The 57,246-nt window shown below is 60.8% G+C and carries 55 protein-coding genes and 1 tRNA gene (1 of these 56 only partly in view); 38 read left to right on the top strand and 18 right to left on the bottom strand.

The genetic code is table 11. The annotated features are described in order from the left end of the window. Both HMPREF2129_RS06560 and HMPREF2129_RS06555 read left to right on the top strand, forming a co-directional pair. Window positions 1–59, top strand: the end of a protein-coding gene (locus tag HMPREF2129_RS06560; protein WP_034664487.1) for a hypothetical protein. 592 nt of this gene lie to the left of the window's left edge; only the last 59 of its 651 coding nucleotides appear in the window; its start codon lies beyond the left edge, outside the window; it ends in the stop codon at window positions 57–59. Continuing rightward, window positions 56–559 carry a roadblock/LC7 domain-containing protein gene (locus tag HMPREF2129_RS06555; protein WP_052092904.1) on the top strand — a complete coding sequence of 168 codons (504 nt, stop codon included), beginning with the start codon at window positions 56–58 and terminating at the stop codon, window positions 557–559. Before HMPREF2129_RS06560 ends, HMPREF2129_RS06555 begins: the two co-directional genes overlap by 4 nt. A gap of 47 nt (window positions 560–606) precedes the next feature. Here HMPREF2129_RS06555 and HMPREF2129_RS06550 read toward each other — a convergent pair whose 3' ends face one another. Next, on the bottom strand, window positions 607–1,905 hold the full coding sequence (locus HMPREF2129_RS06550) for a hypothetical protein (protein ID WP_034664485.1): 1,299 nt from the start codon (window positions 1,903–1,905) through the stop codon (window positions 607–609). Between the two features lie 183 nt (window positions 1,906–2,088). Between HMPREF2129_RS06550 and HMPREF2129_RS06545 the strand changes: the two genes are divergently transcribed. Both HMPREF2129_RS06545 and HMPREF2129_RS06540 read left to right on the top strand, forming a co-directional pair. After that, complete coding sequence (locus HMPREF2129_RS06545; protein WP_034664483.1) at window positions 2,089–2,820, top strand: biotin--[acetyl-CoA-carboxylase] ligase; 732 nt, start codon at window positions 2,089–2,091, stop codon at window positions 2,818–2,820. 10 nt (window positions 2,821–2,830) lie between these two features. Then, window positions 2,831–3,268 (top strand): YdbT family protein, encoded by a 438-nt coding sequence (locus tag HMPREF2129_RS06540; protein ID WP_034664481.1) that lies wholly within the window; start codon window positions 2,831–2,833, stop codon window positions 3,266–3,268. Window positions 3,269–3,279: 11 nt separating this feature from the next. On the opposite strand, the gene budA is transcribed toward HMPREF2129_RS06540, so the two are convergent. Then, window positions 3,280–4,005, bottom strand: coding sequence for an acetolactate decarboxylase (budA, locus tag HMPREF2129_RS06535; RefSeq protein ID WP_034664480.1), 726 nt, complete (start codon window positions 4,003–4,005; stop codon window positions 3,280–3,282). A 376-nt stretch (window positions 4,006–4,381) separates the two neighbouring features. On the opposite strand from budA, the gene HMPREF2129_RS06530 reads away from it, so the two are divergent. The 3 genes from HMPREF2129_RS06530 to HMPREF2129_RS06520 are packed head-to-tail and all read left to right on the top strand — an operon-like array spanning window position 4,382 to window position 6,600. Next, the gene (locus HMPREF2129_RS06530) at window positions 4,382–5,611 is read left to right on the top strand and encodes a 5-(carboxyamino)imidazole ribonucleotide synthase (protein WP_034664478.1); all 1,230 of its coding nucleotides are present in this window, start codon (window positions 4,382–4,384) and stop codon (window positions 5,609–5,611) included. A gap of 20 nt (window positions 5,612–5,631) precedes the next feature. Next, complete coding sequence (purE, locus tag HMPREF2129_RS06525; RefSeq protein WP_034664476.1) at window positions 5,632–6,132, top strand: 5-(carboxyamino)imidazole ribonucleotide mutase; 501 nt, start codon at window positions 5,632–5,634, stop codon at window positions 6,130–6,132. Beyond that, entirely contained in the window at window positions 6,133–6,600 is a 468-nt protein-coding gene (locus HMPREF2129_RS06520) for a YdcF family protein (RefSeq protein ID WP_034664474.1), read from the top strand. A gap of 19 nt (window positions 6,601–6,619) precedes the next feature. Here the strand turns inward: HMPREF2129_RS06520 and HMPREF2129_RS06515 are convergent, their stop codons facing one another. Together HMPREF2129_RS06515 and HMPREF2129_RS06510 are read right to left on the bottom strand one after the other, a co-directional pair. Further along, entirely contained in the window at window positions 6,620–7,297 is a 678-nt protein-coding gene (locus HMPREF2129_RS06515; protein WP_034664472.1) for a TIGR03089 family protein, read from the bottom strand. A gap of 19 nt (window positions 7,298–7,316) precedes the next feature. Then, entirely contained in the window at window positions 7,317–8,924 is a 1,608-nt protein-coding gene (locus tag HMPREF2129_RS06510; protein ID WP_034664470.1) for an LCP family protein, read from the bottom strand. A gap of 105 nt (window positions 8,925–9,029) precedes the next feature. Between HMPREF2129_RS06510 and HMPREF2129_RS06505 the strand changes: the two genes are divergently transcribed. The 3 genes from HMPREF2129_RS06505 (at window position 9,030) to HMPREF2129_RS06495 (ending at window position 11,701) form a co-directional block, all read left to right on the top strand. Next, window positions 9,030–9,932, top strand: coding sequence for a glycosyltransferase family 2 protein (locus tag HMPREF2129_RS06505; RefSeq protein WP_034664468.1), 903 nt, complete (start codon window positions 9,030–9,032; stop codon window positions 9,930–9,932). An 86-nt stretch (window positions 9,933–10,018) separates the two neighbouring features. Then, a complete protein-coding gene (manB, locus tag HMPREF2129_RS06500) occupies window positions 10,019–11,107 on the top strand; it encodes a mannose-1-phosphate guanylyltransferase (RefSeq protein ID WP_034664466.1) in 1,089 nt (362 codons plus the stop codon). A 294-nt stretch (window positions 11,108–11,401) separates the two neighbouring features. Continuing rightward, the gene (locus HMPREF2129_RS06495) at window positions 11,402–11,701 is read left to right on the top strand and encodes a WhiB family transcriptional regulator (protein ID WP_034664464.1); all 300 of its coding nucleotides are present in this window, start codon (window positions 11,402–11,404) and stop codon (window positions 11,699–11,701) included. Window positions 11,702–11,760: 59 nt separating this feature from the next. Here the strand turns inward: HMPREF2129_RS06495 and HMPREF2129_RS06490 are convergent, their stop codons facing one another. Further along, window positions 11,761–12,252 carry a metallopeptidase family protein gene (locus HMPREF2129_RS06490; protein ID WP_034664462.1) on the bottom strand — a complete coding sequence of 164 codons (492 nt, stop codon included), beginning with the start codon at window positions 12,250–12,252 and terminating at the stop codon, window positions 11,761–11,763. A 96-nt stretch (window positions 12,253–12,348) separates the two neighbouring features. Here HMPREF2129_RS06490 and HMPREF2129_RS06485 point away from each other — a divergent pair, with 96 nt between their 5' ends. Together HMPREF2129_RS06485 and HMPREF2129_RS06480 are read left to right on the top strand one after the other, a co-directional pair. After that, complete coding sequence (locus HMPREF2129_RS06485) at window positions 12,349–12,819, top strand: DUF3499 domain-containing protein (RefSeq protein ID WP_052092902.1); 471 nt, start codon at window positions 12,349–12,351, stop codon at window positions 12,817–12,819. A 66-nt stretch (window positions 12,820–12,885) separates the two neighbouring features. Beyond that, window positions 12,886–14,292: a phosphomannomutase/phosphoglucomutase gene (locus HMPREF2129_RS06480; protein WP_052092900.1), complete on the top strand. Its 1,407-nt coding sequence runs from the start codon at window positions 12,886–12,888 to the stop codon at window positions 14,290–14,292. On the opposite strand, the gene HMPREF2129_RS06475 is transcribed toward HMPREF2129_RS06480, so the two are convergent. Continuing rightward, a complete protein-coding gene (locus HMPREF2129_RS06475) occupies window positions 14,272–15,042 on the bottom strand; it encodes a hypothetical protein (RefSeq protein WP_034664460.1) in 771 nt (256 codons plus the stop codon). The two genes, HMPREF2129_RS06480 and HMPREF2129_RS06475, sit on opposite strands and share 21 nt — an antisense overlap. A gap of 180 nt (window positions 15,043–15,222) precedes the next feature. Here HMPREF2129_RS06475 and HMPREF2129_RS06470 point away from each other — a divergent pair, with 180 nt between their 5' ends. From HMPREF2129_RS06470 to secA, 9 genes are all read left to right on the top strand, one after another. Beyond that, on the top strand, window positions 15,223–15,573 hold the full coding sequence (locus tag HMPREF2129_RS06470) for a DUF4259 domain-containing protein (protein ID WP_034664458.1): 351 nt from the start codon (window positions 15,223–15,225) through the stop codon (window positions 15,571–15,573). A 70-nt stretch (window positions 15,574–15,643) separates the two neighbouring features. Then, a complete protein-coding gene (gene ahcY / locus HMPREF2129_RS06465; RefSeq protein ID WP_034664456.1) occupies window positions 15,644–17,092 on the top strand; it encodes an adenosylhomocysteinase in 1,449 nt (482 codons plus the stop codon). Between the two features lie 74 nt (window positions 17,093–17,166). Continuing rightward, window positions 17,167–17,793 carry a dTMP kinase gene (locus HMPREF2129_RS06460; RefSeq protein WP_034664454.1) on the top strand — a complete coding sequence of 209 codons (627 nt, stop codon included), beginning with the start codon at window positions 17,167–17,169 and terminating at the stop codon, window positions 17,791–17,793. A 45-nt stretch (window positions 17,794–17,838) separates the two neighbouring features. Further along, window positions 17,839–18,522: an MtrAB system response regulator MtrA gene (mtrA, locus tag HMPREF2129_RS06455; protein ID WP_034664452.1), complete on the top strand. Its 684-nt coding sequence runs from the start codon at window positions 17,839–17,841 to the stop codon at window positions 18,520–18,522. Window positions 18,523–18,525: 3 nt separating this feature from the next. After that, complete coding sequence (gene mtrB / locus HMPREF2129_RS06450) at window positions 18,526–20,142, top strand: MtrAB system histidine kinase MtrB (RefSeq protein ID WP_269544930.1); 1,617 nt, start codon at window positions 18,526–18,528, stop codon at window positions 20,140–20,142. Beyond that, window positions 20,143–21,933, top strand: coding sequence for an LpqB family beta-propeller domain-containing protein (locus HMPREF2129_RS06445; protein ID WP_052092896.1), 1,791 nt, complete (start codon window positions 20,143–20,145; stop codon window positions 21,931–21,933). 18 nt (window positions 21,934–21,951) lie between these two features. After that, the gene (locus HMPREF2129_RS06440) at window positions 21,952–22,578 is read left to right on the top strand and encodes a ComF family protein (protein WP_034664450.1); all 627 of its coding nucleotides are present in this window, start codon (window positions 21,952–21,954) and stop codon (window positions 22,576–22,578) included. 110 nt (window positions 22,579–22,688) lie between these two features. Further along, the gene (gene hpf, locus HMPREF2129_RS06435; RefSeq protein ID WP_052092893.1) at window positions 22,689–23,363 is read left to right on the top strand and encodes a ribosome hibernation-promoting factor, HPF/YfiA family; all 675 of its coding nucleotides are present in this window, start codon (window positions 22,689–22,691) and stop codon (window positions 23,361–23,363) included. A 198-nt stretch (window positions 23,364–23,561) separates the two neighbouring features. Continuing rightward, window positions 23,562–26,114 carry a preprotein translocase subunit SecA gene (gene secA, locus HMPREF2129_RS06430; protein WP_034664448.1) on the top strand — a complete coding sequence of 851 codons (2,553 nt, stop codon included), beginning with the start codon at window positions 23,562–23,564 and terminating at the stop codon, window positions 26,112–26,114. A 37-nt stretch (window positions 26,115–26,151) separates the two neighbouring features. Here secA and HMPREF2129_RS06425 read toward each other — a convergent pair whose 3' ends face one another. Beyond that, entirely contained in the window at window positions 26,152–26,586 is a 435-nt protein-coding gene (locus HMPREF2129_RS06425) for a hypothetical protein (RefSeq protein WP_034664446.1), read from the bottom strand. Between the two features lie 132 nt (window positions 26,587–26,718). On the opposite strand from HMPREF2129_RS06425, the gene HMPREF2129_RS06420 reads away from it, so the two are divergent. Next, window positions 26,719–27,129 (top strand): HAD family hydrolase, encoded by a 411-nt coding sequence (locus HMPREF2129_RS06420; RefSeq protein ID WP_034664503.1) that lies wholly within the window; start codon window positions 26,719–26,721, stop codon window positions 27,127–27,129. Further along, complete coding sequence (locus HMPREF2129_RS06415) at window positions 27,129–27,623, top strand: DUF6912 family protein (protein ID WP_034664444.1); 495 nt, start codon at window positions 27,129–27,131, stop codon at window positions 27,621–27,623. The genes HMPREF2129_RS06420 and HMPREF2129_RS06415 overlap by 1 nt, the downstream gene beginning before the upstream one ends. A gap of 243 nt (window positions 27,624–27,866) precedes the next feature. On the opposite strand, the gene rsgA is transcribed toward HMPREF2129_RS06415, so the two are convergent. Both rsgA and aroA read right to left on the bottom strand, forming a co-directional pair. Continuing rightward, window positions 27,867–28,937 (bottom strand): ribosome small subunit-dependent GTPase A, encoded by a 1,071-nt coding sequence (gene rsgA / locus HMPREF2129_RS06410; protein ID WP_034664442.1) that lies wholly within the window; start codon window positions 28,935–28,937, stop codon window positions 27,867–27,869. After that, entirely contained in the window at window positions 28,930–30,204 is a 1,275-nt protein-coding gene (gene aroA / locus HMPREF2129_RS06405; protein ID WP_232218114.1) for a 3-phosphoshikimate 1-carboxyvinyltransferase, read from the bottom strand. Before aroA ends, rsgA begins: the two co-directional genes overlap by 8 nt. Before the next feature lie 35 nt (window positions 30,205–30,239). On the opposite strand from aroA, the gene HMPREF2129_RS06400 reads away from it, so the two are divergent. Then, complete coding sequence (locus HMPREF2129_RS06400) at window positions 30,240–30,926, top strand: SOS response-associated peptidase (RefSeq protein WP_034664438.1); 687 nt, start codon at window positions 30,240–30,242, stop codon at window positions 30,924–30,926. Here HMPREF2129_RS06400 and ybaK read toward each other — a convergent pair. Next, window positions 30,872–31,342, bottom strand: coding sequence for a Cys-tRNA(Pro) deacylase (gene ybaK / locus HMPREF2129_RS06395; RefSeq protein ID WP_034664502.1), 471 nt, complete (start codon window positions 31,340–31,342; stop codon window positions 30,872–30,874). The genes HMPREF2129_RS06400 and ybaK overlap by 55 nt on opposite strands. Before the next feature lie 28 nt (window positions 31,343–31,370). On the opposite strand from ybaK, the gene HMPREF2129_RS06390 reads away from it, so the two are divergent. Further along, complete coding sequence (locus HMPREF2129_RS06390) at window positions 31,371–31,961, top strand: sigma-70 family RNA polymerase sigma factor (protein ID WP_034664436.1); 591 nt, start codon at window positions 31,371–31,373, stop codon at window positions 31,959–31,961. After that, on the top strand, window positions 31,961–32,209 hold the full coding sequence (locus HMPREF2129_RS06385) for a hypothetical protein (protein WP_034664435.1): 249 nt from the start codon (window positions 31,961–31,963) through the stop codon (window positions 32,207–32,209). Before HMPREF2129_RS06390 ends, HMPREF2129_RS06385 begins: the two co-directional genes overlap by 1 nt. A gap of 239 nt (window positions 32,210–32,448) precedes the next feature. On the opposite strand, the gene HMPREF2129_RS11345 is transcribed toward HMPREF2129_RS06385, so the two are convergent. Both HMPREF2129_RS11345 and HMPREF2129_RS06380 read right to left on the bottom strand, forming a co-directional pair. After that, on the bottom strand, window positions 32,449–32,523 hold the full coding sequence (locus HMPREF2129_RS11345; RefSeq protein ID WP_095066802.1) for a 50S ribosomal protein bL37: 75 nt from the start codon (window positions 32,521–32,523) through the stop codon (window positions 32,449–32,451). 129 nt (window positions 32,524–32,652) lie between these two features. Next, the gene (locus tag HMPREF2129_RS06380) at window positions 32,653–32,910 is read right to left on the bottom strand and encodes a WhiB family transcriptional regulator (protein WP_034664433.1); all 258 of its coding nucleotides are present in this window, start codon (window positions 32,908–32,910) and stop codon (window positions 32,653–32,655) included. 544 nt (window positions 32,911–33,454) lie between these two features. On the opposite strand from HMPREF2129_RS06380, the gene HMPREF2129_RS06375 reads away from it, so the two are divergent. Beyond that, window positions 33,455–33,946 (top strand): hypothetical protein, encoded by a 492-nt coding sequence (locus HMPREF2129_RS06375; protein WP_156959247.1) that lies wholly within the window; start codon window positions 33,455–33,457, stop codon window positions 33,944–33,946. Here the strand turns inward: HMPREF2129_RS06375 and HMPREF2129_RS06370 are convergent. Next, window positions 33,943–35,169: an Rv3212 family protein gene (locus HMPREF2129_RS06370; protein WP_034664431.1), complete on the bottom strand. Its 1,227-nt coding sequence runs from the start codon at window positions 35,167–35,169 to the stop codon at window positions 33,943–33,945. The two genes, HMPREF2129_RS06375 and HMPREF2129_RS06370, sit on opposite strands and share 4 nt — an antisense overlap. Next, window positions 35,166–36,470, bottom strand: a complete 1,305-nt coding sequence (locus tag HMPREF2129_RS06365; protein ID WP_034664500.1) for a DEAD/DEAH box helicase — start codon at window positions 36,468–36,470, stop codon at window positions 35,166–35,168. Before HMPREF2129_RS06365 ends, HMPREF2129_RS06370 begins: the two co-directional genes overlap by 4 nt. Before the next feature lie 80 nt (window positions 36,471–36,550). On the opposite strand from HMPREF2129_RS06365, the gene HMPREF2129_RS06360 reads away from it, so the two are divergent. Genes HMPREF2129_RS06360 through HMPREF2129_RS06330 form a run of 7 tightly spaced genes read left to right on the top strand, consistent with a single transcriptional unit; the run spans window position 36,551 to window position 48,263 of the window. Beyond that, the gene (locus tag HMPREF2129_RS06360; RefSeq protein ID WP_034664430.1) at window positions 36,551–36,775 is read left to right on the top strand and encodes a DUF3107 domain-containing protein; all 225 of its coding nucleotides are present in this window, start codon (window positions 36,551–36,553) and stop codon (window positions 36,773–36,775) included. A 21-nt stretch (window positions 36,776–36,796) separates the two neighbouring features. After that, on the top strand, window positions 36,797–37,723 hold the full coding sequence (locus HMPREF2129_RS06355) for a DUF3152 domain-containing protein (RefSeq protein ID WP_084576618.1): 927 nt from the start codon (window positions 36,797–36,799) through the stop codon (window positions 37,721–37,723). Window positions 37,724–37,740: 17 nt separating this feature from the next. Then, entirely contained in the window at window positions 37,741–38,478 is a 738-nt protein-coding gene (locus HMPREF2129_RS06350) for a hypothetical protein (protein ID WP_034664428.1), read from the top strand. A 3-nt stretch (window positions 38,479–38,481) separates the two neighbouring features. After that, entirely contained in the window at window positions 38,482–41,682 is a 3,201-nt protein-coding gene (locus tag HMPREF2129_RS06345) for an ATP-dependent DNA helicase (RefSeq protein ID WP_034664427.1), read from the top strand. 34 nt (window positions 41,683–41,716) lie between these two features. Beyond that, on the top strand, window positions 41,717–45,043 hold the full coding sequence (locus HMPREF2129_RS06340; RefSeq protein WP_034664498.1) for an ATP-dependent helicase: 3,327 nt from the start codon (window positions 41,717–41,719) through the stop codon (window positions 45,041–45,043). A gap of 53 nt (window positions 45,044–45,096) precedes the next feature. Beyond that, window positions 45,097–46,218 carry a potassium channel family protein gene (locus HMPREF2129_RS06335; RefSeq protein WP_034664425.1) on the top strand — a complete coding sequence of 374 codons (1,122 nt, stop codon included), beginning with the start codon at window positions 45,097–45,099 and terminating at the stop codon, window positions 46,216–46,218. Beyond that, window positions 46,218–48,263: an ATP-dependent DNA helicase UvrD2 gene (locus tag HMPREF2129_RS06330; protein WP_034664423.1), complete on the top strand. Its 2,046-nt coding sequence runs from the start codon at window positions 46,218–46,220 to the stop codon at window positions 48,261–48,263. Before HMPREF2129_RS06335 ends, HMPREF2129_RS06330 begins: the two co-directional genes overlap by 1 nt. Here the strand turns inward: HMPREF2129_RS06330 and HMPREF2129_RS10620 are convergent. Next, window positions 48,260–49,102 carry a hypothetical protein gene (locus HMPREF2129_RS10620; RefSeq protein WP_052092886.1) on the bottom strand — a complete coding sequence of 281 codons (843 nt, stop codon included), beginning with the start codon at window positions 49,100–49,102 and terminating at the stop codon, window positions 48,260–48,262. The genes HMPREF2129_RS06330 and HMPREF2129_RS10620 overlap by 4 nt on opposite strands. Window positions 49,103–49,177: 75 nt before the next feature. Here HMPREF2129_RS10620 and HMPREF2129_RS06320 point away from each other — a divergent pair, with 75 nt between their 5' ends. Continuing rightward, window positions 49,178–49,714, top strand: coding sequence for a M48 family metallopeptidase (locus HMPREF2129_RS06320; RefSeq protein ID WP_052092883.1), 537 nt, complete (start codon window positions 49,178–49,180; stop codon window positions 49,712–49,714). Here the strand turns inward: HMPREF2129_RS06320 and HMPREF2129_RS06315 are convergent. Beyond that, window positions 49,711–51,198 carry a zinc-dependent metalloprotease gene (locus tag HMPREF2129_RS06315; RefSeq protein WP_034664421.1) on the bottom strand — a complete coding sequence of 496 codons (1,488 nt, stop codon included), beginning with the start codon at window positions 51,196–51,198 and terminating at the stop codon, window positions 49,711–49,713. The two genes, HMPREF2129_RS06320 and HMPREF2129_RS06315, sit on opposite strands and share 4 nt — an antisense overlap. Before the next feature lie 246 nt (window positions 51,199–51,444). Here HMPREF2129_RS06315 and HMPREF2129_RS06310 point away from each other — a divergent pair, with 246 nt between their 5' ends. Further along, a complete protein-coding gene (locus tag HMPREF2129_RS06310; protein ID WP_034664495.1) occupies window positions 51,445–52,494 on the top strand; it encodes a YlbL family protein in 1,050 nt (349 codons plus the stop codon). Here HMPREF2129_RS06310 and HMPREF2129_RS11130 read toward each other — a convergent pair. Together HMPREF2129_RS11130 and HMPREF2129_RS06300 are read right to left on the bottom strand one after the other, a co-directional pair. Further along, a complete protein-coding gene (locus tag HMPREF2129_RS11130) occupies window positions 52,491–53,147 on the bottom strand; it encodes a hypothetical protein (protein WP_034664419.1) in 657 nt (218 codons plus the stop codon). The genes HMPREF2129_RS06310 and HMPREF2129_RS11130 overlap by 4 nt on opposite strands. Window positions 53,148–53,159: 12 nt before the next feature. Beyond that, window positions 53,160–53,651 (bottom strand): PPA1309 family protein, encoded by a 492-nt coding sequence (locus HMPREF2129_RS06300; protein ID WP_084576626.1) that lies wholly within the window; start codon window positions 53,649–53,651, stop codon window positions 53,160–53,162. Window positions 53,652–53,805: 154 nt separating this feature from the next. Here HMPREF2129_RS06300 and HMPREF2129_RS06295 point away from each other — a divergent pair, with 154 nt between their 5' ends. After that, entirely contained in the window at window positions 53,806–56,763 is a 2,958-nt protein-coding gene (locus tag HMPREF2129_RS06295) for a UPF0182 family protein (RefSeq protein WP_084576616.1), read from the top strand. 131 nt (window positions 56,764–56,894) lie between these two features. Then, window positions 56,895–56,968 (top strand) — tRNA-Met (locus HMPREF2129_RS06290). Window positions 56,969–57,246 lie beyond the last annotated feature (278 nt).

The raw sequence follows: 57,246 nt of genomic DNA, 5'->3' as shown, positions 1-57,246 counted from the left end.
TGTTTGACGTGGCGGACATCACTGAGGCTGCGCTGAAACGAGTGGAAGAATGTCAATGAGTTCACTGCAAGACTTTAACTTTAACCAGGATGACCCCGAGTGGAAGGTTGAAATCGGCCGCCACCGTCGGGTGCGTGGCCAAGATTTTGCCACCAACGACTTGGCGGCAGCGATCCTGCCGTCAATGGCACGGATGCGCCATAGCGTTCCAGGTTTGTACGCCATCGCGTTGGGCACCGGCGATGGCCTGCACGTGTGTTCACTTGGCCTGCCGGATTCTCTCGTGGCATCCGAAATTACTGCCTTGAGTGCATCCATGCTGGGTGTGTCGGAAGCGCAGGCAAACTTGCTCGAACCGGATATCGACGATTCTGCGCCACCTGCAATCGTGACCGTGGCCCGCCCAGACGATGAGTGCATGGCCCTTGTCAAAGTTGAACACAAGCCGGTGGGGCACTTGGTTATGACCCTGTTTGCCCGCGACACCCAGCTAGGCATGGTTGTATACCACGCCCGGAACTCCGCTATTCAAATGGCGGAGTGGCTCGCAGAAGTGTAGTTACGGCGGAGCCTTATCGGGGGTAAATCAACCATTTCGGTGGTGCCCTAGTGCCAATGTTTCTGGTGCTCAGCGTGGGTGGATAGGTATGCGCCGGGGGAGAAAATCTCGTCGTAGTAGTCGGTGTCCAGGTGCTGCGCTTGGAGGTAGTTCATGATCCAGACGGTGGGGATCGTGCCGGGGAATTTGCCAAACGTTTCCCAGATGTAGGTGGCCTGCAGCTTCATCAGATCGGTGAAGCGCTCATCGGGCTTAGCTGCTTGGGAGCGAATGGCACGGCTTTCTGTCCAGGGGCCGGGGGTGTCGGGGTGGAAGGGGCCACCGGGGCCGTACTTGCGCTCAAAGAAGGCATCCACGGCGTCGGCCATGGAGTCGTAGTACGGCGGGGCGTAGGTTTCAAAGATCCCCTTCTTGCCGGTGGCGTTGGGCAAGGACCAACGGTCGTCTTCTTGGATGTCAAAGCCAAGACCAGGGACGTCATCACGCCCAGAGCCCCCGAGGAACGTAAGGCGGTCGATACCGTCGAAGCTCCACCCGCCCAGGCCGAGCGCGCCAAGAACAAGGTGACCCAGCAGGGTGGAGGACATCAGTTCTGCGGTGGCCTCAGTTTGCGAGTACTGCTCGAGGAAAGACAGCGGCAGCGGTTCGTTGACGCGTGCGATGTCGCTGAACTCTTTGATGCCGGGGATCTCGCGGCCATTGATGTCGTCGTAGATCACGTACCTGTTGCGGGTGAAGAAGGCCAGGTTAGCCAAGGTGTGCTGTGCAAGGTCGGAGACCGGTGCGATGAGGAGGGAACCGGGGTAGTTGGCAATCCACGTGTTGTGGCCTTCAAGGTAGGGCTCTTCGCGGGGGATCCACAGGCGATCGTCGCTAAGCTTGCGCACTTTGCGCAGCACCGAATTGAGGCGAGCCTCCGTGAATCCTTCGTTCTCGTTGAAAGGAACTTCTGGTGCGGCATCGCGCGTGGATAGGGCGTAAGTGCCGGAATCATCGGTGAAGAAGAAGTCCGCAATGTGGAAGCCAGCCGCAGACGGGAAGGTGCGGCCAGAGGCACTGCCGGAGTAATCAGGCAGCTTCGGTGCATAGCCGGGGTGATGCGTGATGCTGTGATGCCAGCCTGTCACGCCGGCGACGGTGGCTAGGACGATCGCGCGTTCCAGATCGCTCAACGGCTGGGTGTCATGCTTGCTCTTGTACGCCAGCGGGCCGGCTGGCACGTGGCCACCAAGAGGGAAACGGCGTGAGCGGCGCCCGTTGATCGCATCCAGGAGTGGGAACTGGGCTAAGCGGTCAAGATTTTCACGGTCTTTATCAGTAAGTGTGAGCAGTGGTAGATCAGTCATAGAAGTAGACCCTTCTGTCTAGCTGAGTTTGAATGTGTGAAATGTAGGCTATGTGTACTGCTGATTTATTGGCCATAATTAGATTCACAATGGTCTGCAAGGATAGACAGATCGGTTTATTTTAAGCTTGTGGTCAAATATAAAACAACAGTCCGTAGCGGGGCTGCGTCTACGCTAAGGCGCATGACTGTTCAGGATGTGGCGCGGATTCAGGCGGCAGTTGCGGAGTACTGGTCGGAGGTCCGACACGTGGAAGTATCAGAGTCGACCAATACCGAGCTGTTAGCTACGGGCGCGCCAGGGGTGGTGCTCATCGCGGACCAGCAAACGAGCGGTAAGGGCCGGCTCGGTCGCGTGTGGGAGGCCCCAGCGGGGGCGAACTTACTCATGAGCGTGGCCATCGATCTGCCACACACGGATGACCTCGGCCTGGTCTCCCTCGCCGCGGGCCTGGCAGTCGTGGACGTCGTGCCCGCAGCGCGTCTGAAATGGCCGAATGATGTGCTGCTGAACGCCAAGAAATTTGTGGGCATCCTGGGGGAGATCGATATGCGCGACGGTGCCCCCATGTTGGTCGTCGGACTCGGCGTCAACATCGAATGGCAAGAAGATTGCTTGCCCACGGACTGGTCCACCTCCCTCAACATCCAAGGCATCCAGATCGATTGGGACGAATTCACCATCGACCTGCTCCGTGCGTTGGGCAAACGGCTCACGCAGTGGCGCGACCAAGACACAATGCTTATCGACGATTACCGCGCCGTCTCCGCCACCATCGGCCAGCGTGTCCGCCTGGATACACACACTGGAAGCGTTGTGGGGGTCGTGGATGATGTGGATGAACACGGTGAAGTCGTGGTCGACGGAACGAGTTACTCGACCGGCGACGTGACTCATTTGCGCCCCACCGATTAACCTGTGGGCTGTGACAAAGATCAGACTCGGTAGGGGAGAAGTCGTGTTAGCGGACATGGTGCCGCCAGTGCGCACTTTGATGTTGCCGTTTTTAGAGCTGATCATCATAACCGCACTGTCCTGGATGCTCATCGGGTGGATGGACGTCAACCGCATCGGCGCGGACGAACGCAACTTCTATGTGTTCGTCTGGGGAGCCCTGGTGGCGTGGCGATTTCTGCTCCCGGTAATTCGTCTGCGCAAGCGGCGCTTTCTGGTGACCAATAAGCGCGTCGTAGTGATAAACAACCGGTCAGTCGATTCGATCCCGCTCGTGCAAATCCGCGATGCTCGGCGACACCGTGGCGGAATGAATATCGGGGTGTTCGGCTACACCCAGCCGGTGTATTTCCCGAACGTGGGCCGTGCCAAGCGAGTGGAAGAGCTTATACGCCGCCAACTCCCCTAATTGAGCAGGATTCAGCCCTTCACTTCTGTCGTGTGAATCTGCTCATCAATGTCATCGGGGGAAAGGTTGCCCGCCGCGAAGTCGGCGGTGAGTGGAAGGTGTAGTTCCATGTCGGTGCCGGGGCAGAGCTCAATTACGGCATCATCCACGGTGTAATCAAGTACGTGTCCGCCCGACGTGCGCTCCTCATTGATGAAGTGGACGTGGCAGCCAGGCACACCGATGCCTTTCGCGTACTTCGGTGTGCGGAACCCGCCGATAATGCCGCGCGCATTGTCAAAGGTGATCTCCTGGTCATCGCCTACCGCATCGCGCATGGGTGGGTATGGCTTAGACTGCTTCGTCACCGTGCGCGTAACCACGTTGGAAAACGTCCCACGGATTCGCACCGCGTGGAAGTAGTTGCCCGAAGGCTCCACCCCATCAATGAAGGCCGAGAGCTCCTTGCGCTTCATGCCATGAGGAGCATTAACGACGATCTTCGGTACAAAATTCGTCACCTGCGCAAACGGACTTCTTTGGTCCAAGTCTGCGATAGTTGCAGAGCCATCACTCCGGAGTTGATAGCACGTGCCGTCGAGGACGATCATCTCTCCGTCGAGTCCGTCAAAAGTACCCAGGCCGAAATTGCCTTTAGACAGAATCTCGCCGATGGTCATCTCCCCGTCATAAATCCCATCGAGCAGCGCTGACATGAGTGAGTTTTGGAAAATTGTGTGGCGGCCCAAAGAAGTCATGACCCCGATGGTAGCGCGGACCCCACGAAGAGACCCCAGACTGACTCAGCCTCGCCAGCTCCTTGCAAAACATTCCTGTAAAACATCCCTGCACCACATTCCTGCAACACATGTAGCTCCAGACGATGCGGACACCGCTGTCCAACTCCCGCACCTCGCTCACGATAAGCTGCGTCGAAAAGCACTAAATATGCGGACACACTGTGCGTCCGCATTCTGTCCCTCCAAACCTCCTGTTCTCCGAGCCTAAACGACAACGACCGGACATATTTGTCCGCATGCTCTGGCGCGATATGCCCCAGGAAAAAGGCACGCTTGGATCATTTGGTGACGTCGTCCGGCAGTGCAATGGCATTGCTCAGTAGAGTGGGCACTCGTGAGCAATGCGAATTCGAATCCGAAGTCAGATGCCACCCGCGATCCGCAGGGCATGCCTGTTCTTGCCGTGATTGGCGATGGCCAACTTGCGCGCATGATGCACACCGAGGCTATCGAGCTAGGACTCGCACCCCGCGTGCTGGCTGGTGCGCCGGACTCGTCTGCTGCTCAGGTCTTCGGCGATGTAGAAATCGGCGACTACAAAAACCTCGATGACGTTAAGCACGTGTGCGCCGGCGCTGCTGCCGCAACCTTCGACCACGAGCACGTACCCAATGAGTTCCTGGACCAGCTCATTGCTGAGGGCGTGAGCGTGCAGCCGCAGCCGCAAGCCTTGATTTTCGCGCAGGATAAATTGGAGCAGCGTCGCAAGATGAAAGAGATCGGCGCCCCGGTGCCGGAGTTTGCTCCGATCGAAAGCGCTGATGAAGCTGCTAAGTTCTTTGCCTCGGTGGATGGCGCAATGTGCCTGAAGGCAACCCGCGGTGGCTATGACGGCCACGGCGTGTGGTTCCCCAAGACAGAACAGGACGCGCGCACCCTGGTCAGTGATCTGCTGGACAAGGACACACCGCTCTACGCCGAGCGGAAGATCAACTTCGACCGTGAACTCTCGGCCATGGTTGCGCGCACGCCTTCCGGTGAGATCAAGGCGTGGCCAGTTGTGGAATCACGTCAACGCGATGGCATTTGCGTTGAAGCGATCGCCCCAGCCCCGAATATGACACCCCAGCAGGCTGCGTACTGCCAGGAACTGGCCACCAAGATTGCCTCCGAGCTGGACGTCACTGGTGTGCTTGCCGTGGAGCTCTTCGCACACACGGATTCTTCTGGTGAACCGACTGTCACGGTGAATGAGCTGGCCATGCGCCCACATAACACCGGCCACTGGACGCAGGACGGATGTTTGACCAGCCAGTTCGAGCAGCATTTGCGGGCTGTTTTGGATTGGCCGTTGGGCTCGGTGGACACCACAGCTGCCTACACCGTCATGGTGAACACCCTGGGTGCGGCTGAGGAGCCAGCGCAGCCGATGGAAGATCGCGTGATGGAGGTCATGCGTCTGTTCCCGGATGCGAAGGTTCACCTCTACGGCAAGGGGTATCGCCCAGGCCGGAAGATGGGCCACGTCAACGTTGCTGGTGCTGATTTGGATACAGTGCTTTCGCGTGCGAAGGCGGCGGCAGGCATCATTGTGAACGGTACTGCAAACAGCATTGGGAACTAAGGAAGCTCGAGAGGATAGTTATGCAACCGCAGGTGGGAATCATCATGGGGTCGGATTCGGACTGGGACACTGTCGCCCCGGCGGCGGAAGTTCTCGCCGAGTTTGGCATCCGCTTCGAGGTGGGGGTTGTGTCCGCGCACCGCACACCGGAGAAAATGTTGGCGTACGCGAAAAGTGCGCATGAGCGTGGTCTTGGGGTGATCATCGCGTGTGCTGGCGGTGCTGCGCACTTGCCGGGCATGGTCGCTGCGGCGACGCCTCTGCCGGTGATTGGCATTCCGCGTGCGCTGGCTGATCTGGATGGTCTGGATTCGTTGCTGTCCATCGTGCAGATGCCGGGTGGTGTCCCGGTGGCCACGGTGTCTATCGGTGGTGCGAAAAATGCAGGTTTGCTCGCGGCGCGAATCCTAGGCACGACTGATGCACAGATGCGTCAGAAGATGGTGGATTACCAGTCGAATATGGCTGCTGAGGTGGAGCGCAAGGATGAAGCTCTGCGGAAGCGTTTGCTTGGTGAGTAAGTGCCACACCCTCTGGTGATTTTGGGTGCGCGGGTGAAGGACGGGGAGCCGTCGTTAATGCTTGAGGCGCGCCTGCAAGCGGGCCTTGATCTGTACCGGGCTACGCGGCCACGCACTGTTGTGGTGACGGGCAAGGGGGAGTCCGCGGTGATGGCGCGGTGGCTCGTGGAGCGGGGTGTGGACTCGGCGGACATTATTGAGGAGCCGTGGGCAACATCCACGAATGAGAACTTGGAGCGTTCCCGCGCGCTGTTGCCGGAAGCAGAAAAGCTGACGGTTGTGACCAATGGCTTTCATGTGGGACGCACGCGGATTTGGGCCTTGCACCTGGGTATTCCTGTTGAGGTGGTGGCGGCGCCGACCCCGCGGGAATCACGGGTGAAGAACTACTCGCGTGAAGTGATTGCTGTGCCGCATTCGGCGGCGCGGGTGGCGTGGCGGCGGTTGCTGCACTGGTTAGACCGGTAGCAGAGTTCGCGCCGATGGTTTAGGCCAGTTGGCGGGTGACTTTCTCGGTCTCTGCGATGTGGGCGAGGCGTTCGGCAGATGCCATGCCGGTGACCACGACGACGGAGCCGTCGGCGGCAAGTGGGGCGAGAATGCGTCGGTCAAATTCCTCGCTGTCGCGCCAGCCTGGGATGAGAAAGCGCTCAGGGGTATCGGCGATCTCTGGGTTGCGCCACTGTGCAAGGTCGGGGGTGTCGCCGTAGTACTGGTCGCCGTAGAAGCGCACTGTGGGACCGAAATCAACGGTGCCAAAAGGCAGCTGGCCGCCGGATTCAACGACGCCGCGGCCGAAGGGGTCATCAGACACTACGGCGACATCAGTAACACCCGCATCGACCCAGAGCTCTGCGCGTGAGGTGGTGGTGAACACCAGGCGGGGCTCCGAGGTGGGCGTGATGTTCTGTGCTGTGTCTACGGTGGCGTTCAGTCCGGCGGTGGTAATTCCGATGGGGAGGACGGCTGCCTGCCAGGAGACGGGCAGGTCGAGGAGGATGGTGTGGGGGTTATCGAATTCGTCGATAAGCATGTTGGCAATCTTGTTGGCCCAGTTATCTAACGTGACTGCGGAAAACTCCATGCGCGTGCCTGCTGTTTCGTCGTAGACGGTGAGGCGTGGGGCGGCGGGGTCGGTTGCCAGGAGGGGGGTGAGCATGCTCATGCGCCCCCATAGTAGGGCTTTAGTTCACGCAGCGCGGGCCCGAGCCACCTGCATTGAACCCGGGGGCGACCTCAGCCTCACCGAAATCCTCACCTGGTGTGCCCACGGTGTTGGACTGCGACGACGAGGGTTGCGGTAGGTCAGCCGCATCGGCGGACGGGCCGGCGTAGTCATCAGCGGTGACCACGATGAGGGAGGCGCTGTCCAGGCTTTCATTCACGGTGATGGGCAGGCCACCGAGCATGCGCGCCAGCTCAATCGCTGCTGGATCGCTCGCGCTGGCGGCTACAACCTGGGATTGGAAGTACACCCCTGGCATCGCGTTGGTCACGTTATCCACCGTGATGCCATGTTCCCGCACGTATGCGCCGACTCCGGCAGCCAGGCCTGTTGTGCCACCTGCATTGAGCACGTCAACCGTCGTGCCGGCCAACGCAGCGGGAGCCTGGATTGGTTTTGTGTCCTCAGCCTTTTCAGGTTTCTTGGAATCGTCGGAGGAGTTGTTGTCCTGGCCTTGCTCGCGCGAGAGGGTTTCCATGTAGGCGTGAACCTGGTTGACGTCGACGGTGACGATGGACTCGCCGTAATCACCCACGCCGTCGATGGAGGTCACCGGAATGGTTTGGAAGGTCACGTTACCGGCGGCCAGATCGGACATTTGGGTGGCCATGGACATGATGTCCCAGCCCTTATCCACGGTCACGGAACGTTCCACCGCGGTGGACAATTCACGCAGCTTGTTCGGGTTAGACAGGGTGCCGGCAGAGATGATCTCATTCACCAGCGACGCCATGAAGACTTGCTGGCGGACGATGCGGTCCAAGTCGCCGCGGGGTAGGTCATGGCGCTGACGCACGAAAGCCAACGCCTGCGCACCGTCCAGGGTGGAACGGCCAGCGGGGAAGTTCGCGCCGGACAGTGGCTCGTTCACGGCCTCGTTCAGGCAGACTTCTACACCACCAACAGCATCTGTCAGTAGGACGAAGCCGAGCAGGCCGACCTCGGCGTAGTGGTCCACTTCCACTCCCGTGAGGTCGGCCACGGCGTTGATCAGACCTTGTTGGCCTGCCTGTGCGACCTTCTCTTCGAGTTCGCGGCCCTCCAGACCCTCGTTGAGCAGCTGCTCACGCTTCTGCAGGGCGTGTTCCCCGTACACACCGTTGATCTTGGTATTTCCAAAGGTGTCGTCATGTACGTAGGTGTCGCGGGGGATGGAGACGGCGGTGGCGCGCGAGCCGTCATTAGGAACGCGCACCATGATGATCGTGTCGGTGTTTAACTCACCATCGGCTTCACCCGCGTTGAGGCGTGCGAGTTCTGCCTGGCTCAGCGGGTTGCCTTGGGCATCCGTGCGGGAATCTGAGCCGACAAGCAAAATGTCTACGGCGCCATCGGAGCCCTTGAAATCATTCTTGTTTCCGTCTTTACCACCGAGTTCCAGATCCGCGCCGGCAAGGTTGGAGCCCAAGGATCCCACCGAGTAGTAGCCCATGCCCGTGACCGCGAGGATGAGTACGGCGACTGCAGCCAGCGCGCTCTTGAGAAGCGGGTGGCCGACCTGAGACAAGTCTTTCACGCGCGACGGCGCAGGTTGAATGTCGCGCACAGGCCTGTACTTATCGCTCACAGAACGCCGCCCTCAATGTCGTGGTGCTGGTGGGTTGAAATCAGGTTAGGAGTATACGGCAATCACAGCCCATTTCCGTGTTGCAATGCTCTACACTTCCGCACTGTGAATACTCCGAGTGGGACGAAGCCTCCAGCACCGTTGGCTGTAGTCACGGTGACATACAACCCGGGCCGGCACCTGCCGGCGCTCGCGAAATCCTTGGGTGCGGCAACGCAGGGCCTCACCGTGCTTGTGTGCGCGGACAATGGTTCGACCGACGGCGTGGCCCAACAGTTGGCACAGCAACAGGAAAACGTGACTTACCTGCCTACCGGCGGCAACATCGGCTACGGTCCGGCGATCAACGCGGCTGCACGGGCCCTGGCGCAGCAGCGCGCCACAGGTGAGATCAACACCGACTACTTCCTTGTAGTCAACCCGGATGTGGAGTTCACACCCGGGTCCATCGACCGGCTCATCGAATGTGCAAAGACCAACCCACGCGCCGGGGCAGTGGGGCCACGCATCGAGGAGGCTGACGGTTCCGCGTACCCTTCCGCCCGCGAAGTGCCCACGTTGCTCACTGGAATAGGCCACGCCGTGCTCTATCCGTTCTGGCCGGGCAACCCGTTCTCCAAGGCGTATAAGGCGGGGGAGGACCTCAGTAGACGCAGACAAGCAGGTTGGCTCTCTGGCTCCTGCTTGCTGGTGCGCTGGGATGCTTTTGATGCGATCGGTGGCTTCGACGAGCGCTACTTCATGTACTTCGAAGATATTGACTTCGGTGATCGGCTGACGCGCGCCGGGTGGCAGAACATTTTCACCCCGGAAGCCATCATTGCGCATGACCAGGGGCATTCAGCCAAGAAGTACTCCGCTGTCACTGTGCCTGCGCACCACGATTCCGCCTATCGCTTCCAGGCGGATCGGCTCCCATACTGGTGGCAAGCTCCTGTCCGTGCTGCGCTGTGGGCGGGGTTGAAGGGCCGCGCGTTGTTGATGCGTCTGCTTGGACGTAGTGAATGACACGGCCCTGTCAATATCCGGATTGCGTGCGCGGCAGGCTAAATTTATCTGAGAAACCATAAACTTTTTTAAGGAGACCCTGCCAAATGGCATACAGCATTGATCCGTCGCAGGTGGACGCCGTTGTTCTGGTGGGTGGCCAGGGTACTCGGCTGCGCCCACTGACGGTGAACACACCAAAGCCGATGCTGCCTACGGCGGGCTACCCGTTTCTGGCGCACTTGCTGGCCCGCATCAAGGCGGCAGGGATCCAGCACGTAGTCATGGGCACCTCGTACAAAGCAGAGGTGTTTGAGGAGTACTTCGGTGACGGCTCCGAGTTCGGGCTGGAAATCGATTATGTCGTTGAGGAAGAAGCGCTGGGCACCGGCGGCGGGATCCGCAATGTGGAGCCTTTCTTGCGCCATGAAACGGCCATGATTTTCAACGGCGATGTGCTTTCCGGCGCGGATCTGAATGCTGTGCTGGCAACGCATGCTGAGCACGAGGCTGATGTCACCCTCCATTTGGTGCGCGTGCCAGACCCGAGCCAGTTCGGTTCCGTGCCCACGGATGCTCAAGGGCGCGTGCAGGCCTTCCTGGAGAAGACAGAGGCGCCGCCGACGGATCAGATCAACGCCGGCTGCTATGTCTTCCAGCGTGATGTTATCCGCCAGATCCCGGCTGGCCGCGTGGTTTCTGTTGAGCGTGAGACGTTCCCCGGCCTGCTCAAGTCCGGCGCGCGCGTGTGGGGGCACGTGGATATGTCTTATTGGCGTGACATGGGGCGCCCGAGTGATTTCGTGCAAGGCTCCTCGGACCTCGTCCGTGGCATCGCGCCCTCGCCGTTGCTGGAAGGTCGCGCGGGAGAAGCGCTTGTCGACGATTCCGCCGGCATTGCTAGTGGTGCCATCCTTGTTGGCGGAACCTCTATTGGTCGGGGGACCACGATCGGTGCGGGCTGCCGTTTGGATGACTGTGTGATCTTCGATGGCGTCACGGTGGAGCCGGGTGCGGTGATCCGGGATTCCATCATCGCCGCGGGGGCCACGATTGGTGCGAATGCCCGTATCCAAGACTGCGTTATCGGTGACGGCGTGAGCATCGGTGCGCGATGTGAACTGCAGGGGGGCATGCGTATTTGGCCGGGTGTGAGCATTCCTGATCTGGGGGTGCGTTTCTCCCCGGATGCCTAGGAATACGCCGCGGACCAGCGGATTAGTTGCCTTAACTTTGGGTACCTACTACATGTAGTACCCCCGGCTGTTACCCCCGCGCGGAAATGGCTGTGACTGGTGTGACTTATGTGACGCCTCACAAGGGGGTCAGTCAAAATTACCGTGGAAAACACTTCATTTTGCAACATCTGTGTTGACGCTATTTAGGGCCACGGGTTCTAATAACAAAGGTGTAACAAACCGAACCACGGTTACCGTCAGTGCCATCAGGGCGCGGAGGGCAAGGAAATACCGACATAGAAAGGGGATGGCGTGGAAGATATGGCTGACAACGCCATTCTCCGCGGCGCAGCCGCGGGCGGAATGACCCTCGACGAACTCTTTGGCACCGTCGAGCAGGAGTGGCAGGATCAAGCGCTATGCGCGCAGACAGACCCGGAGGCCTTCTTCCCTGAGAAGGGGGGCTCCACCCGCGAAGCGAAGCGCATCTGCCAGGCATGCGCTGTCCGCGATGAGTGCCTCGAGTATGCACTCGAGCACGACGAGCGTTTTGGAATTTGGGGCGGTCTCTCCGACCGCGAGCGCCGTCGTCTGCGTCGCCAGATTGGCTAGAACTTGCACTCATTGGACCCGGCCATGGCCGGGTTTTTCTTTTTCGTGACCGAGGCGACTTACCAGTGAAAATTCGGGTCAATATCCTGCGGGTCCACATTTAGGTAGTGAGCTACGAGCGCGGTGAGGATGATGGTGAGGAGCTCATGGCGCTCAACTGTGGTGTTGGTGCGTTGCTCCACTGGCATGCGGAAGATGACAATGCGGGCGCGCGTGGGGCGGCCCGCCCGGTCAACACCTGCTTGGAGCACGCGACCTAATGGCACCGGGCCATCGGCGAAGACTTCCTCGGGCAGGACCGTCATATCGGCGCGCAAACGCATGCGCGGAATGGTGTCCACCGCTAAGTCAACGCCGGCAAGCTGGTCATAATAGGCGTTTTGTAGTGGCGCGTAGGCTTCCAGCACCGCTTGGTCGAAGGTCATGGAGCGGGTGCGGTAACGTGGCACAGCTACCGGCAGAAGCGGGCCCCGTGTGCCACGGCCGTGGCGGTCACCTCGCGGTGGCAGGTGCATTGGTCCGCTGCCAGGGGAGGGGGCTGGGTTGGTCATATTGCTTAATTTAGGCCCGCCGCTGTAGGGGCGGGACCATGGCGCGCCGCGTGGCGAGGGGGGAAATTTGGTGGGGCAGGCCTACACTGGTGGACCGTGAGTACCTTCCGTCGTTGTTGCCGTCCGGGATGTGGCCGCCCAGCTACCGCCACGCTTGTTTATGCGTACTCAGATAAAACCGCGATTATTGGCCCCCTTGCCCCAACCACAGACCCGCACGCGTGGGATCTGTGTAACCGCCACTCAGATCACATCACTGCTCCGGTGGGGTGGGAGATGGTGCGTATTGACACGATTGAGCTTTCTGACGATGAGGAGCTGACCGCTCTTGCCGAGGCCGTGCGTGAGGCAGGACGTGTGACCACGGGTTTGGTGGACACCACCCAGGACCCTATTGAGTTTGATGCGAACCAGGATGTCACCAACCCACAGACTTCCAATCATCCCGTCTATCGCACGAAGCGGGTGGGGCAGCATCTGGCAGAGCACAAGGCAGCACGCCGTGCGCACTTGAGTATCGTGCCGGACCCGGAGAAGCAGCAGGTAGATCACTCGCGAGAGGACTGATTCGGCGGCTGTTTTTCAGCGGTGCCTGTGTTGGTTGGCTAGGGTGATCGTCTAGGATCGGTGGGCATGAATCAGCCAAACCAGAATCCTTCACCCCGCACTCGTGACCGCGCTGTTGTGGAGTCGGCGGTGAAAGCCTATGACGTCCGCGGCATCGTGGAGCCACACCCGAATGCGGTGTTGGATGAGGCCTTTGTGTTCGATGCCGGTGCCGCCTTTGCCTCCATTCTGCGCGAAGAAGGGGAGACCACTGTCGCCGTCGGCTATGACATGCGTCCGTCTTCTCCGGCCCTGTCCGCAGCTTTTGGTCAGGGTGTGATGAGCCAGGGCCTCAAGGTGTTGGACTTGGGGTTGACCTCCACGGATGAGCTCTACTTCGCCGCTGGCACGATCGGCTGTGCGGGAGCGATGTTCACCGCCTCCCACAACCCGGCGCAGTACAACGGCATCAAACTTTGCCGCGCGGGCGCCACGCCGGTCTCGCAAGATTCAGGTCTCGCTGAAATCACGCAGATGCTTATCCGCGGCGTGCCTACTTATACCGGCCCCCACGGCCACACCGAGAAGCGCGACGTGTTGGCGGACTACGCCACCTTCCTGCGCAAGCTGGTGCCCGTGAACACAGACCGAAGCCTCGTCATCGCTGTGGACGCTGCCAACGGCATGGCCGGCCACACCGTGCCAGCCGTGTTGGATGACATGGACGTGCGCCCGCTCTACTTCGAATTGGATGGCACCTTCCCCAACCACGAAGCCAATCCGCTGGACCCGAAGAATTTGGTGGACCTGCAGGAGTTTGTGGTCAAGCAAAAGGCTGATATTGGCCTGGCTTTTGATGGGGACGCGGACCGCTGCTTCGTCGTCGATGAGAAGGGCGACCCGGTGTCCCCGTCGGCGATTACCGCGTTGGTGGCGGAGCGCACCCTGGAGCAGGCACCGGGCGCCACGATCATTTACAACGCGATCACCTCTCGAGCTGTGCCGGAGCTCGTGGAAGCCAAAGGTGGTGTGCCGGTACGCACCCGCGTGGGCCACTCCTACATCAAGGCACAGATGGCGGATAAGGGCGCCTTGTTCGGTGGTGAGCACTCCGCTCACTACTACTTCGCCGAATTCTTCAATGCGGACTCTGGCATGGTCGCCGCACTTCACGTCCTGGCTGCACTCGCGGAACAGGACAAGCCACTGAGCGAGCTCATGGCCCAGTACAACCGCTACGCAGCCTCCGGTGAGATCAACTCTGAAGTCGCTGACCAGCAGGCTGCGATGGAGGCGGTGGTGGAGGCCTTCGCTGACCGTACGGAGGACGTGGACCGCCTTGATGGTGTCACCGTTTCGCTGACCAACACCAAGACCTGGTTCAACGTGCGCGCGTCTAATACTGAACCGTTGCTGCGCCTCAACGTGGAAGCGGAGACCCCAGAAGAGGTTGACGCGATTGTGAGCGAAGTCCTAGGAATTATCCGGGGTTAAACTCGGTGCCTCCGCCTCCCGGGTGGAGGCGGAGAAAGGATCCTCCGGGCGCGCCTTCGGGTCCGATACGGGGGCATCTTCTGCCTCCCCCGTATTGGGGGTGTGGTGCGCAGTGGTGGTTCCCGTGTTCTGGCCCTCACCCGACTGGTTTTCCGTCGGGGTCGTGGGTTTGTCGGTAGTGCTGGTGCCCGGAGTCGGTGTGCCATCTGCCGGGATATCCCCAGCAGTAGGGGGCGTAGTGTCTGGCACCGGCTCAGACGGGGCGCTCTCCACAACCGACGGGGTGGGTTTATGTGTAGGTTTATGTGTTGCCCGCGCTGATGGGGAATCGTTCCGCTCGCTGTAGCTCGGGCGCGGACGGGCCTTCGGTGTGGCGTTTCGCGGGCGGTACAAATCCTGCGCCTGTTCGCGCGTTGCCTGGCCAGCGGTGCCATCAAGCTTGGCGTTGTGCGGGGCAAGCGGATCACGCGTGGAACCTGAATCCCACTTCGGCGACGCAGCCCGGGTGGTGGAGCCTTTACGGCGGCTACTCGTGTGCTGCTCGGTGCGCGGCGTTGTCTTCTCCGTCTGCGCCGTGCGATGTTCATTCGTCGCGTCTGCAGCAGTAATGGGGTGGCCGGCATAGTCCGATTTATCGGAGGCCAAACTCACGCCCGTATCCGGCAGCTTCCATACAACCAGGCCGAGTACCACCGCCAAGCCCAAACCAAGGGCCATAAAAGCGGCGAATCTGCGACCGGTCAGTTCCATGCCGGGGGTCTCCTCATCTGCTTAGAAAATGGCTGCCCGTAACAACTTGATAACAAGTTACCAAGGCAATGAGCGATTGCGCCACCCCTGAAGGGAAAAGAGGGGTGGGAGGGGAGACGTCGAGAAGTAAAAAAGCTCATTTTGTGGACAGAATGCGCATGACGCACTAAGAAATGAGACATGAGCACCTGGGACACTTATATCTTCAGCGAAGATGCCAACGTCGACTTCCTTGATGAGCTCGCTGGGCTGGAACCCGACGAGACCGCGGAAGCGGTGCGCGACGCGTGCCTGCTGGCAGTTGATGCCGCCGCCTCCGAAGACGAGATCCTCAACGGTCAGGCCGCCGCCACCATCGCGGCGATCTGGGCGGGCGCACCCTTTTCCGCCGGCGAGATCGCAAGCTCTTACAGCTTCCTACGCGGCACATCCGTCGAGCTGGATGAGAAGCTTATCAGCGCTGCGGTGAGCATCCTCGAATCCATCGATGCGGAGCAGGATGTAGACCAGTTCCTCGAGGCACTGTCCTAGAACAACCAGCGGGCACGTATCCTCGTGGGGTAGCAAACCCCCAATGAGGCCCAATGAGGAGAGTGCCCATATGACCCAGCTTCGCCCTGACGACTTCAAAGTCGCTGATCTGAGCCTGTACGAGTCTGGCCGCAAGCAGATCGAGCTGGCCGAACATGAGATGCCCGGGCTGATGCAGCTGCGCCGCGAATACGCTGAAGAACAGCCACTGGCTGGCGCACGCATTGCCGGTGCCATTCACATGACTACGCAGACTGCTGTGCTCATTGAAACGCTGACAGCCCTGGGTGCGGAGGTCCGCTGGGCGTCCTGCAACATCTTCTCCACCGAAGACCCAGCTGCCGCTGCCATTGTGGTGGGCAAGAACGGCACCCCGGAGAACCCCCAGGGCGTTCCCGTTTTCGCGTGGAAAGGTGAGACCCTCGACGAGTACTGGTGGTGCATGAACCAGATCTTCAGCTGGGGCGAGGGCGTGCTGCCGAACATGATTCTTGATGATGGCGGCGATGCCACCATGGCCGTAATCAAGGGCGCCGAATTTGAAAACGCCGGCGCTGTGCCGAGCAATGATGACACGGATTCAGATGAACAGGTGGCGTTCTACAACATGCTGCGCGAAACCCTGGCTGCTGAACCCCAAAAGTGGTCTTTGACCGCTGAAGCAGTCAAAGGTGTGACGGAGGAAACCACCACTGGTGTCCACCGCCTCTACCATTTTGCCAACGAGGGCACTCTGCCATTCCCGGCGATGAACGTCAACGACGCGGTGACCAAGTCCAAGTTTGATAACCGCTACGGCACCCGCCACTCCGTCCTCGACGGTCTCAACCGTGGCACTGACATGCTCATCGGAGGTAAGAAGGCCCTCGTCTGTGGCTACGGCGACGTGGGTAAGGGTGTGGCTGAAGCACTAGACGGCCAGGGAGCCATCGTGTCTGTCACCGAGGTTGATCCGATCAATGCGCTTCAGGCACTCATGGATGGTTTCAAAGTGGTTACTGTCGACGACGCGATTGCGGATGCGGACATTGTCATCACCGCCACCGGCAACCTGGGCGTGATCACCTTTGACGACATGCTCAGGATGAAGGACCACGCTGTGCTGGGCAACATCGGCCACTTTGACAACGAGATTGACATGGCCTCCCTCCTGCACCGCGAGGACGTCACTCGGGATAACATCAAGCCACAGGTTGACCTGTTCACGCTGCCGAGTGGCAACTCCATCATCGTGCTCTCCGAAGGCCGTCTGCTCAACCTGGGCAACGCCACCGGCCACCCATCCTTTGTCATGTCCAACTCCTTTGCGGACCAGACCATCGCGCAGATCGAACTGTTCGCCAACGGCGACAAGTACGACAATCAGGTGTACCGTCTGCCCAAGATCCTCGACGAGAAGGTCGCGCGCATCCACGTGGAAGCCCTCGGTGGCAGCCTCACCGAACTGTCCAAGGAACAGGCAGAATACATCGGCGTCGACGTTGCCGGACCGTACAAGCCGGAACATTACCGCTACTAGGGAGCTGTCTTTTGACAACTCACTAATAGATCGCCTGCTAGGTCAACCGACAGCTCACTAGGAAGGGGAACCAATTGATAGTGGCACTCGAAGGCATCGACGGTGCCGGCAAGAACACGCTGGTCCAAGCACTCATCCGTGAGATTGCGCAGGTGGACGGCATTAACAGCGTGGCCACCATGTCCTTCCCGCGATATCGCGAATCCATCCATGCGCAGATTGCCGCAGAAGCTCTCCACGGCAAGATGGGTGACCTAGTGGACTCCGCCCACGGCATGGCTGTGATGTTCGCGTTAGACCGCGCCGGGGCGGGGGAGGAGCTGAGGCAGTGGGCCGCGTCGTCAAGCGATGTGCTTCTGCTTGACCGTTATGTGGCCTCGAACGCGGCGTACACATCTGCGCGCACGAGCAACGTGGCGGACCGAGCGTGGGTGGCGGACCTGGAATTTGAAAAGTTGGGTTTGCCACGGCCAGGCCTGCAGGTTCTCCTGGACACGGCGCCCGAGACCGCGCGCGAGCGTGCCGCGAAACGCGAAAGCCTTGACGCCTCCCGTACCCGGGATGCATATGAGCGTGACACCACCCTCCAGGACGCAACTTTTGCAGCGTATGTGGACCTGGCGGACACGGGCTGGGAGGGGCGGTGGATTCGTGCAAGCGAAACAACGCCTATCATTCAAACTGTCAAGGAACTGCGATAACGCATTATCCCCAGCCCCCACGGTTCACTGTTGTAAGGAGCGAAGGTGACGCCCAAGATTCTTGTGGTCGATGACGACCCCGCTATTTCTGAGATGCTGACCATTGTGCTGGAAGCCGAAGGGTTCGAAGCAGTCCCCGTGTTAGATGGACTGAAGGCAGTACCGGAATTCCGCAGCCAGAACCCAGACCTCGTCCTGCTGGACCTCATGCTGCCCGGTATGAGCGGCGTGGACATTTGCAAGGAAATCCGCAAAGAATCCAATGTGCCGATTGTCATGCTCACCGCTAAGACGGACACCGTTGATGTGGTGCTGGGCTTGGAATCCGGGGCGGACGATTACATCACCAAACCTTTTAAACCACGCGAACTCATCGCCCGTATTCGTGCCCGCCTGCGCCATTCCGCGGACGAGCCGAGCGAGATCCTGGAGATCGGTGACCTGAGCATTGATGTGCCCCAGCACATTGTCACCCGCGGCTCTGAGGAGATTAGCCTCACGCCGCTCGAGTTTGACCTGCTGGTGGAACTTGCCCGCAAACCGCACCAAGTGCACACACGCGAGGAGCTGCTTGAGTCTGTCTGGGGCTACCGCAATGCCTCGGACACGCGTTTGGTGAACGTGCACGTGCAGCGCCTGCGGTCCAAGATTGAGCGTGATCCGGAGAACCCCGAGATCGTTCTCACGGTCCGTGGTGTGGGATACAAAACTGGTCGCGCGGGGGTGTAAATCCTGGCTAACTTTCTCAGCACAACGCGGGAGAGGTTCGCCCATAGTTGGCGGACCTCTCTCCAAGTGCGCTTCGTGGCCACGGTGCTCTTGGTTTCCGCGGTTGTGATGGGTGTGCTTGGTCTCGCGCTGGCATCGGTGGTGACGCAGCGTCTGGTGGACTTGAAGATCTCCAACGCGGAGACGGACATCATCCGCGTGCGCGCGCAAGTGGAAGAGCAGCTGAGTAATTCCACCACCACAACCTCCATCCAAGGACGTCTCAACACAGCGCGCGCGGCCCTGGCGCAGCGCTCTCAGCAGGACAAAGCAGCAACAGGCTCGTATGAAATCGTGCTGTTGGCCCCCACTGGGGCAGGCACGGTGACCTCCCCGGAGAATTTTGCCATCCCGGACCGCCTGGTGGACTTCGTTTCCCAAGATCAAGTGGCCTATCAGTTCTGGCCAACACAGCATGAGGGGCGGGCATACAATGCCCTGATCATTGGCACGCCCACCAATTCTGACATCCCGGAACTGCAGTTGTACCTGGTTATGGACATGGAGCCGGAGCGCCAAACCTTGGCCCTTATGCGTGGTTTGCTTACCTCCGCTGGTGTGGTGGTTGTTGTGCTACTGGTGGGCATCGCCTGGATCTCCTCACAGCAGCTGGTCGCGCCGGTGCGGTCAGCTTCCCGTATCGCGGAGCGCCTTGCCGCAGGTCACTTGCGCGAGCGCATGGCGGTGGTAGGCGAGGATGAGATGGCCCGCCTAGCCTTGTCCTTCAATGACATGGCGGACAAACTCTCCAGCCAAATTAATCAGTTGGAGGAATACGGTGACCTGCAGCGGCAGTTCACTTCCGATGTCTCCCATGAGCTGCGCACCCCGCTAACCACTGTGCGCATGGCCGCCGACATGATCGCCGACGATGAGGACAGTCTGGAGCCCCACACTCGTCGCGCCTCCCAGTTGATGATCCGCGAGTTGGATCGCTTCGAATCCCTGCTTACGGATCTGCTGGAAATTTCACGTCATGATGCAGGCGTGGCTGAGCTGTCCTTGATCAGCATGGATGCGCGGGGGCCCATTGAGTCTGCGTGGGCACAAACCAGCCACCTTGCGGAGGAACTCGATGTAGCCGTGGAATTTGATATGCCGGACCATCCGGTGCCCATGGTGGGAGACCCACGCCGCATTGAGCGCATTGTGCGCAACCTCCTGGCCAATGCCATCGATCACTCCGAAGGTAACCCCGTCACCCTTGCCTTGGTGGAAGGGGAGGACGCCGTGGCTATCACCGTCACCGATCGTGGTGTGGGCCTGAAACCGGGCCAAGAAGAGCTGGTGTTCAACCGTTTCTGGCGGGCGGATTCCTCACGCAAGCGCCACTCTGGTGGCACCGGTTTGGGCCTAGCAATCTCACGCGAAGACGCCCAACTGCACCGCGGAATCTTGGATGCCACCGGAACCCCAGGTGTCGGCTCCCAGTTCCGCCTCATCCTGCCGCGCGACCCTGAGGTCGGCTTCAACCACGAGCCCGTGGCGCTGCAAATTCAAGAGCCAGACGTACAGCCGAAGATGAATTCAGAGCCCAAGACCACGCCGGATGCACAGTCAGAGCAGAAGGGGAAGGCATAAATGCGAGGTTTGAACGTTCGTACCACGTGTGTTGCCGTGGCTGCCGTGCCGGTGCTGTTTTTCGCCACTGGCTGCGCCACCTTGCCCACCAGCACGGAACCCCATGCGCTGGGCACCTTTGAGCAGCGCCCGGATACAGTGCTGGACCAGGCACCACCGGATGGCATGGAGCCGGACTTGCTGCTGCGCGAGTTCTTCGCGGCTTCAGCCAACCCCACCGGCAATTTTGAGGTGGCGCGCAAGTACTTAACCCAAGAGATGGGTAAGGAATGGAAGCCCAGTGAATCCACGATTGTGTTGGACACGTTTGAGATGACCTCGAGTGCCACCGTGGAGCCGAATAAGCGTGCGTACGTGGTTACGGGCCGGATCATTGGCACGCTTCAGCCAGGTGGGGCTTTCACTCCGGCGCATCGTGGCTATGAAGCCACAATGGAGCTCACCCAGGAAAACGGCCAGTGGCGTGTATCTAACCTGCCTAATGATGTGGTGGTGGATCGCACTGATCTGCGTAACCATTACGAGCCACGCAACCTGTATTTCTATGACAGCACAGGCCAGCGCCTCGTCGCGGACCGTCGTTGGGTGTTCTCCCGAACGAACTCGATTGGTTCGACGTTGCTGGCCATGCTTGTCAGCGGCCCCTCGGAGCGTCTTGCACCCTCTCTTACTAACACGCTGCCAGAAGATTCCCCAGACCTTGCCTACGCCGGCATGAAGGACGGGGTGTACCAATTCACTGGATTAGCTGGTGTGGATGAACAAAGTCGCGCCCGCTTCGCAGCGCAGATCGCCTGGACGTTGCAGGGCGCCGGTGAAGTTGGGCCCTATGCCGTCTCTGCTGATGGGACGGGGCTGATCGGGGACAGCTTTGACATCAGCACCGATGATTTTGAGGACCTCAACCCTGTTCCCGCCGCCGAAGCGGGGCCAGATTTGTACACCCTTTCCAACGGTAAAGTCTCAGCCGTGACGGATCTGGAGAGTGTCGCACCGACCAAGGTGGAACAGATCGCTGGCCTTAATTCTTTGGGCAATATCTCCCAGATAGATATTGGGGATGATGGCCTCTACGCCGCGGCCGTGAACGTGGATGATCAGCACCAGTCTCTCGTCGTGGGCAGGGTGGGTGGCAACTCGCATGAAGTGCTCCGCGCAGGCAGTCTCACCCGCCCGAGCCTCGAGCCGGATCACAGTGGCACCTGGGTGGTGCAGGATGGCAAGCGCGTTGTGCGTGCTGTGCGCTCCGCCGCCACCGGGGAAGTGGTGGTCAATGACGTTGCCCTCACCCTGCCCGATGCACTCACTACCGCGCAGGCGCAGGACACTGATGGGGAAGAGCGGGATGCCACCGGGGAGATCACCGTGCTCCGCCTGTCCCACACCGGTGCCCACGTTGCCATGGTTATTGATGGCCACCTTGTCGTCGGCGTGGTGGAGCGCCGGGAGGATGGCAAACGCGCCATTGTCAACACCGTGAAGTACGCCGCCGACCTCGACGGCTCAGCAGTCTCTGCGGATTGGCAGCCGGACGGCTCGCTTCTTGTGGGTACGTCCAACCGGCAGGCGCCAATCGTGCGTGTGGACCAAGATGGTTTTTCCACCACCACGCTGCCGTCTGGCAATATCGGTGGTCCCGTTGTCGCAGTAGGGGCGAATAGCTCGATGATGTATATCACCGACTCCAAGGTAATCATGCGCATGCCTACCTCTACTCGCGATTCACTGAATTGGCGCGAGGTCCCTGGCCTGCAAGGCGTGCGCGCCGCTCCCGTCCTGCCCAAGCCGTAGCGTCCGGGAACTCGGCTCATGGCAGGTCTTGCACATCAACTCGGGGAGCTTCTCCTCCCGCGCGCATGCGCTGGTTGTGGCTCACCGGGTTACCTGTTGTGCTCCACATGTAGGAAGCGCCTGGCCACACCACCGTTTCGGCATGCCCCGAACCTCTCCGTGCATGTGCCTGTCTTCGCGCTTGGTGCCTATGACGCACCTCACCGCGGGGTCATCTTGGCTATGAAGGAGAAAAAGAACCTCGCTGTTCGCCGTCACATCGGTGCTGTTCTTGCAGCCGCACTTGATTACCTGGAGGCACGCGGCGACATCATCACTGGCGCGCACCTCATCCCCGCGCCCACCCGCCCCAGCGCAGCACGTGCACGCGGAGGTGATCCCGTCTCAGCCGTGTGCCATTTCAGCGGGCGCCCCACACACGATGTCTTGTCGCTTATCGACGCCACCGCGGACCAAGCCTCCCTCGACGAATCCGCCCGCCGCCGGAACCTCAGCGGCAATGTCCAGATCAGTGCTGTTCCTTCTGGCCCACTCATCGTGGTGGATGATGTGGTGACGACGGGGGCGACGTTGCAGGCAGTCGTCGAAAAGCTTCTTGTGCATGGCGGAAACCCCGTGGCATGCGTGGTTCTCGCGGCGGCGTAAGCCAGGGGCGAACTCGTGACAGAAGCCGAAACGGCACCGGTATAATTCTTGGTGGAACCGTTCCCTAGCCCGCCGTGAATTTGCGGGCACTGAATGCAAGGAGGAAGCAGATGACCTCTGCAGACGACCGCACCCAAGACGCCCTGAGCCCCTCAGCACAGGTGACCATCACTGGCCGCAACGTTGAGGTTCCGGAGCACTTCCAGGAACGGGTCAATGGCAAGCTGGCCAAGATTGAGAAGCTCGACCCGACGTTGACGTTCTTCCACGTGGAGCTGCAGCACGAGCCGAACCCACGCCGAGAAGCACAGGCCAACCGCATCCAGATCACCGCTACCGGCAAGGGCCACCTCGCTCGCGCCGAGGCGAAGGAGGACAGCTTCTACGCGGCATTGGAGTCCGCCGTTGGCAAGATGGAGCGTTCTCTGCGCAAGGTGAAGGTCCGCCGCGAGATCTCCATGGGTGGCCACCGTAAGCCGAAGTCCACTGGTGAGATCGCAGCAGAGCTCGCTGCAGAAGCTGCACAGGCACGCGCGAAAGCGGAGGAGGCGCCGGCTGATCCGTACGCCGACACCGTTGAGGATAACGTGCCAGGTCGCGTTGTACGCACCAAGGAGCACCCGGCAACCCCGATGACCGTCGACGAGGCTCTATCTGAGATGGAGCTGGTGGGCCACGATTTCTACCTGTTCATCAACTCGGAAACGAATCGTCCGTCGGTGGTGTACCGTCGTCACGCATATGACTATGGCCTGATCACCCTCGTGCCGGAGGATGCAGAGTAAACCCGCGCCTTAAGGCGCGCTTCCCGCTCACCGGATCTCCACCGGTGGGCGGGTTTTCCCATCCCAGGCCAGGCTCCCATCAACCTTCAAGGTGCCCGGAAGTGGGGCCCAAGCTGAATGTGCGTAGAATAGCGGTTTGATAGCGAGCGTACTGCTCGCGGAAAGTAACCCACACACCGCTACAGAAGGAAGCACCACGTGTTCGGAGGACTGTCCAAGCTGCTGCGCGCCGGCGAAGGCCGCACGGTGAAGCGCTACGCCAAAATCGCAGACGATGTCATCGCCCTCGAGGACGAGTACGCCGCGCTGACGGACGAAGAGCTCAAGGCCAAAACCGAGGAGTTCAAGGAAGCACTCGCCAACGGCAAGACCATGGATGACATCTTGCTGGACGCATTCGCCACCGCCCGTGAGGCGTCCTGGCGCGTTCTGGGACAGAAGCACTACAAGGTGCAGATCATGGGTGGTGCTGCCCTCCACTTCGGTTCCGTAGCCGAAATGAAAACCGGTGAAGGTAAGACCCTGACCTCCGTCTTGGCGGCCTACCTCAATGGTCTGGGCGGCAAGGGCGTTCACATCGTCACTGTCAACGACTACCTGGCTCAACGTGACGCGGAGATGATGGGCCGTGTTCACCGCTTCCTTGGCCTCACTGTCGGCGTGATCCTTTCCGACATGCGCCCGCCGGAGCGTAAACAGGCCTATGACGCTGACATCACCTACGGCACCAACAACGAGCTGGGCTTCGACTACCTGCGCGACAACATGACCAAGTCTGTCAGCGAGATGGTGCAGCGCGGCCACAACTACGCCATCGTGGACGAGGTTGACTCCATTCTTATCGACGAAGCCCGCACCCCCCTGATCATCTCCGGCCCCACCGACTCCTCCGGTGAGTTCTACACCGTCTTTGCCCAACTGGCACCACGCATGCGTGCGGGTATCCACTACGAAGTGGACCAGCGTAAGCGCACCGTTGGTGTGTCAGAGAAGGGCGTGGCATTCGTAGAAGACCAATTGGGTATTGATAACCTCTACGCCCCGGAAAACTCCCAGCTGGTGAGCTACCTGAATAACGCCATCAAGGCGAAGGAACTCTTTGAGCGCGACAAGGACTACATCGTCCGCCAGGGCGAAGTCCTCATCGTCGACTCCTTCACTGGTCGTATCCTTCCCGGCCGCCGCTACAACGAGGGTATGCACCAGGCCATCGAGGCCAAAGAGGGTGTGGAGATCAAGAACGAGAACCAAACCCTGGCTACCGTCACCCTGCAGAACTACTTCCGCCTCTACGACAAGCTCGCCGGCATGACCGGTACCGCTGAAACAGAGGCAGCTGAGCTCCACCAGATTTACAAGCTTGGCGTTGTGGCGATCCCGCCGAACAAGCCCAACATCCGCAAGGACCACGACGACCTGATTTACAAGACCCAGGAAGCCAAGTTCGCCGCCGTGGCCGAAGATATTGCGGAGCATGTGGAAAAGCGCCAGCCTGTCCTGGTGGGCACCACCTCCGTCGAGCGTTCGGAGTACCTCTCTCAGCTGCTCACCCGCAAGGGCATCAAGCACAACGTGCTCAACGCGAAGCACCATGAGGAAGAAGGCCGCATCATTGCCGAGGCAGGCCTGCCCGGCAACGTGACCGTGTCCACCAACATGGCCGGTCGCGGTACGGACATTGTGTTGGGTGGTAACCCGGAGATTCTCGTGGAGCACAAGCTCAAGGAACGCGGTCTCGACCCCTTCGAGGACGAAGAAGCCTACCAGGCAGCATGGGACGAGGAACTGCCCAAGGCCAAGGAGCGCTCCAAGCGGCTTGGTGACGAAGTCCGTGAAGCCGGTGGCCTCTACGTCCTTGGCACCGAGCGCCATGAATCCCGCCGCATCGACAATCAGCTCCGCGGCCGTTCGGGCCGTCAGGGTGATCCGGGTGAAACCCGCTTCTACCTGTCCATGCGCGATGACCTGATGGTCCGCTTTGTTGGCCAGTCCATGGAAAACATGATGAACCGCCTCAACGTCCCCGATGACGTCCCGATTGAGGCTGGCATGGTGTCTCGCTCCATCAAGGGTGCCCAGTCCCAGGTGGAAAACCAAAACTTTGAGGCCCGCAAGAACGTCCTCAAATACGACGAAGTGCTCAATGAGCAGCGCAAGGTTGTCTACCGCGAACGCCTTGAAATCCTGGAAGCCAAGGACATCAAGGATCAGATCCGTGGCATGATCGACGACACCGTCGCCGCCTACGTCGACGCCGCTACCAGTGAAGGCTACGTCGAGGACTGGGACCTGGACCAGCTTTGGGATGCGTTGGACTCCCTCTACGGCCCGTCCTTCACACCGGATGAGCTCATTGACAGCTCCGATTACGGTTCCCCCGGCGAGCTCACCGATGCACAGCTGCGTGAAGCAATTATCGACGACGCCCACAACCAATACGACCAACTCGAAGAGCACGTCGCCGCCATCGGTGGTGAGGAGCAGATGCGCAACGTCGAACGCATGGTCATCCTGCCCATCATCGACTCGAAGTGGCGCGAACACCTCTACGAGATGGACTACCTCAAGGAAGGCATCGGTCTTCGCGCCATGGCGCAGCGCGACCCGCTGGTCGAGTACCAGAAGGAGGGCGGCGACATGTTCCACGCCATGAATGACGGCATCAAGGAAGAAACCGTGCGTCAGCTGTTCATGCTGCGCAAACAGTTCGAGCAACAAGCGGAGGCGCAGCAGGCCGCCGCAGAAGGCTAAGCCTTCAGCTATCTCCTTCCGGGTGCTCAAGCGTGCGCTAGAGCACCCGGAAAGACAGCAACCGCCCGTCCGCGATACGCGCCACCCACGCATAATGGCGACCACCTGACGTGGCGGAACCGTGGTACTCGCCCTCACCACGCGCGTGCGCACTCAGAACACGCACCCCACCCGCCGGTGCCGCCCCAGTTCGACGTCGCGCCCGCACGTGGGCGCGAACACCATAACTGAAGCTCCGCTCCTGCAGCGTGCGGATATCGCGGATACCAAAAGCCGCATCCAAAGCCACCCGCACCAGCGGGGACACCGAGGCAAGCTCGGCGGGATCAGGCGCGGGGCTACCGAACCGACCCGACATGGCGGCCTGGGATAACCGGCCAGGGGATTGCCCCAGCGGACGCGAATCATCCGGCCGTGAAACATCCGGCACCAGGACTTTGAGGTGCGAATGGCCGGGAACAGGGTAGTACACTTGTGCCTCCTCGGAAAGCGGAACGTTTTCCTCAAGGCAGGCGGGTCAATGGCTAGGTATCATTGTGCCAGGATTGGGCCGGATTGGCCGGGAATTGAACGTCGAAAAGCAAAAATGCTGGAGGAAATGAAGATGCAAGGCTTGATTCTGGACTACGCGGGTGTGCTCGACGGCGATGATGAAGACGTCCGCCGCTGGCAAGAACTCCTCGCCGCCGTGCGCGCCGACGGCATCGCCACCGGCATCCTCTCCAACGTCCCCGGCAACGACGAAGCCGACCCCATCCGCGAATGGGAATTCCGAGGCCACGTCGACGCCGTTGTGCTCTCCGGCGAAGTGGGTGCCGAAAAACCTGAAACCGCCGCATTCCAAGCCGCCGCCGACGCCATCGGCGTGCCCCTCAACGAATGCACCATGATTGACGACGACATCCTCAACGTCCGCGGCGCTGTCGAATCCGGCATGATCGGCATCCTGCACACCGCCTTCGACCGCACCGTCGTAGAAATTCAATCCCTCTTCGGCATTGAGGGCGAGTTCTAATGCGTGTCTACGTTCCGGCGACATTCGCCATGCTCAAGGAACTCAACGCTGAAGGACAGATCCACGCCCGCAGCGGCTGGGGTTTTGCGGCCACACCCGCACTCGTGGAGTTTTTCACCGCGGGGGACCAGGAAGAAATCGAACTCATCGCGTTTGATGACGCCGCTTTGGCCTCCCTCCGCCTCCTCGCCATCGGCGATGAACCCGACTACCCTCACCGCCGCGTAGTCATCTCCGCGGATGTGGACGCTGAGTTGCACCCTGACATGGGCGAATCCGTGGTGAAGATCTCAGGCCCGATCTCGCTCGAGGACGTTGCCGCCATCCACATTGACATCGAAGAAGCCGAACCCGCCACCCGTCGCGCTGTTGAACTCATCGATGCCGCCGACCTCGGCGACGAAGACGCCGAACTCGCCGTGGGGGATGCCCAGGACAACTACCTCGCGTTCTATGACCCCAGTGAGCTTCCGTTCCTGGTGGAGTTGATGTAGCCCCGGGTCTGGGGCTGGTTTCCTGGGTTCCCTGGCTTCCTGGCTTCCTGGGTTTCCCTGGTTTTCGGCACCCCCTTTTGCCGGATGGGTGAAGGATTTTGCACGGCTAAAATGCGGCCGATTTAAAGTGCCTGGTAATGGATTTCTGTCGCTCGGTAGTTACGGTTTGAGTGTTAAATCCTTCAACCGGTTAGTCGCGTGGGAGGAAAAGGCCGGTTTTTGGGGGCTTGTCCGGGGCGGGGCCTAGTCGTAGGTGGTTTCGTTGATGCGCAGCGCCTCAAGCAGGTGGCGGACGGCCTGGACGCGGCGACCGATCACGGAGTCTTGGCCGTCGCGGGCTGCGAGGTCGTCCCAGGCGCACTCGGGATCCGCAGGTGGTCCGGCGTGGGTGCAGCCACGGGGACAATTCTCGGTGGCTTCGGCTAGTTCGGGGAAGGGGTCAAACACGTCGTTGGGGGAGACGTGGGCCAGGCCGAAGGAGCGGATGCCGGGGGTGTCGATGATCCAGCCGGGATGATCGGACCCAGAGCCAGAACCAGACTCAGAACTAGACCCAGACCCCGGCAGCTCGAGGGCTACGGACTGTGTGGAGGTGTGGCGGCCTTTGCCCACGCCGGAGACTTCGCCGGTTTCGCGGTTTGCGGACGGGACGAGGCGATTGACCAGGGTTGATTTGCCAACACCGGAATGGCCGATGACGGCGGTAAGCCTCCCGGTGATGCGGTCCAACAACGGACCAAGATCATCTGCGATGCCTGTGTGGAGGACGTCCACGTCTAGGTCGACGAGTTCTTGTTCGAAGGCGCCTGGGTCGCCGAGGTCAGACTTGGTCAGGCAGACCACGGGGGTGACTCCGCCGACGAAGGCGGCGATGAGGGCGCGTTCGACGAATCCGGTGCGGGGTGGTGGGTCCGCCACCGCGCAGACGATGAGGAGGAGGTCGGCGTTGGCAACGACGATGCGCTCGTAGGGGTCGGTGTCATCGGCGGTGCGGCGTAGTTCGGAGCTGCGGTCTTCGCGGCCGACGATGCGGGCGAGGGTGTCTTTGCGCCCGCTGGTGTCCCCAACGACACGGACGCGGTCGCCGACTTCGATGGAGGTGCGGCCCAGTTCGCGGGCGCGCATGCAGGTAACGCGGGTGCCGTCTTCCAGTACGACGCCCCACCGGCCGCGGTCTTTGGTGATCACTAGTCCGACGACTGCGTCGGCGTGTCTGGGCCGGTCTTTGGTGCGTGGCCGGGAGCCTTTGCCGGGGCGGACTTTGACGTCGGATTCGTCGTAGCTGGAGAAGTCTCTGCCTGCGCGTTTAGCCATGAACGATGCCTGTCCACATGGCGGCGAAGCCGGGGAGGGTCTTCGAGGTGGTCTCAATATCCTCGACCTGCACGCCCTCAGTGGTCAGACCGATGATCGCACCGGCGGTGGCCATCCGGTGGTCAGCGTAGGAGTGCCATACGCCGCCGTGGAGGGGGGCGGGGGTGATGCGGAGGCCGTCGGGAAGTTCTTCGCATTTGCCGCCGAGTTTGTTGATTTCTTGGCTTAGCGCAGCGAGACGGTCCGTTTCATGTCCGCGCAGGTGGGAGATACCGGTGAGCATGCTTGTCTGCGTCGCCTGCGTTGCCAACGCCGCCACCGTTGGCGTCAGCTCCCCGATGTCACTCATGTCGAGGGTAATGCCCTGCAGTTGGCCACGCGGCGGCCCCGTGACGGTGAGTGTGTAGGAGGGGCCATCAGCCACGATGTCTACTTCGCAGCCCATGCGCTCGAGGATCAGGCGGATGACGTCGCCTGCCTGTGTGGTTTTCTGCGGCCAGTAGGGGATGCTTACCGTGCCACCAGTGACGGCGGCCGCGGCGAGGAAGGGCGTGGCGTTGGACAGGTCTGGCTCGATGACCCAGACTTTGCCGCTGATGGGGCCGGGGTGAACCGTCCACTCGTTTGGTTGAACGTCCACCGTGACGCCGGCATCCCTGATCATGTCCACGGTCATCTCAATGTGGGGCATGGAAGGGAGGCGACCACCGGTGTGAACCACGGTGAGACCCCGGTCAAAGCGCGCACCGGCAAGAAGGAGGGCGGAGACGAATTGGGAGCTGGAGCTGGCATCAATCTCCACGCGGCCGCCGGGAGCGTGGCCGGTGCCGTTGACGGTAAACGGCAGGGAATCCTCATCCACGGAAACACCCAGGTGGCGTAGGGCGTCCAGGACGGTGGTGAGGGGGCGGGTGCGGGCTTGGGCGTCGCCGTCGATAAGCACGGGGCCTTCAGCAAACGCAGCGGCAGCAGGGACGAAGCGCATGACGGTGCCCGCGAGCCCGCAATCCACCGTGGCGCCGACGAGCTCGCCGGGCGTGACAGTGATGCGCTCGGCCTCTTCGGTGAACACCACACCCATGTTGGAAAGGGCGGCGCGCATGAGGTCCGTGTCGCGCGAATGGAGCGCCCCGATGATCGTGGATTGCCGGTTTGCCAACGCGGCGAGTACGTACGCGCGGTTGGTCATCGACTTGGAGCCGGGCACAACCTGGGTGTGCACGATCGGATCAGGATGGAACGGGGCGGGCCACAAATCGGAGGTCATGCGGCCAAGCATACCGAGCGGCCATAATAGGGGACATGTGCGGACGCTTCGTTCTCTTCACCACCGGCGACGAACTGTTGGAAGCCGTGGGCACGTTGCCCGGAATCACAACAGTGCACGCCCCCGACGGCACCCCGCCGCCGCGCTACAACATCGCGCCCACCCAGCAGGTTCCGCTCGTGCGCATCGACGGCTCCGAGGCGCTTATCGACGCCGCCCGGTGGGGCCTCCTTCCCACCTGGAAGAAAGACGACACCGGCGCATCCCTGTTCAATGCGCGTGGGGAGACCGTGGCGGAAAAACCCTCCTTCCGCTCGGCCTTCAAGGTACGCCGAGGTCTCATGGTGCTCGATGGCTACTACGAGTGGAAACAGGAAGGGAAGGGCAAACAGCCCTACTACGTCACCCCGGGAGAAGGTTTGCTGTACGCGGCGGCGTTGTGGGACACGGGGCTGGACAGGCTGTCTACCACCATGGTGACTACGGACGCCACCGAGAACATGGCGTGGCTGCACCACCGCCTGCCCCTGTTTTTGAAGGCGGACGAGGTGGAGCAGTGGGTGAAGGGAACACCGGAGGAGGCACTGGAACTCATCCACCCCTCCCGCGTGGCGGAGGACCTAGAGTGGTGGCCCGCTGCCAGCGAGGTAGGCAACGTGCGCAATGACTATGCGGAACTGATCGGAGCGAAAGAAGCGCCCACCACGCGGGCTAAGTCCTGAGGGTTCAACGCCAACGACAGGCCCCGCCGGCCGGCGGAGACGTAGGTGGTGGGGGAGGGGGCCAGGGAGGCATCGATAAGCGTTGGGAGCGCTTGCTTCGTGCCAAGCGGGGAGATGCCGCCAACGATATAGCCGCTGACGCGCTGCGCGTCTTTCGGTATGGCCATCTCAGCGTTCTTCCAGCCGAGCGCCTTTGCAGCCTTTTTCAGCGAGAGCTGGCCGGCGACCGGGACACAGCACACCGCGAAATTCCGCTCATGGTGGATGACCAGCGTTTTGAGCGTGACCGCGGGATCGATGCCCAGATCCTCCACCGCGTGATCCCCGAAATGATCCGTGTGCGCGGCGTACTCGAGGAGCTTATAGGGCACGCCCGCAGCGTCGAGAACAGCAAGTGCTTGAGTCTTCGCAGCCATGAAACCAACCCTAGCTAGAATGGCGCCCATGGCCGACAACGACCTTGAACGGCGCTTCCGCGACGAAGCGCTACCGCTCCTGGACCAGCTCTACGGTGGCGCGCTACGCATGACGCGCAACCCGCAAGACGCCGAAGACCTCGTGCAAGAAACCTACCTGAAGGCTTTCAACGCATTCGGCTCGTTCAAGGAGGGCACCAACCTCAAGGCGTGGATGTACCGGATTATGACCAACGCGTACATCAACACCTACCGCAAAAAGCAGCGCCGCCCACTGGAAACCTCTGCCGAAGATGTCACCGACCGGCAGCTGTATACCACCAGCTCCCACGACTCGACCGGACTGCAATCCGCCGAGGTGGAAGCCCTGCGCAACATGCCCGACACCGCGATTGCGGATGCCATGAACTCGCTTAACGACGACTACCGCATGGTCGTCTACCTCTCCGACGTTGAAGGCCTGGCATACAAGGAAATCGCCGAAGCGCTGGACATTCCCATCGGCACCGTCATGTCCCGCCTGCACCGGGGAAGAAAACAACTCCGCGAACTGTTGAAGGATGTAGCGAACGAACAAGGCATCGGCCTGGAGCACTCTGGCCTGGAGGAGCAGAAATAATGGGTGACTGCAACATCGAACCAACCCGCGCACAAGCGCTGCTCTGCGAATTCTTCGACCCCGAGACCCCGCAGGCCCGCGTAGAGGAAATCCGCGCCATCATCCAAACCTGCCCCGAGAACTTTGCCCGGCTGAAAACCGAAATGGAGATCCGCCAGATCGTCCGCCGGTGCAACTGCCAGGACCAAGCCCCCGAGCAGCTGCGGCAGCGGATCGTGCGGTCAATCTCGATTACCTATTACAAGTAGGGGTTTGAGTTCCCGGGCAGATCGTGATGAATGAACTGCAATAAATGAACTCAAATAAACCAGGTGGGCGCATCAGTTTCCATAGAAATCTGGCGGCCCATCCTGGTTTATTTGAAAACGTTTATTGGGGTTTGCGTTTTAGCGGGCAGAGATCTTGGGCCCGGTACTTTCCCCAAAGGGAGCACCCCTTCACCCGGCTCGAAAACCAGGTGAAGGGGTGCTTCACTGTTGAACTCTGCTTAAGAGTTGGGACGCTTGCCGCGGTTAGCGCTCTTCTTGCGGCGGTCCTTGCGCTTACGACCACGCTTGCTCATAACGACCTCCTTGGGCCAAATGGAACTGACAGTAAATACTCTGTCTGATCACTGTATCGGGGTGGGCGGGTGCGACGGAAATCGGCAGCCTAGGCGGGGCGATGCCCTCCTAGGCAGAAGTAAAAGGAATTAGGCGGTGACGCGCTGGCGGTTGCGCTGCTTGTTGCGGCGCTTGAGGGCGCGGCGCTCCTCCTCGGAGAGGCCACCCCACACGCCGGCATCCTGGCCGGTTTCGAGTGCCCACTTCAGGCACTGGGAGGTAACGGGGCAGCGGTGGCAGACCAGTTTGGCCTGTGCGATCTGGGAAAGTGCTGGGCCGGAGTTACCAACCGGGAAGAACAGTTCGGGGTCTTCGTCGCGGCATACTGCTTCGTGGCGCCAATCCATGATGAGGTCTCCTTTAAAAGTCTGTGTGCGGCAGCGCCAAAACGCCGCCGTTAAGCGTGGGTGGAACTAGTGGAAAACCACACTCCGGGGCACACCACGGCGCACTTTGCTCACGGCGCTATCAAAAACGGGGGCAGGCGCGTGAAATACGCGGGGTTTTCCCGGTGATGAATGGTCGTGCGAAAAGTTGAGCGGATCCGGTGCGTTGTGGGCGGTAGTTCCCGATGGTTGCGGGACCCGTCTTCCGTTTACCGGATGTTAACTCCGTGGTGATCTGGAGTTGGTGGCTGGGTAACCAGCTCTTTGTTTTTGCTACCCGTGAATAATGGCACGTTTACATACACTCCGCTAGGGGTAGGGACCAAATTGTGATGCAATTCATATTTGTTGGTGCATCTTTTAAGGTTTTTCTGAGGGGTGACGGGGTCAATCGCCCGCGCAATGATCGTGACAAGAGCCTTTTGAACTGGGATTTTAGACGTAGTTAAAAGAGGGGGAGGGTGGGAAGTTCGTCAAATCACTATCAACCCTTAGGATGATGTGCGTGAGTTCTAACGCTTCCCATCCTGAGTTAAAGAGCACAACCACTGATGTCCCTGCCGTGGGGACGGTCCCGGCGCCGATGAAGGTCGCGGCCATTGTGGCGATCCTCGAGGGGGTCGTCGCTATTGCGTGTGGCGTGTACTTCGCCATCACGCAGGCACAAATGGGCACGGATGAGACGTTGGTGGAGTCCGATACCCCCGCGTTTGCCTTCGTGGGGGTTGGTACCGCGATCTTCGTGCTCTTGGTGTTCGGCCCGATGCTCGCCGGTGCCGTGGGTATTCTGCGTGGTCACACGTGGGGGCGCAGCCTCATCGTGTTCCTGAACGTGCTGCTCCTGGGTATTTCGGTGTACATGTTCAGCGGCGGTGCTACCACGCTTGGTGTGGTCACGTTGTTCGCCGGGCTGGTGGCGTTGGGGTGTGCGCTCCACCCGGCATCCACAAGCTGGGCAACCGCAAGTTTCGACGAGCGTCGCGCGCGGCAAGGCTAAGAAGCGTCGAGGACAACGACGGTATCGCCACGCTTTTCGACGATGGTGGCACCCGCCGACCCCAACGTCACCGGGCCGGTGTAGCCGGCGCGGTCAACGCGGATGGTGCGCTCGGGGTGGTCGACGTTCCAATCGGCGATGGCAACGCCTTCGGTGGTGGGGTAGAGCAGCCGGTCGCTGACACCGACGCCGGTGCCGAGAGCACCCTGGTAAATGGTGGTGACGGCGAGATCTGACGGGTCCAAGAGCAGCAAGTTGTGGCCGTCGAAGTAGGTCATGTTGTGGGGGAGATCAGCAGTCTGCGGTACAAGAATGCGGCTGGGGGAGTCTGCGAGCAGATTGGAGGCGGGAACCTGGGCGCTGTGAAGTTGTGTGCCGTTCTGTGAGTAGGAGGTGACGGTGGACGCCGCTGGATCGTGCACGGCGGCAGCGTCTTGACTGATAGCCACGAGGTAAGCGCCATCGGGGATGGACACGGATTCATGCAGTTCCGGTTTGCGGGAATCCTCCGGAGTGGTGTCCTGGAACCGCAGCCATGTACCATCCTCGCAGGTCTCGGTGATGGCCAGAAGTTCTGTGCGCGTCAGAGCAGAGGTCAACGTGCAGCCGGGATGCGGTTGCATATCGGGTTCTTGTGGAGCTTTCACGTCGCCATATTCCACGGTGCGCACGAGGTCGGAGCGCCACAGTTCCGTGCGGGAATACTCACGGTCAATGCCGAGGATGCCCACGCGGTCATTGGAAGAAAAGACGGTTCCCACCGGGGTGCTTCCCGCAGAGCGGGTGTTCGCGTACTGGCCGGTCAGCGCGTTGATGCCCACCACGTCACCGCAGCCGATATTGGTGCGGTACACGGCCACAACCTTGCCCCATGCGCCGGCGATGCCGCAGAGTTCAGCGCTGCGCTTGTAGGTCCACTGGGTGGCACCGTCCGGGGTGGTGCCGGTGATGGTGCCATCGTTGTAGGTGACAATCACACCGTTGACGATGAGAGGGCGCGCTTGCGGTGAGGTGTCCGGCAGGGTGAAGGATTCGGTGAGGGACTCAGGTACGGCGGCGAGGGTGCCGGCGTCCGTGAGTTCCTCGGCAGCAGGCGAAAGGTGATCCTGGCGGATCGGCGCCGTGAAGAAAGCGATGAGTAGGGCGATCAGGCAGATCGTTGCGATGACGGCGGTGGCGATGAGGTCGCCGCGGGTCCGGCGCAGAGGTAGGTTCGTACTCATCGGCGGCGTCTCCGAGGACGGGAAGCGGATCGGTCACTGCGAGGCTTCCGGGAGCGCAGGCCGTGAACGGGGCGTGGGGCACCAACGGTGGGGCCGGCGTCAGCGGGGATGTCCAGCGCTTCGAAGAGTTCAGGGGACGTGGAGAACCAAGACGGAGGTTCAGGCATATCCAGGTCGAGGTCGTCGTTGATGAGTTTCCACTTGTGGGTCTCATCGAAGCCGACGAGGGTGACTGCGGTACCGGTGCGGCCGGCACGGCCGGTGCGGCCAATGCGGTGCACGTAGGTCATTGGATCATCAGGGGTTTGGTAGTTGATGACGTGGGTGACGTCATCAACATCAATACCGCGGGCAGCAACATCGGTGGCAACGAGGATCTCAATTTCACCGGAACGGAAAGCATCGAGGGAACGCTCGCGTGCTTCCTGGCCCATGTCGCCGTGGACGGAGCCGACGGAGAAACCTCGGTGGGCAAGGTCTTCGGCTACATCGGCGGCAGTGCGCTTGGTGCGGGTGAAGATGATGGTCTTACCACGGCCGTAGGCTTGGAGGATACGCGCGGTCACCTCCGGCTTGTCCATCTTGTGGGAGCAGAACACTACCTGCTTCGTGGTGTCATGGATTTGGGAGGACTCCGTGGATTCCGCACGGATATGAATTGGCTTGTTCATCATGGAGCGAGCCAAACTCAGGATCGGACCCGGCATCGTGGCGGAAAACAGCATCGTTTGAATCGGCTGGTTCAGTGCGCCCCAGATCTTCTGAATATCAGGCAAGAAGCCCAGATCGAGCATCTCATCGGCCTCATCGAGCACGAGGATGGCCACCTTGCTCAAGTCCAAGTCGCCGCGCTGGTGAAGGTCCAAAAGGCGGCCAGGGGTGCCCACGACAACATCAACACCTGCTTTCAAGGCGTTGATTTGTTCGGTGTAAGGGCGGCCACCATAGATCGTCGATAAGCGAACCGGCGTATTTTTTGCGGCGAGTAAAAGATCCTCACCCACCTGGACTGCAAGCTCACGCGTGGGGGCGATGATGAGGGCGCGCGGGGTGCCATCGAGCTCAGCGATCGCGGCATCATCAAAAACGCGATCCAAAACGGGAACACCGAACGCGAGCGTCTTGCCCATTCCTGTACGCGCCTGGCCAATGAGATCGCGGCCTTCCAGCGCAATGGGTAATGTGAGTTCCTGGATGGAAAACACATGCGTCAAGCCGTTGTGCGCAAGGGCCTCCACAATCTCCGCGGCGACGCCAAGCGCGGCGAAGGAGGGCGGTGACTGTTCAAAGCGATCGGGCACGGTGAACATCTTAACCGCCCACCGCTACAATGTGCCTATTGCACAGTTTGTCAAGAGCAAAGGACAGTGAGATAGCCGCAATGGAAATCAAGATTGGTCTGGCAGAAAGCCACCGTGAACTCTCCATCACCTCGCCGAAGGGGCAGGACGAGATTTCGGACCACATCACACGGGCTATTGAATCCGGCGCACCGACCATCACGCTCGAAGATGAGCGCGGTATGAAATACGTGGTGCGCACGGAGCGCATCCTCTACGTCGAATTGGGTAATTCCACCCCGCGTGCTGTCGGCTTTTCCGGCTAGAAGCGCGATAGATTTGACCCCATGACTCACCGTCCCCACTATCCCAGCGAGTTCGACGCTGAGGTGTACAGGAGTAACAATCGCTTTCGTTCCGCCTGGAATGAATTCGTGCGTAACTACGGTTGGCGTGCCTACGCCATTCCGGTGCTCATTGTGGTGACGGCGCTCGTGGTGTGGTCGATTGTGACCACCCCGGCGGAGGAGACCGTGGGCACATCCCGCGCACCGGAGGGGGCGCAGAGTTCCTCCGTGCGTAAAACGGTGGAGGATATGCCAGTGGGTGAAGTAGGAATCACTGAACTACCGCCCGGTGGGCCATACACGGAACAAGGTGGCGGAACTTTCCGGCCGGTTGGTTCTAAGGGTATGCAGGTCGGCGAAGGCCGTGAGCAGGTCGTGCGTTTTGCCACCGAGGTGGAGGACGGAATTGATACCCGTGGCTACGGTGGGGATGATGCTTTTGCCGCAATGGTGGATGCCACGTTGGCGGATCCGCGGGGGTGGACAAATGACCCAAATGTGCGCTTTGAGCATGTTGGTTCCGATGATCATCCGGATTTGCGTATTCAGTTGATCTCTGTGGGAACAGCTCGTACTACTTGTGGTGATGATTTGGGGCTGGAAACGTCCTGCCGTATTTTCAACGAGGATGAGGGGGACCGGGTGCTCATCAACGAGTCACGCTGGGTGCGCGGTGCGGCACCTTTCCAGGGCGATTTGGGCAGCTACCGTCAGTATGTGATCAACCATGAGGTGGGTCACGCGCTGGGCTACGCGGCGCATGAGCCATGCCCGGCTAATGGGGATCTGGCGCCGATTATGATGCAGCAGACGCTGAGCCTGAACAACAAGGAGCTTTATGACCTCAGTCCGGAGGAGGTCTATCCGGAAAACAACGATACGTGTCGCGCGAACCCGTGGCCATACCCGCGGCCGGCTGTGCTGTAAGGCTGTAGGAGGACAGTGTGGTGAAGACTATTCCGGGACATGTTCTGACGTCTTTTCAGGCGGGTGATTCAAGCCCTGTTCCGCTCGGTCCGGAGTGGGGTAATGGTGTGCGGTTCGGCCGGATGGTCATTGCGGAAGCACCCGCGCACGCCACGTGGTCATCTAAGTTGCGGGAGAAGGTCGCCGTACCAGGGGTGCGCGTAGTGCGTCCGGTGCGGACGACGGATGGTCGCTTCACCGTTTCGGGCTACCGTGCCTCCGATTTTGTGGAGGGGGAGCCTGGTCACCGCGTGGACGAAGCGATTGCCGCTGCGCTGCGTTTTGACAAAGCGATGGCCTATTTTTCTGCCCCCTCGCTTGACCGTGATGATGTGTGGGCGCGCGCCGATCGCGCCGTATGGGCCGGGTATTCCGATTACATCAAGGGCGGTCAGCTCAGCCACGCTGATTTTTTCGGGTGCTGCATTTTTGAGGGCTCGCTGCCGCCCGCATTGACTGACATCGTGCCCGCAGAAGGTCCGCGCCCACAGGGGTACAGCGCCGCGCTCACGCTTATCGACGGGCTTTTGGCCGACGCTGTCGACGACGCTGTTGTTTACCGCTGGTCGCACATCCCAGACCTGCTGTTTTTATGTGAGCGGGCGCTGGAGTACCGCACTAGTTTGGCCGCAACTTTCGTAGCTGATACGAATTTTAGTTCGAATATTGACCGGGTGGGGTCCCTGCTGATGTCGTACCGAGGTGCAACACTGTAGGGCATGAACTCCCCGCAAACACCCGCGCTACCACCACACCCGCGGGCTTACCTCGTTCGACGTGAACGCACGGTGCATGACCGAAAGTGGCCAGTTGCTTTGCCGGACTCCGGTGTGTGGAAGGTGACCGGCGAAGCAGGTTCGGGTGTGACCAGCTTCCTCATTGACACGGCTGCCGCCCGCATTGCCGCTGGTGCGGACCCCAACGGGGTTGTGGTGATCACCGCTTCCAAAGAATCGGGCGCGCGAGTCCGCCAGGAATTATCGGACAAACTGGCCACTTTGGGCTTCGTTGCGGATGAGCCGATTGTGCGTTCCATTCACTCCCTCGCTTTTGCTCTCCTTCGTACAGCTGAACCGGTAGATGGCGGTGAAAGTAGCCAGATTCGTTTGATCTCTGGCGCGGAGCAGGACTTTGCTATCCGTGAACTCCTCCAGGGCCATGTGGAAGACGGGGGCGGGTCGTGGCCTGAAGAACTCCGCCCTGCGTTGCCGATGGTGGGCTTTGCCCGCCAATTGCGTGATTTTTTGCTGCGTGCGGTGGAGCGCACACTCACACCGGCACAACTGAAAGAGATGGGGGAGCAGCACAATATTCCCACTTGGGGCGCTGCCGGTGATTTCCTCGCCGAGTACCAGGCGGTCATGGCCCTCTACGGTGCCCGCAGTTACTCCGCTTCGGAGCTGGTGGACCAGGTGTTGCGGGCACCGCTGCCGCGCACTTGGCACACCGTCATCGTGGATGATGCCCAGCATCTTGATCCTGCTTCGGGGCAGTTGGTGTCCCGTTTGGTGGCTGAAGCGGACCTGGCTGTTGTTGGCGGTGACCTGGAGCAGTCCGTGTTCCGTTTCCGTGGTGCCTCCCCGCTGTTCTTTGCCAATTTTGAGCGCGATGTCCCCGCGGGCACTGGTGTGGATGTGAACCTGGTGGACCTCGGCGCCACCCGGCGCAACCCGTCCGCGGCTGTGGCCATTGCGCCTTCTGAGGCACTCAACCACGCCACCGTAGTGGATGCTCTGCGCCGCGCTCACCTGGGTGATGGCGTGCCGTGGAGTGACATGGCCGTGATTGTTCGTTCCGCCGGCATGATCGAACCGCTGCGTCGCGCCCTGTTGCAGGCCGGTGTGCCCGTGGCAGTCAACCCCACGGACGTTGTGCTCAGTGAACAAAAGATTGTCATGGCCATGCTGTTGGGCTTGCGTGCGTTACGCAGCGGTAACAGTGATAGCAGCGATAGCAGCAATGGTAGTGGCAATGAGGAGTTGAGCATGGCGCAATGGCGCCAGCTCCTCCTCGGCCCAGTAGGTGGAGTGGATCCAGTGACCCTACGCCGTCTTTTGCGAGGCCTGCGCCGCTGGCAGCCCGAAGCCCGCGCGGAGGACACCCTGCGGGAGCTGCTCAACCAGCGCGGGGAGCTGCCGGACTTTGGCTCAATGCTGACGGAGCGGGAACTGGCTATTCTCACCCGGATGCGCAGCGTTCTTGAAGCAGGCCGTGCGGAACTGGAAGCCGGCGGCAGCGTCGAGGAAGTCCTGTGGGCTGTGTGGTCAGCAACGAAGCTGGCGGACAGCCTGATGGCCATCGCCCTGCGCGGTGGTGCCGGCGGTTCCCAGGCGGACCGTGATTTGGATGCGATGATGGCACTTTTTGACGCGGCGGGGGATTTCACCGAACGCCGCCGCACCGCCACGATTGATTCCTTCATCGCCCACATTGAGGAACAAGAACTGCCCACGGGTGTGCGTGACCGCCGTACTGCGGTTCCGGATGCCGTGCCGCTGCTCACCGCGCACGGTGCAGCTGGCAGAGAATTTCGCCGTGTCATTGTCAGTGGCGTACAAGAATTGACGTGGCCTACGTTGAGTGAAACTGGCACGCTTATGCGCCAAGAAGACCTCATTGACCTGGTGGATGAAGGCATTGACCCGGCTACACCGGTGTCCCACACTGCGGACCGCCTCAAGGAAGAAAACCACCTGTTCCACATGGCTGTGAGCCGTGCGACGGAACACGTCCTCGTCACTGCAGTCGACAGCCCGGAGGGTGATGAAGTGGTGGAGCCGTCCCGCTTTGTCGCCGCCTTCGCTGCCCAGACAGGCGCGGCCCGAACGATGGTGGTGCCAGATGTGGCAGAGATCCCGCAGGCACAACCCGCAACAGGCGCGAGTGATGCAGCAAGCGATGAGGAAGATCCATACAGCTATGTTCGCGTGCGCGTCCTGGCCGCTGAGGATGTGATTGCGGAGCTGCGCCGCGTGGTCACTGACCCCGAAGCGGATGAGGAACACGCAAACCAAACCGCACGCCAGCTTGCGCGGATGGCGGAAGGAGGGATTCCGGGGGCGGATCCGGGGCAGTGGTGGGCAGTGAGAGATCCGTCGACAAGCGAAGCGATGGAGCCGCCCAGCCGGCTGTCGCCCTCACGCATTGAGGGCCTGCTTCAATGCCCAATGCGCAACGTGCTGGAGCGCGACATCACCGCAACATCGACGGATGCGATGACCCGTGGCACGCTCGTGCACTTCTTCTTCGAGGCACTCGGCCGAGGCGCTGACGCTGAGCTGGCCCGTGCGGACACCATCAAGGCGTACACCGAGCTTTTCGACGTCCCCGCGTGGAAGCGCACCAATGACCTGGCTGCTTTTGAGGAGATGCTGGATAAGGCCGCGAAATGGGTTGACGATACCCGCGGGACCTTTGACCTTCTGGGCGTGGAAGTGCCCGTGCACGTGGAAGTCGCCCCTGGTGTGGTGATTGGTGGACGCATTGACCGGCTTGAACGCGAAGGTGACAGCACGAATGACACCGCACCGGTGCATGTGGTGGACCTGAAAACATCCAAGTATGCGGTTTCCGGCAAGGAGATCGAAGAGCACCCGCAGCTACTTGCCTACCAGCTGGCACTGTCCCACGGGGCGTGGCGCGATGGGGCAGTGGTTACCGCCGCTGAAGGAGAAACACCCCTGGCTGTCGGTGGTGGCACCCTGGTGTATCCCGCGGCGGAGACCGTCGGCGTGACCACGAGGACACAGGCGCCCAAAGATGAAGAACAGCGCGCTGAGTTCACAGAACTGATCAGGCCCCTGCCCGCTGAAATGACGGGGCCGCAGTTACGCGCGGTGACTGGTCCACATTGTGATTTTTGCCAGATCAAAAACATTTGCCCCGCCCAGCCTGAAGGAGAGGTGACCACCCGTGGTTAACACAGGACATGAAGCGCACGCTGCGACAACCCCGATGAAGCCACGCGTGCTCTCAAAATACTTGGAGGATAAGTTCCCGCCGACGGACCAACAAGCGGCGATCATCGGCGCGGAACCCGGCCCACTCCTCGTTGTTGCGGGTGCTGGTGCTGGCAAGACTGAAACCATGGCATCACGTGTGGTGTGGCTGGTGGCTAATGGTTACGTGCGCCCGGAAGAAGTCCTTGGCCTGACGTTTACCCGCAAGGCAGCACAAGAGCTGGGCAAGCGCATCCGCAAACGCTTGGAGCGTCTCGCCGCCAATGAGCAATTGGTGCGCCACCTGGACCCGACAGGGCAACTGGCCAAGAACCTCACCGCGATCGCCCCGACGGTATCCACGTATGACTCCTATGCGGGCTCCCTCATCCGTGAATACGGGCTGCTCGTACCGGTTGAACCGGATGCACGCCTGATCACGGATGCGGAACTGCACTCCATCGCCTGGGACGTGGTGTCCAACCACGCCGGTGCACTGCTGGAGGGAGTGAGCAAGAACCCATCGGTGGACACGGTGGTGGACACGCTTTTGGCGCTAGTCAATTCCATGGGCAATGAGGTCTACCCGCCGGAGCGCATCAAGGAAGAAGCAGAGGCTTTTATCAAGAGCGTGGCTGAACTTCCTCGCGGTAAAGCACGAGAAAATTACAACAAAGAAGTGCAGAAGTGGGTGGATACCCAGCAGCTCCGCACGGCCTACGCGGAACTGGCTGGCGAACTCGCCGCTGAGCTTCGCGCTCGTGGTGTGGTGACCTTCAACGAGCAAATGTCCGTGGCCGCCAAGCTCGCTAGTGAGCACGCGGCCGTGGGCGCCTCCCAGCGCGACCGGTTCCGCGTGGTCATGCTGGATGAGTACCAGGACACCTCCCATGCCCAACGCGTGCTGCTGCGCAGCCTATTCGGGGATAACGCCGATGATCCGCAACGCCACGCGCACCCCCTTACCGTCACCGCCGTTGGTGACCCGATGCAGGCCATTTACGGCTGGCGTGGTGCCACAGCGGCGAACCTGGCCGCCTTTGTGGAGGATTTCCCGCTGGCGGACGGAAGCCCGGCGCCGAAGGCACAGTTGATCACGTCCTGGCGTAACCCGCCGGAGGTCCTTGAGTTGGCTAACTCTGTGTCCGACGCAGTGCTTGGTTCCCCTGATGGCGCGCCACGGGCGGTGGAGCCGCTGGAAGCGAAGCCGGACGCAAGCCCCGGCCAAGTGGAAATCGGATACTTCGCCACCGAAGATGAAGAAGTTGAAGCCATCGCGGATGCGATCGCGGCTGATTACACCGAGAAAATCAATTCGGGTAAAGCCGTGGAGTCGGCGATTCTGGTGCGGAAGAACCGGCACTCGGCGCACTTTGCCGAAGCCCTGGAACAGCGCGGTGTGCCCTACGAAATCGTGGGGGTTGCAGGTTTGCTCACGGTGCCGGAGATCGCAGATACGGTCGCCGTTGCCCGCATGCTCGTGCACCCGCAAGACTCCACGGCCGCACTGCGGATCCTTGCCGGCCCGGCCTGTGGTCTTGGGTTGAAAGACATCAGCGCGCTATCCCAACGCGCGCTCAACCTCGCCGGTGGTCGCCGCCACGGCAGCGCCGTGGATGAACTTGGCCCCGATGTGGATGCGCGTGAGCGCCTGCAGGTCCAGCTGGCTGAGCTCATCGCCGATGCGGAGAACACCAAGGGCGAGAACGAACGCCATGTTGGCCTCGCCGATGCTGTTGCGGATTTAGGGGAGACGGATCGCTACAGCACAGAAGGGCTCGTGCGCCTGCAGGAGCTCTCCGCGAAACTCCGCCACCTGCGCAAGTACAGCTTGGGCAAGCGCCTGCCGGATCTCTTCGCGGACATCATTTCGGTGTTCGGCATCCGCACGGAAGTGCTCTCCCGCAATTCCCCCACGGGCGCGGTGCACCTGGATGCCTTTGCCAAGGTCGTTTTCTCCTATCCCGGCTCAGACCTGGAAGGTTTCTTGAGCTACCTCGACCTGGCCGCCGAACACGAAGACGGCTTGGAACCAGGCGCTGTGGTGACCAGCGGTGACCGCGTGCACATCCTCACTGCGCACAAAGCCAAGGGCTTGGAGTGGGACACTGTTGCCGTGGCGCATGCCGATGAGAAAACCTACGGGTCCACGGTGGCCACCTTCCTCACCCAGGTGCCGTACGTGCCGGATGATTCCTACAACGCTTTGGCGGATGCGGGCACCCGCTCCGATTTCCAAAACCTGACCAAGGAATATCTGGATCAGAAGCGGAAAGATTTGGGCGAAGAATCCGCGCGTCTTTTCTACGTTGCGGTTACCCGCGCCGCGAAACGCCTCATCGTCACTGCTTCGGCCAAGGTCGCTGGCCGCAAGGCAGAGGCGAAGCCCTACGAGCATTTCCTGCCGTTCAAGGACGTCGCGCTGAATGGCACACCTGCCGCCGATGTCATCGAGTGGTGGGATGGTGAAGCTGGTGAGGAGGAGCTCGACGCTACCGCCGCGCACGAAGGGATCTGGCCAAATTACGCAGCCGAACCCGAGGCGCTCGCCGGCGCAGCGAAAGTACTCGCCGCGCAGGCCGACCTGCCGGAGAAGCCGGATAGCACCCGCACTGATGCGGAGGGCGAGTTGTTCACCCAGTGGGAGAACGATGTCACGGCGCTGATCAATGAGCACATCGCCGCACAAAGCCCGGAGGTCGCGGTGGCTATGCCGGGCACGCTGACCGCATCAGATATCGTCGCTCTGCGCGCTGACCCGGAGCAATTTGCTCGCCGCGCGCGCCGCCCGGTGCCGTTCAAGCCGAATTCCTACGCCAAGCGCGGAACCGCGTTCCACGAATGGGTGGAAGGTTTCTTCGGGGCGCGCCCTCTGCTTGACGACGATGAATTGCCTGGCAACACTGAACCCAACGTTGACGCCGCCACCTTGGCCCGCCTCAAAGAGTCTTTTGGAAACAGCCAGTGGGCCGGGCGCACACCGGAACACATTGAGCACCCCTTTGAGATTGATCTGGGTACGTCCACTGTCCGTGGCCGTATCGATGCGATCTTCCTCGACGCGCCGGACCCAGTGACGGGGGAGCGGTCCTGGACCATCGTTGACTGGAAAACTGGTGGCAAACCGCAAGCGGCAGAAATGCGTGCGGCCAAACTCCAGCTGGCGGTGTATAAGGAGGCATGGCGTCGTATTGCTGATGATGGCCGCACAATCAATGCCGTATTTTTCTACGTACGTACCGGCGAGGATTTCGCGCCGTCTGACCTGCCTGAACGTGGGGAGTTGGAGGAGCTGTTGCAGTCCGCGGCCGTCGAAGGTCTAGAGTCCGATCTAAAGTCCTAGTGATGAGAGTGATCGCTCGCGATCACTAGGGACCCAGAAAGAGTGGAGGTGGCATGAGGCCGTCGTTTAAGGCGCCGATTCGGTTTCGTGAACGGCTGCGCGGTGAGGATCTCACGGCGCTGCCTGATCACGCACTGATTAATGTCATCCGTCTGCCCCGGGCAGCACGCACGACCCCGTGGGCGCTGATCAGCCGCCGTTTCCTGTACGCCATCCTGCTCATCGTCATCGTGGCGGTGCTCGTGTGGCTGGACAAGGATGGTTACAGCGAACCGCTGACGTTTATTGATGCCGTGTATTACTCCGCGGTATCACTTTCCACCACCGGCTACGGTGACATCACTCCGGTGACGCAAACCTCCCGTGTGGTCAACATCCTGATAGTCACTCCGATGCGTGTGGCATTCCTGATGCTTCTCGTCGGTACAACCCTGTCCGTCCTCACCGAGGATTCCCGTAAGACACTGCAACTTCAACGCTGGAGGAAATCTGTGCGTAACCACACCATTGTCATCGGCTATGGCACGAAGGGCCGTTCCGCTGTGGACGCGCTTCTGGCTGAGGGGATGGCACCATCCAACATCGTGGTCATTGATGACAATCATGAAGCATTGGCCCACGCAGAAAGTCGTGGCCTCGTTGCAGTGCACGGCAATGGCACGAAGTCAGACGTGCTACGGGTGGCTGGCGTGAGTCGTGCGCGTTCCGTGGTCGTGGCCCCATCCACCGATGACACCGCGGTGCTGGTCACCCTGTCCGTGCGTGAGATCAACCCCGGTATTCATATCGTCGCTTCGGTCCGTGAGGCAGAAAACCAGCACCTGTTGGAGCAGTCTGGTGCGGACTCAGTGGTGATCTCCTCTGAAACGGCAGGACGTCTCCTGGGAATTGCTACCAGCACGCCATCGGTGGTGGAGATGATCGAGGATCTGCTCAGCCCGGATGCGGGCTTTACCGTTGCGGAGCGCGCCATCGTGGACGATGAGGTTGGTTCCAACCCCCGCCACCTCGCCGACATTGTTCTGGGCGTGGTGCGCTCCGGTGAGCTGTACCGCCTGGATTCCCCCGAAGCGGAGTCCGTCGAGCCGGGTGACCGCCTGCTGTACATCCGTTACGCGGATGACACTCAGGATGATCTGACGGAAGCCGCGCGCCTCCAGGAAGATGATCTCTAGTGATCGACCTGAGCCAGCTTGATAGCGATCAGCGGGTTGCCGCCACCGCCCCCCGCGGACCCGTGTGCATTCTGGCGGGCGCGGGAACGGGTAAGACCCGCACGATTACCTACCGCATTGCCCACCTGATTGATCAGGGCTTCGTCGCCCCGCAAAAGGTCCTCGCTGTGACCTTCACCTCGCGCGCGGCAGGGGAGATGCGTGACCGGCTCCGCGGCATGGGCATCGGCGGGGTGCAGGCTCGCACCTTCCACGCAGCAGCACTACGTCAGCTGCGTTACTTCTGGCCGCAGGTCGCGGGGGATCTGCCATGGCAGCTCATTGACAACAAGTTCCCCCTCGTAGCCCGCGCCACGCGCAGCGTGGGTTTGGAGCCGGACAAGGAACTCGTGCGTGACCTCCTCACGGAGATCGAATGGGCAAAAGCCTCCCTGATCAGCCCTGATGGCTATGCAGAGAAGATCGCCGGCAGTCACCGTGAACCGCCAGCAGACGTGGAGAAAGTAGCGGCGGTGTACAAGCGCTACGAGGAATCCAAGACTAGCCCCGAAGGCATGGCACTGGATTTTGATGATCTGTTGCTGCACGTCGCCGGTGCCCTGGAAAACGCGCCGGCAGTGGCGGAGGAATTCCGCAGCCAGTACCAAACCTTCGTGGTGGATGAGTACCAAGACGTCACTCCACTTCAACAGCGTGTGCTGGAAGGATGGTTGGGTCAACGCGATGACCTCACCGTGGTGGGCGATGCCAACCAGACGATTTATTCCTTCACCGGGGCAACGCCGGACTACTTGTTGAATTTCTCCCGGACATACCCACACGGCACCGTGGTGAAGTTGCAGCGGGACTACCGTTCCACCCCTGAGGTGACGGACCTAGCTAACACGGTGATCTCCAAGGCGAGTGGCCGTGTTGCCGGCACACGTTTGGAATTGCAGGGTATGCGCGATCCGGGACCGGACCCGGTCTTTGCCTCCTATCCGGATGAGCCGACGGAGGCGAGGGAGGTTGCTACGCAGATCAAAAAACTCATCGCGGCTGGCACCCCGGCGCGTGAAATCGCGGTGCTCTACCGCCTCAACGCACAATCGGTGGCGTTTGAGCAGGCGCTGTCCGATGCCGGGATTGTGTACCAAGTGCGCGGCGGTGAAGGATTCTTCACACGCCCGGAGATCCGTGAGGCCATCAACACTCTGGTGAGCGCTACACGGCGAACAGATCTGCCGGATGATCCGGTGGCCATTGCCCGCGCCGCGTTTGCACCCTTGGGTTTGAGCGCCAAGGAACCGGAAGGTGCGCGCCAGCGTGAGCGGTGGCAGACACTCAACGCGCTGGTGGAGTTGATCTCTGACATTGTCAACACCGGTGAGGCTGTGAACCTGCCGGGGGTCCTGCAATCCCTCCGCCAGCGTGCGGAATCGAAGCAGCCACCATCCGTGGACGGCGTGACACTGGCGAGTTTGCACGCGGCCAAGGGCCTGGAGTGGGATGCTGTCTTCCTCGTGGGCCTAGTCGAAAAAACCCTGCCCATTTCCCACGCCATTAAAGCGGGGGATGAAGAGGTGGAGGAGGAACGCCGCCTGTTCTACGTGGGTATCACTCGTGCCCGGGAGCACCTGCAGCTCTCGTGGTCGTATGCCCGCCAAGAAGGTGGCCGGAAGTCCCGCGAGCGTTCCCGTTTCTTAGACGGCATTGCGCCCCAACTGGAGGTAGAAGCAACACCGGAGCGCCTCAAGCGAGCGAAGGCCTGCCGGATATGCGGCTTCCCGCTGGATACCCCAGCGGAGAAAAGCCTTGGCCGACACGAGGACTGTGAGCCGACCTACAACGAGGCCGCCTTCCTCGCCTTGAAGCAGTGGCGCCTGGAGATTGCGCGGGAAAACCAGCATCCGCCGTACATGGTGTTCACGGATGCAACACTGCTGGGCATCGTGGAAGAAATGCCAGAATCGCCCGCTGACCTGCTGAATATCTCCGGCATTGGGCCGGCGAAGTTAGAGCAGTACGGGGAAGACGTCCTCGGGGTCCTGGAAGGCTTCCGCTAAATCGCGCATACCGGGCAACGGGGGTGGGTGCCGAGGACCTGCGTGTGCACTGGGGTGGGGCCGAATGGGTCCACCGCTACCGTGGTGCCATGCTGCAATGTGCCTGCGGACACCCCCGGTGGCATGGGAACCCCGGCTGCATTGCGGATGAGAGCCGCTGCTGCCGAAGCACCAGCGGAAAGAACCACCGGATCAGGGGATGGTGGACCATCGGGCAGAGCAGTAGCCACGGTGTGCAACGCGGGATCGCGGTCAAGGAGATAGAACTCCGCGCACACAAGACAGGGGCCAGACCCACCCTGACTGACAGGACCCACCACTACGCGCGCATCCACCGTGGCAATGGGGATGTTCCATGTCCGGTGCTTTCCCAGTTTTCGGTCCACGGCAATGTGACGCGCAATGCGATCCACGACCACTAGCGGCACATCATCAGACAGCCGGTGAAGAAAAGCACCATCAGATTCTTCCCCCATGGGTGCCCGCACGGCCACACCGGAATTCTCCAGCAGGGACCGGAGAGTCTTGGCCAACGGTGACGCCCCCAGCATGGCTACGGGAGTAGTGGTGGTGGGGGTGAGGATGCGGTAGGCCAAGAGGTCGTCGATAAGCGAACGTGCTGCTCTTTCCGTGAACCCGTCGACGCCCATAAGCATGGTACGCACCTCGCGGATGCGTGAGGGCGTGCTCAGCCCGGCCAAAAGTGGGCGCAGATCATCCGCGTACCGGGTTTCCACGATGCCGCACCGTGTGGCGTCCATGCCGAACTGCAGCACACCCGGCTCCCGCTGTAAAACGTGCACGCCGTGTGCAAGCGTGACTAATGTGGAATCCCTCATAGTTCCCCCAATGAATGAACGTTCCCCCGAACAACATGTGGACACCATCGAACCACAGAAAGACCACCGCGCGCTATGTCTCGACACAACAACCCAGCTCACAGTGGTGATTGGCCGCCGGGAGGTGTGGACATCATCCGCTCCGCGCGGCGTACTCGCACCGTGCAGGCGCGGCACAAAGGTGAGCGGATTGAGGTCCGCATCCCCGCACGATTCACAGCACAGCAGGAACGCGACGCGGTGGAGGAGATCCTGGCCAAGCTGGCGAGGAAATCAACAACTCAACGTGCATCCGATGCGGAGCTTTATGCCCGTGCGGAAACACTCAACCGCACGATCCTGGGAGGCCGGGCGCGCATTGGTTCAGTGCGGTGGGTACCCAATCACAACACTCAATGGGGCTCATGCACCGTGTCCACCGGCGACATCCGGATCAGTGACCGGCTGAAAGACACCCCCGATTGGGTCGTGGATGCCGTGCTCGTCCATGAACTCGTGCACACCTACATCCCCGGCCACGGACCTGATTTTTGGGATCAAGCAGACAAAGTGCCCCACGCCGAACGGGCAAAGGGGTACCTGGAGGCCTACCAGCGGTTCGGGCCGGGCTAGTCCTCAGAAGACTCAGACGAGCCAGAAGATCCAGGACCGTCTTGATCATCCTCATCTGGTGCGGGCTCATTGGCCAGCATCTCTTCGAGCTTGGCAATCTCTTCGTCGAAAGCGGAATCCGGCGCATCATCCAGCAACGTGTCAATGAACGCGGCTGGGTTGTCCAGGTGCTCAGAGGAGGGGAGGAAGTCCGGGTGGTCCCAGACCTTATCGCGACGTTCCACACCCACGGCCTGGGTCACGCGACGCCATAACTCAGTGGCCTCCTGGGTTTTCGGGGCACCAAGCTCAATGCCCACGACATTGGAGAAAGCATTTTCCGCGGAGCCACCCGTTGCGCGGCGGCGCGCCCAGGATTCAGCCAATGCGCTGGTGGACGGAATCCGCTCTGTCAATGCTTCTTCCACCACAACATCGACCCAGCCTTCGACGAGAGCGAGTAGGGTTTCCAGTCGTGCAGTGGCTGCCGCATTACGGGAGGTGATGCGTGGTGAAAGATCCATGTCCTGCAAGTTCTGCATGACTTCTTGCATCTTCATCGGGTCGCCCGATTCCAGGTTGAGTTCCCGCAGTGTTTCCTCGATGTGGGAGGTATCCAGCTCCAAGCCGATGGAGTATTCCTCCACGGAGGACACGATGCGCTCCACCAACCACGGCACGTGGGTGAACAGACGCTGGCGGGCAGCTTCAAGTGCGCTGACGTACACGAGCACTTCCTGGCCGGGTACGGACAGCTGCGCAGAAATGGGCTCCACGTTTTTGGTCACAATGCCGATGATGCCGGTGGGGGCGACAGGCAGCCCGAAATCATTACCCGTCAGCGTCTGATTAGCCAGGTCCCCCAGCGCACTGCCAAAGCGCGCGCCGAAGTTCATGGAGTTGAAGTGACCGAGCATCTGCGTGATGGGGCCAAAAATCTCACGTGCTTCCGCCGGCATCGCATCCAGTTGGGCGCGACCCATGTGCTCTGCTACGGGGCTGACCATGCGCTTCCAGGTAGGCAGGGTGTTCTTTACCCAGTCATCCGTACTCCACGCTTCGGGCCGTGCACCTGAATCAGGCAACGTGGAGGCATCATCCAACCAGAGGTTGGCCAACCGCACGGATTCAGTGACCGCAGTGGCGTCATTCGCTGTGGCACCACGCGGGTTCTTCAACACCTGGCGGGCGGCACGCAACGCAACGTTATAGTTCACCGCGTCCTGCTCCGGCGTGGACCCAGCACCAGACGCAGCGCGCGACACTGCGCCCCCGAGCATCTCACCGAACTGGTTCAAAATGTCGGACAGGTTCCCGCTGAAGCTACCGCTGAAGCCCTGGCCGTCACCGAAGTTGAAGCCGAACTGGGCAAACGGGTTGTGCTGATCATCGCGACCGTCCTGACCATCGCGGTCGTTCCGATCATCGCGACCGTCCTGACCATCGCGGTCATCCCGGTCATCCCGGTCGTCGTTGGGGAAAGAGAACCCGAATCCATTAGCCATGGTGGTCAGCCTACCGGGGTAATGGAACAGGCCGCGAGGAATAAGGCCTGGATGCCCAACGCTGAGAGCGAACATCTGTGGGTGATGTGCAGCCTCGCCTCTGTTGTAGGCTTAACAGCCGTGAACCAGCCCACCGAGCCCACTAACCCCACTGCACCTGCCGACGCACCAGCGGACCAGGAAACAACAGCGGACAACGAAGTAACTGCGACACCTGAACCCGCCGAGCCCGCCAAGCGCAAAGGCCTGCGTCGCGGCGTGATTGCTACGGGGGTGCCTTTGGCGGTGCTTATCGCTGCGCTTGTGGTGGGTGGCGTGCCGGGCACGAACATCAGGCTCACCGTGCCGTATGCGGCGCAGGGGGCGGGGCCGACCTTCAACACGTTGGGGGATGTGCAGGGCACCCCGGTCATTGATATTGAGGGCGCGGAGGTGGATGAAACTTCAGGCACGTTGGATATGACCACGGTGTCCGTACGCACGAACATGACCATGGCGCAGGCATTGAGCCGCTGGCTCGTCCACAAAGACTCGATTGTTCCACTGGAGCAGATCCTGCCCAAGGACGTGTCGGATGAGGAGATGCGGGAGATCAACGAGGAAGCCTTCGTTGCCTCCGAAGCCGCGGCAACGGTTGCGGCGATGCGCTACCTTGGCGAGCCCACTCGTGTCCTGGTCCACGGAGTGCTCAAAGACGCGCCAGCAGCAGGCGTGCTGGAGCCCGAAGATGTGCTGACCAAGGTCGCCGGACACGAGGTGACAGAACCACAACAGGTGCAGAACATCGTGCGGGAACACAAGCCAGGGGAGACCATTGAGGTGGAGTACCTGCGCGAGCATCAACCGGCCACCGCGTCTATCACGTTGGGTACAAACCCGGAGGATGAGAAGTTGCCATTGCTCGGCGTGACCATGACGTCTGAGCCCGCAGGCGATGTCACCGTGAATTACAACCTCAATGACATTGGTGGGCCGAGCGCGGGCATGATTTTCAGCCTCGCCGTGATTGATAAATTGTCGCCCGGGAAGCTCAACGGTGGCCACAAGGTTGCTGGCACGGGCACCATCGCTGAAGACGGCACTGTGGGGCCCATCGGCGGGATCACTCACAAGATTGAGGGCGCGCGTGATGGCGGTGCGGAGCTTTTCCTCGCGCCAGAAAAGAACTGCGCGGAGGCAACAAAGGCCGATGCCGGAGACATGACGGTTGCCAGCGTGAGCAACATCGACGATGCGATTTCCGTGATGGACGATTTCGCCGCCGGCCGACCCGTGGCAACCTGCAAGGTGGATTAGCGAGGAGCCTTCTTCACCGCAGTCGTCGTAGCCGTAGAAGACTCATCGGTCGGCTCGGAGTAGCTATCCGCCAGACCAAGCATGAAGATCCGCTGTTCCGGATCATCCACATCACTAGCCACCATCTGTTGGAGGACTTTGCCTTCCTTCTTATCCACGACGGTGATCACCGCGGTCTTGCCTAGCATGGACCAACCCACCAGTTTCTCGTCGGTTTTCTCCACTACGCGGGAGCTAGACAGGCCCGTGAGCACATCCGCGGTATCTTCCGCCATGGACTTCGAGGCAAAGAATTGCAGCTGCCCCACGGTTGAACCGGAGCAGTCGTAGGAATCCTTGAGGCTGGTTTCAACGCAGGTATCCAGATCGTCGAAAAGCGATTCAGGCGCGAGCGAAGCGAATTTCTCCCGCACATCCTCAACAACCTGCGCATCATCGCGGCGGCGTTTACTGCTTGTCGACGTCGCCGTGGACGAGCCCTCACTCGACCCCGTCGTCTCTTCCGTGCTTGTCTGCGTCGATGTTGTTGCCGCCGTGCTCGATGGCGTTGGCTCAGGTGTTGGTTCCTCCTTCGAGGAGCATGCAACAAGAGCAACGCTCAACGCTAGGGCCACGGGGGCGCAGGCGAGGCGACGAAATGACAGTGACGACACGAGGGGAGCTCCTTATTCATTATCCAGGCTGTATCGTAGCGCGCCGATCACTGCGGGGGCGACTTCCGGACCCCCACGCAGCTGGATCTCATCCTGAGCAAACGGGCCGGCGGCCTCCAATTCCTCCTCCGTCGGGCGGATCTGCAACAGCGTCAGCTCTAGCCCTTCCTCCCGCAGCACACCGGAAAATAGGCGCGCGGGACGAGCCTGCTGAGGTCTAGAGGCCTCAGCAGCCTCAGCTTTCTCTCTAAAGATGATCTCCTGTGCCAAAATCACGCCGGCGACCTCCTCCGGCCACGCCAAGCGCGTGAGGTAATCACCCAATTCATCCGAACCGGGCTGAATGTGCGCCGGAATCTCCTCTTGCACAATCAATGTTAACGGTGCGGATTCATCTTCCAGCCCCGCCAATTGATCGGCCACAAGCGCGGTGGGGACCAGCGCAAACAACGTCGGCGCCACGTCCCACCCTTCAGCGTGGACGAATTCGACGGCCTCCATCATGGCCTTATTCAGTGCTTGTTGCGTCAGCGCGGGGGTGTGCTCAGACACTGTGCGGGAACCCTTCTGGTCTTTTAAGCGTTAATGAAATTAGTGTTGAAGCTTACATAGCCTCACCCCGAGCCGTTTTTCATAGATTGTCGAAGGAGCTTCGATTTTGGCCACGCGCCTGAATATTCCCCGTCCGAAGCCGCGGAAATCCAACACCATGCTGGTGGTCCTTGGAGTTATCGCGGTACTCACCCTGCTGATTCCCATGCTGGTGAATGTGTACACGGAGTTCCGCTGGTTCGGCGAGCTGGGCTACCGCGGCGTGTTCACCAAAGTGATCCTGGTCCGCATCGTCTTGTTCCTCGTGTTCGCCCTTGTGGGAGCCGGCATCACCTTTGCTGCCGCCGCGTTTACATGGCGCACGCGTGAGCAGACCTCGATTTTCTCGGACCCGAACTCGCCGATGGCGCAGTACCAAGAATCCATCCAGTCCACCGTCCGTGGCCTGGTGCTGTGGGTGCCTATCATCGTTGGTGTGATCACCGGCGTGCTGGGGCAAAGCACGTGGCGTACGTTCATGCTGTGGCTCAACGGTGGGGATTTTGGTTCCACGGACGCACAATTCGGTCGTGACCTCGGTTTCTACGCCTTCGCTCTACCTGCGTTTTCCATGTTTGTCAGCGTGCTGTCCATGCTGCTGGTCATCGCCTTCCTCGTTGGCGTGGTAGGGCAGTACCTTCTCGGTGGCATCCGCGTGGCCAACCAGGTTGCCGGCACCAAGGGCTTCGTTTCCAAGGCCGCCCGCATCCAGCTCGCGGCCACGGCTGGCTTGTGGATGTTGGTCAAGGCCGTTGATTACTGGCTGCAGCGCTACAGCCTGCTGTACGGCAAGAACGACATCTTTACCGGTGCGTCCTACACCGACATCAACGCACAGTTGCCGGCACGCATCATCCTCATTGTTATTGCAGTGCTGGTGGCCGTGGCCTTCTTTGCTTCCATCGTTTTCAAGGACTTCCGCATCCCGGTCCTGGCAACAGTGATGATGATCCTGTCCTCCCTGGTCATCGGCCAGGCATGGCCGGCTCTGATGCAGCAGTTCTCGGTGAACCCGAACCGTCAGGAGCGCGAGTCCGATTACATTGCCCGCAATATTGAGGCCACACGTGAAGCCTATGGTTTGACCGCGGACAAAGTCACCTACGAAACCAACTGGGGTGCAGAACCAGCCAATGATGGGGAGGTGGGCAATGATTCAGCAACGATTTCTAACATCCGCCTGCTTGACCCGGACATCCTGGCTCCCACCTTCACGCAGAACCAGCAGCTGCGTAACTTCTACGGCTTCCCGGAGAACCTGGCCATGGACCGCTACGAGGTTGACGGTGAGATGCGCGACTTCGTCGTTGCTGCCCGCGAGCTGGACCCGAACGCCCTGCGTGAGAACCAGCGTGACTGGCTGAACCGCCACACCGTGTACACCCACGGCAACGGCTTCGTGGCTGCCCAGGCCAACATCGTTGATGAGGCAGCACAGGACGCTGGCTCGACCCGTGGTGGCCTGCCGGTGTTCACCGTCTCTGATCTGCAGTCCAACGCCAACGCTGCAGAGAAGGAAGACGCTGAGGAGCTGGGTATCCGCGCGGAGCAGCCGCGCGTCTACTACGGCCCGGTTATCGCTTCTGCTAATGACGGCCTGGATTACGCCATCGTCGGCGACGTGGGCCAGGGCCCGCTGGAGTATGACACTGATACGTCTTCCTTCACCTACGACGGTAAGGGCGGAGTGGGCATTGGCAACTGGTTTGACCGTGCTGCCTTTGCCCTGAAGTACCAGGAGATGAACCTCATCCTGTCCGATCGCGTGGGCAAGGAATCCAAGATCCTCTACGACCGTGATCCGCGCAAGCGTGTGGAAAAGGTCGCCCCGTGGCTGACTACGGACCAGATGACCTACCCGGCGGTGGTGGATGGCCGCATCAAGTGGATTGTTGACGGCTACACCACGCTGTCCGCGCTGCCGTACTCCACCCGCACCTCCCTGCAGGACACGACGCAGGATGCCCTCAACCCGGATGGCACCAACCAGCGTCTGGTGAACAATGAGGTGGGGTATATCCGCAACTCCGTCAAGGCGACGGTTGATGCTTACGACGGAACGGTGGAGCTCTACGCTTTCGACGAAGAAGACCCGGTACTCAAGGCGTGGATGGGAGTGTTCCCCGATACGGTGAAGCCATCCGGGGACATCCCGGACACTCTGCGCGAGCACCTGCGTTACCCGGAGGATCTGTTCAAGGTTCAGCGTGAACTGTTGGCCCGCTACCACGTGTCTGACCCGGGTGTGTTCTTCAACAACGACGCGTTCTGGTCCGTCCCGAATGATCCGACTGCACCGGAAGGCCGCAAGGAACTCAACCAGCCGCCGTACTACGTCGTGGCTGCTGATCCGGAGACCTCCAAGCCGTCTTTCCAGCTGATCACCCCGTACCGTGGTCTGAGCCGTGAGTTCCTCGCTGCGCACATGACCGTGACGTCTGATCCGCACAACTACGGCAAGATCACCGTCCGCGTTCTGCCCACCAACACGCAGACCCAAGGCCCGAAGCAGGCGCAGGACGCCCTCATGTCCTCCGACCAGGTGGCCCGCGACCGCACGCTGTGGGAGGGCTCCAACACCCTGAAGAACGGCAACCTGCTCACCCTCCCGGTGGCGGGCGGGGACATCCTCTATGTTGAGCCGATCTACTCGCAGCGCAAGGACCAGGAATCCGCATTCCCGAAGCTGCTCCGCGTCCTCGTGTTCTACAAGGGCCGCGTGGGCTACGCGCCGACCGTCTCCCAGGCTCTCAGCCAGGTGGGCATTGACGCGAAGGAAGCCCAGGACATCAGCATTGTAGACGCTGACGGGAACACCACCGAACCCAAGGATGCTGCCGCCGACACCGACAAGGAAGACAAGCCCAAGCCAGCGGACAGCCCGAACAACAAGGACTCCGCACTGAAGGCTATCGACGACGCCCTGCGTGGCATCGAAAACGCACGTAACGGCTCCTTCGAGGAATACGGCAAGGCCCTGGACAAACTTGACCGTGCCGTCAAGGACTACCAAAACATCCAGTAGCCACCAGCACATCCCCTGGTTGCCCAACCGCAACAACAAAGCGGCAGCCAGGGGATTTGTCGTTCTAGTACCCCGTGCGTATAGTTAACGCCGTTGTCATTTAGACAGCAGGTGAATTACATATCACTCGACGCGGGGTGGAGCAGCTCGGTAGCTCGCTGGGCTCATAACCCAGAGGTCGTTGGTTCGAATCCAGCCCCCGCTACTAAGATAAGGCCCCTACCAGTGCAAATGCTGGTAGGGGCCTTCTTCATTTTGTGAGCGGATCACCATTTGGTGCACTAGCTGGTGCACTAGGGTCAAAATCCTGCACCAAACGGAACTGCGACGCTCCAACGAAGCGGCGCAGGTTTTCGGGGCATTGCTTAGTGATTGCGAGGTCGGCGGCAACGAAGGAACGCCACGGGAGCCGGCAGTTCGGGGGGTCTGCCTATCTCGGGGGTGAGACTGCTCAACCGTGGCGTTCGGGAGAAAGCTTATTGA

This window comes from Corynebacterium tuscaniense DNF00037, from assembly GCF_000759055.1.
GTDB classification, from domain to species: domain Bacteria; phylum Actinomycetota; class Actinomycetes; order Mycobacteriales; family Mycobacteriaceae; genus Corynebacterium; species Corynebacterium tuscaniense.
Note: the sequence above shows the minus strand (reverse complement) of the source record. Positions and strands in the feature narration are given on the sequence as shown.

Coding starts and splice junctions, on each gene's coding strand:
- HMPREF2129_RS10620 (WP_052092886.1), bottom strand. CDS start 49,102: ATGAGGGATTCCACATTAGTCACGCTTGCACACGGCGTGCACGTTTTA.
- HMPREF2129_RS06555 (WP_052092904.1), top strand. CDS start 56: ATGAGTTCACTGCAAGACTTTAACTTTAACCAGGATGACCCCGAGTGG.
- ahcY (WP_034664456.1), top strand. CDS start 15,644: ATGACCCAGCTTCGCCCTGACGACTTCAAAGTCGCTGATCTGAGCCTG.
- HMPREF2129_RS06345 (WP_034664427.1), top strand. CDS start 38,482: ATGAACTCCCCGCAAACACCCGCGCTACCACCACACCCGCGGGCTTAC.
- HMPREF2129_RS06420 (WP_034664503.1), top strand. CDS start 26,719: ATGCAAGGCTTGATTCTGGACTACGCGGGTGTGCTCGACGGCGATGAT.
- manB (WP_034664466.1), top strand. CDS start 10,019: ATGGCATACAGCATTGATCCGTCGCAGGTGGACGCCGTTGTTCTGGTG.
- HMPREF2129_RS06415 (WP_034664444.1), top strand. CDS start 27,129: ATGCGTGTCTACGTTCCGGCGACATTCGCCATGCTCAAGGAACTCAAC.
- hpf (WP_052092893.1), top strand. CDS start 22,689: ATGACCTCTGCAGACGACCGCACCCAAGACGCCCTGAGCCCCTCAGCA.
- HMPREF2129_RS06550 (WP_034664485.1), bottom strand. CDS start 1,905: ATGACTGATCTACCACTGCTCACACTTACTGATAAAGACCGTGAAAAT.
- HMPREF2129_RS06470 (WP_034664458.1), top strand. CDS start 15,223: ATGAGCACCTGGGACACTTATATCTTCAGCGAAGATGCCAACGTCGAC.
- HMPREF2129_RS06335 (WP_034664425.1), top strand. CDS start 45,097: ATGAGGCCGTCGTTTAAGGCGCCGATTCGGTTTCGTGAACGGCTGCGC.
- HMPREF2129_RS06380 (WP_034664433.1), bottom strand. CDS start 32,910: ATGGATTGGCGCCACGAAGCAGTATGCCGCGACGAAGACCCCGAACTG.
- HMPREF2129_RS06360 (WP_034664430.1), top strand. CDS start 36,551: ATGGAAATCAAGATTGGTCTGGCAGAAAGCCACCGTGAACTCTCCATC.
- ybaK (WP_034664502.1), bottom strand. CDS start 31,342: ATGGCTGCGAAGACTCAAGCACTTGCTGTTCTCGACGCTGCGGGCGTG.
- HMPREF2129_RS06385 (WP_034664435.1), top strand. CDS start 31,961: ATGGGTGACTGCAACATCGAACCAACCCGCGCACAAGCGCTGCTCTGC.
- HMPREF2129_RS06370 (WP_034664431.1), bottom strand. CDS start 35,169: ATGAGTACGAACCTACCTCTGCGCCGGACCCGCGGCGACCTCATCGCC.
- HMPREF2129_RS06400 (WP_034664438.1), top strand. CDS start 30,240: ATGTGCGGACGCTTCGTTCTCTTCACCACCGGCGACGAACTGTTGGAA.
- HMPREF2129_RS06475 (WP_034664460.1), bottom strand. CDS start 15,042: ATGGAACTGACCGGTCGCAGATTCGCCGCTTTTATGGCCCTTGGTTTG.
- HMPREF2129_RS06390 (WP_034664436.1), top strand. CDS start 31,371: ATGGCCGACAACGACCTTGAACGGCGCTTCCGCGACGAAGCGCTACCG.
- HMPREF2129_RS06440 (WP_034664450.1), top strand. CDS start 21,952: ATGGCAGGTCTTGCACATCAACTCGGGGAGCTTCTCCTCCCGCGCGCA.
- HMPREF2129_RS06515 (WP_034664472.1), bottom strand. CDS start 7,297: ATGAGCATGCTCACCCCCCTCCTGGCAACCGACCCCGCCGCCCCACGC.
- HMPREF2129_RS06490 (WP_034664462.1), bottom strand. CDS start 12,252: ATGACCAACCCAGCCCCCTCCCCTGGCAGCGGACCAATGCACCTGCCA.
- purE (WP_034664476.1), top strand. CDS start 5,632: ATGCAACCGCAGGTGGGAATCATCATGGGGTCGGATTCGGACTGGGAC.
- HMPREF2129_RS06355 (WP_084576618.1), top strand. CDS start 36,797: ATGACTCACCGTCCCCACTATCCCAGCGAGTTCGACGCTGAGGTGTAC.
- HMPREF2129_RS06300 (WP_084576626.1), bottom strand. CDS start 53,651: ATGATGGAGGCCGTCGAATTCGTCCACGCTGAAGGGTGGGACGTGGCG.
- HMPREF2129_RS06320 (WP_052092883.1), top strand. CDS start 49,178: ATGTCTCGACACAACAACCCAGCTCACAGTGGTGATTGGCCGCCGGGA.
- HMPREF2129_RS06340 (WP_034664498.1), top strand. CDS start 41,717: ATGAAGCCACGCGTGCTCTCAAAATACTTGGAGGATAAGTTCCCGCCG.
- HMPREF2129_RS06445 (WP_052092896.1), top strand. CDS start 20,143: ATGCGAGGTTTGAACGTTCGTACCACGTGTGTTGCCGTGGCTGCCGTG.
- budA (WP_034664480.1), bottom strand. CDS start 4,005: ATGACTTCTTTGGGCCGCCACACAATTTTCCAAAACTCACTCATGTCA.
- rsgA (WP_034664442.1), bottom strand. CDS start 28,937: ATGGCTAAACGCGCAGGCAGAGACTTCTCCAGCTACGACGAATCCGAC.
- aroA (WP_232218114.1), bottom strand. CDS start 30,204: ATGACCTCCGATTTGTGGCCCGCCCCGTTCCATCCTGATCCGATCGTG.
- HMPREF2129_RS06545 (WP_034664483.1), top strand. CDS start 2,089: ATGACTGTTCAGGATGTGGCGCGGATTCAGGCGGCAGTTGCGGAGTAC.
- HMPREF2129_RS06315 (WP_034664421.1), bottom strand. CDS start 51,198: ATGGCTAATGGATTCGGGTTCTCTTTCCCCAACGACGACCGGGATGAC.
- HMPREF2129_RS06480 (WP_052092900.1), top strand. CDS start 12,886: ATGAATCAGCCAAACCAGAATCCTTCACCCCGCACTCGTGACCGCGCT.